Raw genomic sequence first — 56042 nt, 5'->3', positions numbered from 1 at the left:
GTGCTAAGCCCGGGCCACTCTGACGTCCGTCAAGAACTGCCCGTGAGGGGGACATGCCAGAAGGGTCCGCGTCACTCCAGCAGCTCGCGGTCGGCGACCGGGTCGTGTATCCGAACCAGGGAGTCTGCCGCGTCACCGCCATCGACGCGAAGGAAGTGGCGGGCCAGAAGCTCGTCTTCGTCACGATGCGCCGCGAGGAAGACGGCGCCGTCGTCATGGTGCCCCAGGCCAAGGTGGTCGCCATCGGCGTGCGCAAGGTGGCCGGCCCCGAGGACGTGAAGGCCGTCTTCGCCTTCCTGCGCTCGGACAGCGACAAGGCCGACCTGGACTGGAAGCAGCGCGCGCGCACCAACCTGGACCGCATGACGCAGGGCGGAATCCTCGGCCTGGCGGAGGTCGTCAAGGACCTGCAGGTCCTCAGCGAGCTGCGGCCGTTGCCCACCAAGGAGCGCGAGCTGTACGACAACGCCCGGCACCTGCTGGTGTCGGAGGTCTCCGCCGCGCTGGGCACCGCGGAGGTCAACGCCGAGGACGCCATCGACATCGTCCTGTTCCCGCCCGGCCGCGAGCGCCCCAAGCGCACCGCCGCCGAGTTCGCGCGGGAGGGGGAAGACGACCTGGGCCTGGAGGGCGACCTGCTCGGCCTGGACGGCGACCTGGACCTGCCCTCGGACGAGGAGCCCGCCTCCGAATCGGACGAGGAGTCCTCCTCCGAGGAGGGCGGCGAGGAGTCCGAGGAGAAGGAGTCCTCGGAGGAGTCCGCGCCCAAGAAGCGCGGCCGCCCGCCCAAGGCCAAGGCGGATGCGCCCGCCGAGGGTGGCGAGCCCGCCGCGCCCAAGAAGCGCGGCCGCCCGCCCAAGGCCAAGCCTCCCGAGGCGGAGGGCGCCGAGCCCGCCGCGCCCAAGAAGCGCGGCCGTCCGCCCAAGCCGAAGCCCCCCGAGGTGGAGGGCGCCGCGCCCGCCGCCCCCAAGAAGCGCGGCCGTCCGCCCAAGGCCAAGCCGGCCGAGACCGAGGACTGACCGTCGAGAACTGGACCGACGGGCCCTGGACGACGAAAGGGCCCTTCCGCCGAGGTGACGCCCCGTGATTCGCGTCGTGACGCTGGACCCCTTCGACGACAAGCAGCTCGCCAAGCTCAACCGCACGCTCTACACGGCGTTCGGCGTGGGCAGTGAGCACTCCGGCAGCGCCGAAGTCCCCCCGGGGCTCGGCGACCCGCTGGACGCGGAGAAGCTGCTGGACCAGGTGAAGGGCATCCGCGCCTACCAGGACGACAAGGTGCTGATGCTCACCGCGCGCAAGCTGAAGGAGCGCGAGCTGCCCAGCGGCGTGGCCCCCACGCAGGGCTTCGCGCGTCAGGGCAAGGACCGCGCGGTCATCACCCTGCAGCCCCACAAGGACCTGGAGGTCGGGTTCAAGCCGGTGGCGCGCCACGCGCTGCACCAGTTGGGGCACCTGTGGGAGCTGCACCACTGCCTGGATCCGCGCTGCTCCATGTACCCGCCCTGGACGCCGTCGTTCTCCCAGGGTGAGCCCATCTTCTGCACCTTCTGCCGGGAAAAGAGCGAGCAGAAGATCCGCCTTGCGAAGTCCTAGCCTCACGCGCGCGCTGCCCCTCCTGGAGCTGGGGGGCCTGCTGCTGGTCGCGCTCCTGTGCCTGCTGTTCCACCTGCGCCAGCCCTCGCGCATGCCGGCCGAGGCGGACTACCGCGCGCTGGTGGAGCAACTGAGGGCGGAGGGGCGCCCGGGTGACGCGGTGCTCCTGTTCCCCTGGTGGACGGAGCGCGCCCGCCTGTTCGTCCCGCCGGAGCTGCCGGTGTACGGCTACCTGGGCTCGGACCACGACGACCTGTCCGCGCACCCGCGCGTCTGGGTGCTGGGCCAGCCGGAGCTGCCCCGCTCCGACGAGGCCGCCTTCCTGAAGGACTTCCTCCCCGAGCGCCGCGCCCTGGGCGAGACGCGCCACGCGGGCACGCTGACGCTGGCGCTCTACGAGAACGGGCGCTACCGGCCGCGCCGCTTCGTCGCCACGGAGTCCGTCGACAGGGCGCGCGTGTACCTGGAGGAGCCCGGTGGTGCGCGTCAGGCCTGCCGCTTCGACGGCAAGGCGCACCGCTGCCCCGGCCCGCCGCACCTGTACGTGGCGCCGGAGTGGCACGAGATCTTCTACGAGCCGCGCCGCTGCCTCTGGATGCACGCCCCCGGCGGCGCCCAGCGGTTGGTGACGGAGCTGGACGGCGTGCCCGGCGGCGTGGACCTGCGCCTGGAGGGCGGCATCATCTTCGAGTTCGCGCACATGAAGGAGGCGCGGCTGACGACGGCCTACCTGGGCGTGGACGACGCGGCCACGGGCGACAACCTGCTCGAGGTGGCGATTGCTCCCGGCCGCGAGGGCGTGCAGTCCGCGCAGGTGCGGCTGCCGGAGGGCCCGCCGCGGACGGTGAAGGTCTGGGTGCGCTCGGAGAACCCGGACCGGCGGCAGGTGTGCCTGGACGTGCTGGCGCTGGAGCCAGCGGTGGGGACGAGGCGATGACGGGCAGGGCACCCACGCGGGACGAGCGCTGGACGGCCTTGGGCCTGTGGCTGCTGGCCTTCCTCGCGCTGTGGCTGACGGAGTCCGCGGTCGGCTTCACCCGCGACGAGAGCGTCTACTTCGCGGCGGCGGAGGGCTATGCGGGCTGGTTCCGTCAGCTCTTCCATGCGCCCGCGCGGGCGCTGACGGACGCGGCCATCGTGCGCGGGTGGGACTACAACCACGAGCACCCGGCGCTGATGAAGACGTTGTTCGGGCTGAGCCACCTGCTCTTCCACGACACGCTGGGTTGGATGCGCTCGGCCACGGCGTTCCGGCTGCCGGCCTTCGCCCTGGCCGCGTTGGTGCCCGCGCTGAGCTTCCTGTTCGGCAGCGCGCTGTACGGGCGAACCGCGGGCCTGTTCGCCGCGCTCGCGTTCATGCTGGTGCCGCGCCAGTACTTCAACTCGGAGCTGGCGTGCTTCGACGTGCCGGTGGCGGCGTTCTGGCTGCTGGTCGTGTACTGCTTCTGGCGCGCGCTGGAGGACGTGAAGTGGGGCCTGTGGTGCGGCGTGGCCTTCGGGCTGGCGCTGGCCACCAAGCACAACGCCCTGTTCCTGCCCTTCGTGCTGACGCCCTTCGCGCTGTGGCGCGCGTGGACGGCGAGCGAGGCGAGCGCCGAGGCCCGCGCGTGGCTCCTGCGCTTCGTGGGCCTGTTCGCCGCGGTGGCCGTGTTCTACGGGCTGCTGGTGCTGTCGCTCGGCGGCGCGGACGGCTTCCAGCGTGGGTTCCTGCTGCTCAGTCCGCACACGCTGCTGTTCGTGGGCCTGGCGGCGGGCGGGACGTGGCTGCTCAAGGGCGCCGAGCAGGTGAGCGCGCCGGTGACGCGGGCGCTGGTGCCCATCGCCGCCATGGCGGTGCTCGGCCCCGTCCTCTTCTATCTGCACTGGCCCTATCTCTGGCACCACCCCGTGGACCGCACGGCCTGGTACCTGGCCTTCCACGCGAAGCACAACCACTACGCCTGGTTCTACCTGGGGACGCTGCTGCGTGAGCCGCCCTTCCCGCTGACCTACGTGCTGGTGAAGACGGCGCTCACCGTGCCCACCAGCCTCTTCGCGCCCATGGTGACGGGCATCCTCGCCCTGGGCGCGCGGGTCGCGCTGAGCCAGTTCGAGCGCACGCGCGGCTGGGTGACGCGGCCGGTGACGCTGGCGGAGGCGCTGGTGGGGGTGAACGCGGTCACCTCCATCCTCATCATCAGCCACCCGCAGGTGCCGCACTTCGGCGGCGTGAAGCACTGGTTCCCCTCCATGGTGTTCCTCGGCCTGCTCGCGGGGGAAGCCGTGGTCCGGGGCTGCGCCGCGCTGTGGGAGCGGCTCGAGACGCGGTGGACCGCACTGCCGTGGCCCGCGGTGGCGGCGCCCGTGTTCGCGGTGCTCCTCGCGCCGGCGCTGGTCTACTCGGCGCACGTCTTCCCCTACGGCACGGCGGCCTACTCGGAGCTGGCGGGTGGCGCCGCGGGCGCCGCGACGCTGGGCATGCAGCGTCAGTTCTGGTCCAGCCACGTCACCGGCGTGCTGCCGTGGATCAACGAGCACGCCAAACCCGGCGCGCGGCTGTTCCTCCACGAGGTCCACGGCGGCTCGTTCCGCGACTACCAGCGCAACGGCATGCTGCGAGAGGACCTGCGCGCGGTGGGCAGCCCCGCCGAGGCGGACATCGTCGCGTACCAGTACCACCAGGAGTTCCGCGAGCACGAGTTCCTCACGTGGCAGGCCTTCGGCACGCGCACGCCGACCATGGGCCTGTACCTGGACGAGACGCCGCAGGTGGTCGTCTACGTCCGGCCCGAGGCGCGCTGAAGCCTCGGGCCGGTCGCCGCTTGCACGGACATCCCCGGACGAGGAGGTCCCCGAAAGGACCCTACGGCTCCGACGTGAAGCAGCCCCCGCCTCCGGTGCAGTCCCGGCTGCAATTGGAGGAGGTCTCCGGCCCCGAGCAGACGCCGTCACCACAGTAACCGCCGTACTGACAGTCCTCGGGACAGGTCGTCGGCTCCGGTCGAGAGGGATTGACTGAGTCCGCTCCACACGCCGCCAGGACCACGAAGGACAACGCGGCGGCCATGATTCCCGTCCACCTGAACATCCACGGTTCCTTGGTTGGGGTGAAGCCTGGCGGTCTGACCAGACACGTCGGCTCCCCGGCAACCAATGCCTCTCACGACTCGAAGCGGATGACGTTGACGCGTTGGGCAGCGCAGACCTTGAGCCCGGTCAGGACCTGAAGGACGTCCTGGCGGTGGACGACGGTCCAACCGTGCCGCATGGCGAGCTGGGCGAGGACCTCCACGGGCTCGAAGGCGATGGGGATCCCCACCTGCTCGAACAGCTCCGCGTCCTCCACGGCGCAGCCCATGGCGAGCGATTCCGGCAGGCTGACCTGGTGGAGCTCCGCCAGGTCCTGGAGGATGCGCCGCCGGGCGCCCTCGAGCCCGGGCGCCTCCAGGACACGTCCCGTGTAGCGATTGCGGCGAATCTCGAGCACCGCGCCCCGACAGATGTCCACGCCCAGCTCCGACGCCGCCAGGTGCACCACCTCCATGGGGCTGCCCGACACGAGGGCCACGAGGAAACCCGAGCGCTCCAGCTCCCGGACCAGGGGCTTCACGAAGGCGAACAGCCGCCCCCGGGCCCGGGCCCAGACGGCCTCCGCGACACGCTCGACCGCGGAGACGGCCACGCCCTCCACGGCGCGCCCGAACGATTGATAGACGTGGGCCGCGGTGCTCGCGGCCTCCGGCTGCCCCGCGCGATGGCTCAGCAACAACTCCAGCATGTGCTGCCCATGGACGACATCACAGACACCCCGCGCCACCAGCTCGCGCATCAACAGCGCCCCGAGAACGTCTGGCGTCAGCGTCCCATCCAGGTCGAGCACCGCCAGCCTTCGCATGGACACACCCTCCCCCGTCAGCTCTCGTTCCCGGATGCTGACGGAGATGGCCCGGCTTGCGAGACCACTTCCGGCCAATGCCTGTTGCTCAATGAACGGGGAGCCTGGTGCGACGTCGCCCGCTCGATAGAACCGACCGCCAGCGGGGCGGGGCTGCCAGGCCCGACGCCGGACGCGAGCGCGTTGTCAGCGCCCCAGTCCCCTGCCCACCTTCCGCGCGAAGGGCACACGCCCAAGGGGGACCTCACATGCGACTGTTCAGGCTTCCGTCGATTCTCGCCATCTCCGCCGCGCTCTGCATGGGCGTCGGCTGCGCCAAGCGCGGCACCCAGCCAGAGAACGCGACGGTCAACAACCAGCCACAAGGCACCAGCGAGCCGGTATCCACCAGCGCCGAGTCCTCCAAGCCCGAGCAATCCGGGAAGGAGGTCGAGCCCCCACACAAGAAGGGCCACGCGGAGAGCGTGGCGGACGTGGACTGTCCCATGAAGGTGCCCGGGGCCCAGGCCCGGGCGCAGGATGTGCCCGAGGGCGTGGCGCTCATCATCAGCACCGCGGACGAATCCCAGGTCGCGGACCTGCAGCAGCGCAGCCGGAGGATGCTCAACCAGCAGGCGGCGAGCACCCAGCGCGTCCAGAACGAGCCCCCCATCGAGGAGGCCGCGCGCGAGGACCTGGGCGACAGTCCGCTCGAGGAACAGCTCGGGGACGACACGAGCGGCCGTGGCGGCGGTGGCCTCGCGGGCGCGCCCACCATGCCCTCCAGCGCCCACATCAAGGACACGCCCGAGGGCGTCGTCATCGTCTACACGGCGCAGGACCCCAAGCACCAGAAGCAGCTCAACAAGGAGGTCCACCAAACCGCGGACGAGATGAAGCCGGGCATCTGCCCCGGCGTGAACACCAACCTGCCTTGAACGTCCGCGCGGCCCACGCTCCCCGGAGGCACCGGGGGGCGCAGGGCAGCGAACACGCAGTCGACCACGCCGTCCGCGCGGCGCGGGGCGAGCGGCGCCGCGCGACCCAACCCGCGGTGGTCTCCGGGCCCGGACAGCAGCGCGACGACGACGGCGGGTCCACGTCCGACGCCACCTGCCCCACCCGCTGTCACGCCCGGGGGACCGCCAGGTTGGCGTGAGGAGGCACGTCCGTCAGCGGCTCCTTCGTGGGCGCGCCATGGGGAGAGGGGCTGCTGGCCCACGCCTGCTCGCACGGCGACCGCATCGACGGTCGGCCGCGGGGACCGCCCCCCATGCCTCCTGAAAGACAGACCGGGCGTGCGTGAGCGCCCCCCGCCCGGCGGGGATGTGTACTGGCAATCGTTGCGCGACACAGGCGTCGGAGAACGGGACACCGCGCTCTCCCCGGGGTACGAGCGGCCGCGCTAGGCTGGGGCGTGCGAACGGTGGTTCTTCCAGGCCCCCGGAGGGACACATGAAGCGCTGGAGCTGGCTGTTGGCAATGGTGGTGTTGGGCTCGGGCTGTCACGAAGGACGCAAGGACGACCGGCCCACACGCGCGAAGATCCGGAAGACGGGCCCGGCGACGATGGAGGTGATTCCCCAGGACGGCCAGTTGCCGTACTGCATGCTCTACACGGTGTCGGAGAAGGGCGTCATCCGCCAACTGACGCTGACGCGGGAGAACCGCTCCATCCGCTGCGACGCGGACAAGCCCGTCGCCCACACGAGCTTCCGCGTCCCCGTCCAGGAAGGGAAGGTGAAGGTCTACATCTTCTTCTCCGACGACCGGATTCCGGCGGGCCCCGTCGCGCAGCAGCTCTACGACCTGCGCGCCAACGAGCGCATCAACGCCATGGACCTGCGCCTGCCTGGCCGCGTCTTCGTGGAGACGCTCGAGTTCACCCCCGAGGACGGCTCCGCCGGCGCGAACGACGAGGGCGGCGGCATCGCGACCCAGGACATCGGCGTCCCGGTGCTCAAGGACGGCGGCATCTCCGGCGAGCCGCCCGCCGCATCCGAGGACGGTAGCTGACGTCGCCCATCACCGGGGAAGCCCTTGGCCTCCCCGGCGCGTGTCACGGCCTCACCAGGCCTCGCGGGCCATGGCCAGCAGGTCCGCGTCCGTCACCTTGCGCGGGTTGCACAGGTGGGACGCGTCCTGGAAGGCCTTGTCCGCGATGTGCGCCAGGTCCTCCTCCTTCACCCCCACGTCGCGCAGCCGCGCGGGGATGCCGATGGCGGCGTTGAGCTTGCGCACCCGGTCGATGGCGTTGCTCGCGAGCACCTCCTCGCGGGCGTTGGAGGTATCCCCCAGGGCCACCGCCACGCGAGCCAGCCTCGCCGTGCTCGCACCCCGGTTGAACTCCATCACCACCGGCAGCACCACGGCGTTGGCGAGCCCATGGTGTACGCCGGAGATGGGCGTGAGCGCGTGCGCCAGCGCGTGGCAGGCCCCCAGCCCCTTCTGGAAGGCCATGGCGCCCTGCATCGCCGCGACCATCATGTCCGTGCGCGCCGCCAGGTCCGAGCCCTCGAGCACGGCCGTCACCAGCGAGCGCCCCACGCGGTGGATGCCGTCGATGGCCACCGCGTCCGCGAGCGGGTGGAAGCCGCTGGCCACGTACGCCTCCAGGCAATGCGTGAAGGCGTCCATGCCGGTGGCCGCGGTGACCCCCGGCGGCAGGCCCAGCGTCAGCTCCGGGTCCACGATGGCTGCGCGCGGCAGCAGGTGCGGACTGAAGATGACCGTCTTGCGGCCGGTGTCCGCCAGCGTCACCACGCCCGAGCGGCCCACCTCCGAGCCCGTGCCCGCGGTGGTCGGGATGGCGATGAGCGGCGGCAGGTCGTCGCGGACGTACTGGTCCCCGCCCTTCGCGTCGTCATAGCGGCTCAGGGGCGGCTCGTGGGTCGTGAGCAGTTGCACCAGCTTGCCCGCGTCCAGCGCGCTGCCACCGCCCAGCGCGATGATGCCGTCACAGTCGTGGCTCCGGTAGGCCTCCAGCCCCGCGAAGACGTCCTTCTCCGTGGGGTTGGGCTCCACGCGGTCGAAGACGGCGCTCGACAGGCCCGCGGCCTTCACGACCTCCAGCACGCGCGCGGCCAGGCCCGCCTTCACCACGCCCGCGTCCGTGACGAGCAGCGGGCGCTTCATCTTCAGCCGCTGTGCCTGGGCGGGCAGGCGTTGGAGCGCCCCCGCGCCGAAGACGATGCGGGTGGGCCACGCCATCTCGGTGACGCGGGGTTCGGTGGGGATGTCGAACGGCTTCATCGCGATTCTCCTCGCTCGGGGCTCCTCAGATGAGCTCCAGGTAGCGCTCCAGCTCCCAGTTGGTGACGGCGCGCTCGTACTGGCGCACCTCCCACTCGCGCGTGCGCACGAAGTGGTCCACGAAGCCGTCTCCCAGGAGCGCGCGGGCGCGCTCGCTGTCCTTGAGCAGCGCCACGGCCTCCTTGAGGTTGCGGGGCAATGGCGCCGCGTCCCGGTTGGCGTACGCGTTGGCGTTGCACGCCTGCGGCGGCTCCACCTCGTTCTCGATGCCCCACAGCCCCGCGGCGAGGCTCGCCGCCATGCCGATGTACGCGTTCATGTCCGCGCCCAGCTGGCGGTACTCGATGCGCATCGCCTTGGCGTTCTCACCGATGACACGCACCGCGCAGGTGCGGTTCTCCAGCCCCCAGGTCGCGGTGGTGGGCGCCCAGGTGTTCTCCACGCTGCGCTTGTAGCTGTTGATGGTGGGCCAGTAGAGCGCGGTGAGCTCCGGCATCAGCTCCAGTTGCCCGCCGATGTAGTGGCGCATCAACTGGCTCATCCCGTGGGGAGCGCCCTCCTCGTGGAAGAGGTTGTGCTCGCCCTTCAGGTCCCACAGGGACTGGTGCACGTGGCCGGAGCACCCCGGCAGCCGGGCGTTCACCTTCGCCATGAAGCACGCGGTGAGGCCGTGGCGCGCGCAGATCTCCTTCACCACCGTCTTGAACAGCGCCGCCTTGTCCGCCGCGCGCTCCACGTCGTCGTAGCGGATGGCGGCCTCGAACACGCCCGGGCCCGTCTCCGTGTGGAAGCCCTCGATGTCCAGGCCGAAGCCGTTGCACCCGTCGATGAGCGCGTGCACCAGCGGCGCGTTGAGCGACGTGCGCAGCCACGAGTAGCCGAACATGCCCGGCGTCAGCGGGGTGAGGTCGTGGAAGCCCTTCTCCTTCAGGGAGTGCGGCTGCTCCTTGAAGATGAAGAACTCGTACTCCGCGCCGAAGCGCGGCAGGTAGCCCAGCTCCCGCGCGCGGCCGGCGACCTTCTGGAGCAGTTGCCTGGGACTCGCCTCGAACGGCGAGCCGTCCGCGTTGACGAAGTCCAGCAGGAAGGCCGCGGTGTCCGGCTCCCAGGGAATCATCCGGCCGGTGGCGAGGTCCACCGTGGCGTGCGCGTCCGGATAGCCGGTGTGCCACCCCGTCACCTGGGTGTTGTCGAGCAGCTCGTCGCCCAGGTCCCAGCCGAAGACGACGTCGCAGAAGCCCAGGCCCCCCTTGGCGGCGCTGAGGAACTTGTCCACGGAGATGTACTTGCCGCGCCAGACACCATCCACGTCGATGGCGGCCACCTTCACGTTCTTCACGCCCCGGTCGTCCAACCAGCGCTTCAACGTGTCGGTGCCAGCCGCCTCGCGCCCGGGCGCGCCGCGTACCGCCCCTCCGCGCTCCTTCGCGCGGGCCCTGCGAGCCACGGCCGGATGCGTGAGGACCTTCGCCTTGGGACGCGTCGGCATCGGGACCTTCCTTCCTGGGTGAGACGGGAAGCGCTCTGCTCGGAAATCCTCAGCCGTCCGTCGGCAGCCGCGTCCACACCGCCTTCGTCTGGAGGTAGCCCTCCAGCGCGTGGTGCGACAAATCGCGGCCCCAGCCGGACTCCTTGTAGCCGCCGAACGGCGCGGCATCGTCGAACTCGTTGAAGCAGTTGATCCACACCACGCCGCTCTTGACCTTGCGCGCCAGCGCGTGGGCCTTCGCCACGTCGTGCGTCCACAGCGACGCCGCCAGGCCGTAGAGCGTGCCGTTCGCCAGCTCCAGCGCGTGCGCGTCGTCCCGGAAGCGCAGGCACGCGAGCACCGGGCCGAAGATCTCCTCCTGGGCGATCTTCATGTCCGGCCGCACGTCGCCGAAGATGGTGGGCCGCATGAAGTAGCCCTTCTCCTTGGCCCCCTCCGTGTCGCGCGAGCCGCCCGCCAGCAGCGTCGCGCCCTGCTGCTTGCCGCTCTCCACGTAGCCCAGGATGGTCTCCAGTTGCCGCTGGCTGACCTGCGCGCCCATCTCCGTGCTCGGGTCCAACGGGTCGCCCACGCGCAGCTTGCGCGCGCGCTCCGCCAGCCGCCCCACGAAGGGCTCGTACGCGTCGTCGTGCACGAGCACGCGGCTGCCCGCGTTGCACGTCTCCCCCTTGTTGCCGAAGATGCCCCAGAAGCACGCCTCCACCGCGCGGTCCATGTCCGCGTCGGGGAAGACCACCTGCGGGCTCTTGCCGCCCAGCTCCAGCGTCAGCTTCTTCAGGTTGCTGCCCGCCGACGCCTGCATCAGCCGGCGCGCGGTGCGGCCGGAGCCGGTGAAGGAGATCTTGTCCACGTCCGGGTGGCGGGCGAGCGCCTCGCCCGTGGGGTCGCCATAGCCCGTCACCACGTTGAGGACGCCCGGCGGGAAGCCCGCCTCCAGCGCGAGCGCGCCCAGCTTCATCGCGGTCAGCGGCGTCATCTCCGACGGCTTCACGACCACCGTGCAGCCAGCCGCCAGGGCGGGCCCCAGCTTCCAGCACAGCAGACACGTGGGGTAGTTCCACGGGACGATGGCGCCCACCACGCCCACCGGCTCCTTCAGCACGTACGTGTGGAAGGGGCCGTCCACGGGGAGCACCTCGCCGTGAATCTTGTCCGCCCAGTCCGCGAAGTAGGCCAGCGTGCCCGCGCCGGGCGCGACGTCCCCCCGGATGGCGTCGCGGAACGTCTTGCCGTTGTTGAGCGACTCGACGAGCGCGAACTCCTCGCGGCGCTGCCACAGGAGGTCCGCCAGCTTGCGGATGAGCTTGCCGCGCTCGCGCGCCGACATGCGACTCCACGGACCGGATTCGAAGGCGCGCCGGGCGGCCTTCACCGCGCGGTCCACGTCCGCGGCGGTGGCGCTGGGCACGTCGCACACCTTCTCACCGGTGGCGGGATTCACCACGGGGAGCGTCCCACCCTCGATGGGGTCGACACCCTGTCCGTCGATGAGGAGTTGCAGGACGGGCAGCCGTGGAGTGAGCGAGCGGGCGTCAAGCATGGGGGTTCCTCGGGAGAGCTGGGGAGCGTTCCGGATGAACTGGCCAGGAGCGGACACGGATGGAACGAGAGGGTAGGAATGGCGTCCGGATGCGGCAACCTTCCCGGGTGAAGAACGTCTTGTTGCTGAAAGCCGGCGACGCGGCGGAGCACGTGCGTCTTTCGGTGGGGGATTATGAGCAGTGGTTCCTGCGCACCATTGGACTGTCGGGCTATCGCTTCGACATCCTGCATGTGCATCGGGATGCACCGCTGCCAGCGGACGCGGCCGGCTACGACGCGGTGATGATGACGGGCTCGCCGCTGTCGGTGACGGCGCTGGCGCCGTGGATGCTGCGCGCCGCGGACTTCATGCTGGACGCGGCCGAGCGCGGGACGCCGGTGCTGGGGGTGTGCTTCGGCCACCAGTTGCTCGCGCATGCCTACGGTGGACGCGTCGCGCGCAACCCGCGCGGTCGCGAGACGGGCACCGTCACCGTGTCGCTCACGGACGCGGGGCGCTCGGATGCCCTCTTCGACGGCGTCCCCGAGCACTTCGCCGCGCAGGCCACGCACGAGGACATCGTCCTCGAGGTCCCGGGGAGCGCGCGCGTGCTCGCCGGCAACCCCAACACCGACGCGCAGGCGCTGGCCTTCCGGGCGAACGTACGCGGCGTGCAGTTCCATCCGGAGGCCCACCCGGAGGCCCTGCGTGCCGTCATCGAGGCCCGGTGTGACGGCCTGGAGGCGGAGGCCGTGGCGCGCGGCGAGCCCCCGGGCCACTGCGTCCCCCGGCTGCTGTCCGGACTGCGTCCCACTCCCGCCGGGCCTCGAATCCTGCTGAACTTCCTCGAGCGCTTCACCTGACCTGCCCGAGGCCCCCTTGCCGCGCCACCTGCTCACGCTCCTGCTCGCCCTCCTCGTCTCCGCCTGCTCCCAGGGAGACCTCTGCGCCGAAGCCCCCCGCTGCGACGACTCGGAGGCCCTCAACTGCGAGACGGCCTGCGCCGTGGGGCCCTGCTCCACCGGCCCCATCCTCCAGCGCTGCGAGCAGGGCACCACCTGCACCGTCGTCCCCGGCAGCCGGAGCGACCCGCGCTTCTACCGCTCGCGCGCCGTGTGCGCGGTGAACCTGTCGCTGTGCGACCCCGCCACCGCCGCGGCCCCCACCTGCGACGAGGACGGCCGCTTCGTGACGGGCTGCGGCGCCCACCTCCGCGAGGTCCGCGTCTTCTGCTCCCAGGCGGCCCTGTACTTCGAGGAGGTCCCGCCCTGCTGCAAGGGAGTCCGTCCGGACGGCGGCACGGGCGACGGCGGGGTGGATGGTGGGATTTCCGACGCGGGGACGGAGCTGGACGACGCCGGGAGTTGAGCGGCACCTCCGGCGGGAGCAGGAGACGGGGGACCCGCGAGGACGCCCCCCGCGGCGCCCCTGCCCTCCTCCGCGTCTTGAGGTAGACAAGGGGCATGCCCTCCCGCTGGGACCATCTCTTCGACCTGAAGCCCGTGGCGCTGCTGGACCACCTCCTGGAGGAGGTGGCGAAGCTCCTGGCGAAGGACCTCCAGCGCTGGCCCCCTCCGGTCGAGGAGCTGGACCTGGACACCGGCGGCGCCTTCGCGCCCCTGTTCACCGAGGTCCGTCCCCGCCCCTCGCCCGCCGTCTACACGGAGGCCCTGCGGCTGACGCACTGGGAGCTTTCGCACGAGACGGACGCGTACGACGACTACATGCGCCACAAGCGCTACCTGGAGCGGGGGCTCGGGCCCGACGACCGGCTCGCGCTGCTGTTCCTCTCGCGGTGGCTGACCGAGCAGATGCTCGGCCTGGGCGAGGCGACCGGGGGCCGCATCAAGCGCAAGCACATGCGCCAGTGCCTGGAGCTGCTGGAGGCGAAGCTGCGGCTCGTCCAGGGCGCCCAGGCCTGAGGCCCCCAGCCCCCCCTCCGCCGACTGATGCTGTGAGCACGAACTTTCCGCCCGACCTCGACGGCGTCGCCCGGGGGCGACCGAGCCCCGCGCCGGGCGGGCGGGCGGGACGGGGGGCGGCCCTTGTCAGGGCGAGGGCGGTGCCATAAGCCCGTCTCCATGTCGCAGCCCCTGGACGCCCCGCCTCCGACTCCCATCTCCGACCGTCGCCAGCGCCTGTTGCTGCTGGCGGGGTTGTGGCTCTGCGTGGCCCTGGTCCTCGTGGCCTTCCGCTCCGTGGTGATGCCGTTCGCGGGCGCGGCGCTCATCGCGTACCTGGTGCAGCCCCTGGTGGCGCGCATCACCCGGGTGAAGGTGGCGGGGCGCGCGGTGCCGCGCTGGGTCGCCATCCTGCTCATCTACGCGGGCTTCTTCGTGGGCGTGTACCTGTTCCTGGTCGCGCTCGTGCCCCAGCTGTACCGGGAGCTGGCGCGCATCAGCCGGGACGCGGTGGCGCTGGCCAACACCCTCACGCCGGAGCACATGCAGGAGCTGGCGCAGCGGGGCGAGACGTGGCTGAGCGACCACGGCATCCCCGTGGCCCTCTCCAACCGCGCGCTGGAGGGCGCGGACGCCGCGGGCAGCGGGCACTTCAGCCTGGCGCTGGACCTGGAGCAGTTGCTGGGCGACGCCGTCAAGCGCGCCTCGTCCCTGGTGCAGGAGAACCTGGGCGACATCGTCAACGTGTCGCGCAGCATCGTCGCCTCCGTCGCCGCGGGCATCTTCACGCTCTTCTTCGTGATGATGGTGGCCGCGTTCTTCTCCATCGACGGGCAGGCCATCCGCCGCTACTTCGGCACGCTCGTCCCGCCGGAGCACGCCGCCGACGCGCGCCTGCTCGTCGAGCGCATCGACCGGTCGCTGTCCGGCGTGGTGCGAGGCCAGGTCACCATCTGCGTCGTGAACGGCGCGCTGACGTTCGTGGGGCTCCTGCTGTTCGGCGTGAAGTTCGCGTTCCTGCTGGCGACCATCGCCACCTTCTTCAGCCTCATCCCCATCTTCGGCACCATCCTCAGCTCGGTGCCCATCGTCCTCATCGCGCTCGCGGACGGCTTCAAGAAGGGCGTCTTCATCCTGCTGTGGATCATCGGCATCCACGCGGTGGAGGCGTACTTCCTCAACCCGAAGATCATGGGCCAGGCCGCGCGCATCCACCCCGTCATCGTCGCCTTCTCCCTCATCGCCGGGGAGCGGCTGTTCGGACTGGTGGGCGCGCTGTTCGCCGTCCCCATCGCCGCCATCCTCGTGGCGTGCTTCGACTTCGTGCGCCTCAAGGCCCAGCCCCACGCCGCCGTCGTCACGCCGGAGGCCACGACCGAACTCGCGAAGGTCCAGCAGCCCCCGGCCGCCTGAGCGGGCGGCGCGCGCGCAAGGTCACTGACAGGCGGCGGCGCAGCGGTCGCCGCGACAGACGGGGATGCAGCGGCCGCAGTCGATGGTGCCGGGAGGGCAGCTTCCCGTGCAGGTGACGCCCCCGCAGGTCGGCCCCTCGTCCGCGTGGGTGACGGCGGTGCCGAGCCCACAGCAGGCGTCGGCCACGCAATCGTCATCCGAGTAACAGGTCTTCGACGAGAGGACCGGGGGCGTGTCGCCCACCGGGCCCAGGGGACCCACGTCACATCCCGTCAGGGCTCCGAGTGCCACCCCCATGACGAGGGTGCGCAGACGGACGAGCACGGGGTGGCACATGGGCCCTCCTTCTCCGGGGTTACCGGTTCATCGAGCCGAGGAAGTCGGCGTTCGTCGCCGTCGGACGCATGTGCTTGAGCACGAATTCCATCGCGTCGATGGGCGTGAACGGGTGGAGCACCTGGCGCAGCGCGGTGATGCGCACCAGGTCCGCGGGCGACAGGAGCAGCTCCTCCTTGCGCGTGCCGGACTTGTTGATGTCCAGCGTCGGGAAGATGCGCTTCTCCATCAGCTTGCGGTCCAGGACGATTTCGGAGTTACCCGTGCCCTTGAACTCCTCGAAGATGACCTCGTCCATGCGGCTGCCGGTGTCGATGAGCGCGGTGCCGATGATGGTCAGCGAGCCGCCCTCCTCGATGTTGCGGGCGGCGCCGAAGAAGCGCTTGGGCTTGTGCAGCGCGTTGGCGTCCACGCCGCCGGACAGGATCTTCCCGGACGCGGGCACCACCGTGTTGTAGGCGCGCGCCAGGCGGGTGATGGAGTCCAGCAGGATGCAGACGTCGTACTTCTGCTCGACCAGGCGCTTGGCCTTGTCGATGACCATCTCCGCCACCTGCACGTGGCGCGTGGCGGGCTCGTCGAAGGTGGAGGAGACCACCTCGCCGCGCACGCTGCGCTCCATGTCCGTCACTTCCTCCGGGCGCTCGTCCACGAGCAGCACGATGAGGTAGACGTCCGGGTGGTTGCGGCTGATGGCGTGCGCGATGTTCTGCAGGAGCACCGTCTTGCCGGCCTTGGGGGGCGCCACGATGAGGCAGCGCTGGCCCAGACCGATGGGACAGAACATGTCGATGATGCGCGTGGTCATCTCCGACGACTCGTGCTCCAGCTTGAGCTTGCGCGTCGGATACAGCGGCGTGAGGTTGTCGAACAGGATGCGCTCGCGCGCCGCGTCCGACATGGGGTCCGCGAAGTTGACCTTGTCGACCTTCTGCAGCGCGAAGAAGCGCTCGCCCTCGCGCGGCTGGCGGATGGGGCCCGTCACCGTGTCGCCGGGCCGCAGGTTGAAGCGGCGCACCTGCGACGGGGAGACGTAGATGTCGTCCGGGCTGGGCTGGTAGTCGCTGTCCGCGCTGCGCAGGAAGCCGAAGCCGTCGCTGAGCAGCTCCATCACGCCTTCGGCGTGGACCTCGAAGCGCTTGTCCGCGATGCCGCCGAGCAGCGCGAAGATGAGGTCCTGCTTCTTCAGGCCCTGGTAGCCCTCGATGCCCACGTCGTGGGCCATCTTCGCCAGCTCCGTGATCTTCATCCGCTTCAGGTCATTGAGCTTGATGACCTGCATGGGCGCGCCGTCGCCGCGGGAGACCTCGGGGATGGCGGGGGACTCGGGCGCCTCGGGCGCGGGAGGCAGGGAGGCGGCGGGCTGCTCGTCGCCACCGGAGATGCGGGCCTCCTGGAGGTCGTCGTCTCGCACGGGGCGGGAGATGGGCGTGAGCACCGGGCGGGGCGTCTCGACGCTCGCCTCCGCGGCCTCCGCCTCCACCTCTTCGGCCGGGGCTTCCTCGTCACGGCGGGCGCGGCGGGTGCGGGTGGGCTTCTCCTCCTCCCTGTCGGCGGTCTTCGCCGCCGCGCGCTTGCGACGGGGCTTGTCGTCGGCCTCGACGGGTGCGGCGACGTCGGCGGCCTTCTCTCTCGAAGTACGGGCTTTGCGCATGTCTGGGAACGCTTGGGGGAGGATTGAGGTGCCCGAGGACTCGGACGGTGATTGGCGGGAGATGTCCGCGCGGTCCTCGGAAGCACCTTCCATGAGGACGACCCTACCGGAATCCCTGGACGGGACTGCGCGGGCGCGGGCCGGTGGTTGGGGAAGAGATGGCGCCGTCGAAATACCTGCGCCAGTGAACCGCGCGGGGACGTTATTGACCCCCTCCAGGCCTGTCAAGGCATCTTGGGGGCCGTCGGATCGGTCTCTTCCGTCTGAGCAACAGGAAGCGCGGACCCGACATTTCCATTCCCGCCAAGGACCTCCCAGGTGGGTCCACCCCCATGCGCGCCGTGCCCGCGCGCCGCCCTGGCCACCCGACCCGGCGGGGCCCCGCTCCACCCCGGCGTGTGCCGCCCCGTCTCCAGGCAGCCCGTCCCCCGGTACGGCCGAGGTGTCGTCCCACCTCCCGGGGAGTCCACCCGCACCGGGAAATCCCCGCTGTCCGGGCGGTGCTGACGGGGTGTCGGAGGGACGCTCTAGATTGCGTGGCACCGGATGCGCCCTCGCGGGGCGCGATTTGGGGTAAGGACCGCGAACCGTGGACGACTTCAAGACCGCCGAAGCCCGAGCCCGAGAGCTCCGCCGTGAGCTGGCCCACCACAACCACCGCTACTACGTCCTCGACTCGCCGGAGATCAGCGACGCGCAATACGACACGCTGATGCGCGAGCTGCAGGCGCTGGAGGACGGACACCCGTCGCTCCAGACGCCGGACTCGCCCACCCAGCGCGTGGGCGGCAAGGCGGCGGACGAGTTCGGCGAGGTGGTCCACCGCGTGCCCATGTTGTCCCTGGCGAACATCTTCGAGGACGAGGGCCTGGGGGAGTTCGACGAGCGCATCCGCAAGCTGCTGGGCACCGCGGGCGTCATGTATGTGTGCGAGCCCAAGCTGGACGGGCTCGCCATCGCCCTGCGCTACGAGCAGGGCCGCTTCGTCCAGGGCGCCACGCGCGGCGACGGCACCACGGGCGAGGACGTCACGGGCAACCTGCGCACCATCCGCAGCCTGCCCATGGAGCTGTTCCCGCAGGACGGGGTGAAGGTGCCCGCGGTGCTGGAGGTGCGCGGCGAGGTCTTCATCCGCAAGGCGGACTTCCAGAAGCTCAACGAGAAGCGCGAGGAGGAGGGCGAGCCGCTCTTCGCCAACCCGCGCAACGCGGCGGCCGGCAGCCTGCGCCAGCTGGACCCGAAGGAGACGGCCTCGCGCCCGCTCTCCGTCTACCTGTACGAGTGCGTCCCCTCCGACGGCGTCCCCGCCTTCAAGTCGCACATCGAGAAGCTGGAGTACCTGAAGACGCTGGGCCTGCCCATCAACCGCTACGTGCGCGCGCAAGGCATCGACGGCGTGCGCCAGGCCTATGACGCCTCCCTGAAGGGCCGCCACGAGCTGCCCTTCGAGGTGGACGGCATGGTGGTGAAGGTGGACGACGAGGACCAGCGCCGCCGGCTGGGCCAGGTGTCGAAGAGCCCGCGCTGGGCGGTGGCGTACAAGTTCCCGCCGGAGGAGGAGTCCACGGAGGTGCTGGACATCGGCATCCAGGTGGGCCGCACCGGCGCGCTGACGCCGGTGGCGCACCTCAAGCCGGTGAAGGTGGGCGGCGTCACCGTGGCGCGCGCCACCCTGCACAACGAGGACGAGCTGCGCCGCAAGGACGTGCGCAAGGGCGACACCGTCTTCGTGCGCCGCGCGGGCGACGTGATTCCGGAGATCGTCTCCACGGTGTTGTCCAAGCGCCCCGCGGACTCGCGGCCGTTCGAGTTCCCCCAGCACTGCCCGGTGTGCGGCGCGGTGGCGGTGAAGGACGAGGACGGCGCCGTCATCCGCTGCACGGGCGCGTCCTGCCCCGCGCAGCTGGTGGAGAAGATCCGCCACTTCGCCAGCCGCATCGCCATGGACATCGAGGGCCTGGGCGACAAGCTGGCCGCGCAGCTGGTGGCCACCGGCGAGGTGAAGACGTTCGCGGACCTCTACGCGCTCACCAAGGCGCGGCTGCTGAAGCTCGAGCGCATGGGGGACAAGAGCGCGGAGAACCTGCTGGCCTCCGTGGACCGCTCCAAGCAGACCACGCAGCGGCGCTTCCTGTACTCGCTGGGCATCCGCCACGTGGGGGACGCCACCGCCAAGGCGCTCGCGGAGGCCTTCCCGGACGTGCGGCAGCTGTTCACCGCGCCGCTGGAGGACATCACCCGGGTGAAGGACGTGGGCCCGGTCATGGCGCAGGTCATCCACGCCTTCTTCCAGGAGCCCCAGAACCGGGAGGCCATCGAGGCGCTCCTGCGCGCGGGTGTCTCCCCTGCCCCGCCCCAGGTCAGCGCGAACGGGCCGTTCGTCGGAAAGACGGTGGTGCTCACCGGCTCGATGACGGGTATGACTCGGGAGCAGGCGAAGGAGGAGGTGGAGCGTCGGGGCGGGAAGGTGGCGGGAAGTGTCTCGCGCAAGACCGATTTCGTCGTGGCCGGGGAGGATGCCGGCAGCAAGCTGAAGAAGGCGCAGGAACTCGGGGTAAGAATCCTGGACGAGGAGGCGTTCCTGCAGCTCCTGCAGACCGACGCCCGAGGGTGAAGCGTGGGTTCCAACAACGGCGCGCGGCGGGCGGCGCTGCGCATCCAGGGCAAGGTCCAGGGCGTGTTCTTCCGGGAGAGCGCCCGGGTCGAGGCCTCCCGGCTGGGTCTCACCGGCTGGGTGCGCAATCGTCCGGACGGTTCGGTGGAGGCGGTGGTGGAGGGGGAAGCGGAGAAGCTGGAGCAGTTCGTCGGCTGGTGTCATCGCGGTCCGGCCCAGGCGCGTGTCGACGGCGTCGAGCGCACGGACGGCGAGGCCACTGGCGAGTTCAGTCACTTCATCGTGGAGCGCACATCATGACGCCCTACGCGCTGGCCTCGCTGCCAGCCATGCTGGGCATCCGGGCCGGGTCCAAGGTGTCCGTCATCAACCCGCCGCGCGGATTCGTCCAGAAGCTCAACCCCCTGCCGGACGGCGTGGAGTTCCTCGTCACCGCGCAGACCGGCCTGGACGTCATCCTCTTCTTCTCCCATGACGCCCAGGAGCTGGTGCAGCGGCTGCCCGCCCTGGCGCGCGCCATGGCGCTCACCGGCGGCATCTGGGTGTGCTGGCCCGGGGGCGAGGGCATCAAGACGAGCCTCTCCGAGGACTTCGTGCGCCAGGCGGCGCTCGACATCGGTCTGGTCGACAACAAGATCTGCCTCATCGACGAGACCTGGACCGGCCTCAGGCTGGTGCGCCGGCCCCGGGGGCGGCTGGACAAGCCCGAGGGCCGCAAGCAGGCCCCCGCCCAGGCGTAGGACCAGCCAGGTCGCTCCCCCGGCATCTGCCCGACAGTGGATGGATGCCGTTTCTCGGCTTTACACGTGTGGCGGGGGCGTGAAAAACTCCCCGAGTTTCTGGGCGCTTGTGTGACGCTCCGCGTTGGCGAAGGTCACGCCCAGTCGTGAATTTTTGACGGGTTGCGTTCCCGGTTTCCTCCGGGCGCGCCGGCTGCGCCGGGGCTCCAAGTCGCCCCCCCAAGGTGACCCACTGAAGGGCACCGACCGGGTGAGGATGGAAGGAGCGGGCGGCACGCGCGTGGTGGAGGGTCTCGAACGCGTTTTTGAAGACAAGGCTCCGCCCGGCAGGGTGCCGGTGGCAAAGCGGAGCGAGTGAACTCGGAGGAGCAGGCGGTGGTCCCCTTGGCCCTCGAAAGCACGATGCGCGCCGCACCTGGACCTGGGTCCGGGCCGGCCATCCTGTTCGAGGGTCCGCCGGAGACCGCCTCTCCCATCGCAGCGTGCTCGGAGGCGCGGCGTCTTGCCGCCTCCCGTCCGGTGAGGTCCGCTCTACCGCGCGCGCGTGCAGGATTCGTCCATGAGCAGCATCCTGGTCATCAACGCCGCGGGTCGCGAGACGCGCGTGGCGCTCGTCGAGAACGGGCACATCGCGGAGTTCTATCTCGAGCGTAAGAAGGACAAGGGCGTCGTCGGCAACATCTACAAGGGTCGCGTCGTCCGGGTGCTCCCGGGCATGCAGGCGGCCTTCGTGGACATCGGCCTGGACAAGGCCGCGTTCCTCTACGTCAGCGACGTGGTCTACGACCCGGACTTCGCGCGCGCGCAGTTCGAGCTGACCGAGGGCGAGCACGAGGACGCTCCGGACGTCCCCTCGGAGTCGGAGGTCGAGGCGGCGGAGCTGGCCGCGCACGACGGCGGGCACCCGGCGGAGGCGGAGGTGGAGGCGGAGGAACTGGCCGCGGAGGCCGCCGCCCGCACGGAGTCGCTGCCCCGGGACACGCTCCTGGAGCTGGCGGCCAACGCGCCGTCGGTGACGCCGTCCGACGTGGTGCCCGAGTCCAACGGGGAGGCCCCGGCGTCGAGCGCGCCGGAGGGCGAGACGGCCCCCGCGCTGGAGGCGGCCCCCGTGGCCGTCGCGGTGGTGGAGGCGTCGGTGTCCGCGGAGACGGAGGCGGGCGCTGCCGAGCCCGCGCTGACCGAGGAGGCGGCCGCCGCGGCGCTCGCGGTGGCGATGCTGCCCCTGGAGCCGCCTCCGCACGCGGCCTCGGCGCTGAGTGAGCTCATCCCCTCCCCCACGGGCGAGGCCGCTCCGGCGGTGACGGGCAAGCCGGCCGAGGTCTCCGGCGAGCGCCGGACGCCGCGCGAGGCGCGCGAGGCCCGTGAGCCGCGCTCCCGCGAGGGCCGGGAGAAGGACAAGGGGCGGCACAAGGAGGAGAAGCGCCGCGACAAGCGCGACGAGGAGAAGGCCAAGCCGCGCCGGACGGACAAGATCGAAGACCTGCTGAAGGTGGGCCAGGAGGTCGTGGTCCAGATCTCCAAGGACCCCATCGGCACGAAGGGCGCGCGCCTCACCTCGCACATCTCCATCCCGGGCCGTCAGCTCGTGTTCATGCCCACGGTGGACCACGTGGGCATCAGCCGCCGCATCTCCAACGAGAAGGAGCGCCGGCGGCTGCGCGAAATCGTGGACCGGCTGCGTCCGCCCGGCACGGGCTTCATCGTGCGCACGGTGGCGGAGAACGTGCCGCAGGAGAAGCTGGAGAGCGACATCCGGTTCCTCATCGAGGTGTGGAACCAGGTCGTCCGCAAGAACGAGAAGCGGGGCGGCCCGGGCCTCTTGCACCCGGACCTGGACCTCATCCTGCGCGCGACGCGCGACCTGTTCGCGCACGACGTGGAGAAGCTCGTCGTCGACGACCGCGAGGAGTACGAGCGCATCCTCGGCTTCGTCACCGCGCAGGACCCGGCGCTGCGCGACCGCGTGGCGCTGCACGAGGGTGACGACACCGTCTTCGACGCGTACGGCATCGAGCAGGAGCTGCAGCGCGCCACCCAGCGCAAGGTGTGGCTGAAGAGCGGCGGCTACCTCATCATCGACCAGGCCGAGGCCCTCACGGCCATCGACGTCAACTCCGGGCGCTACGTCGGAAAGAAGAGCCTCGAGGAGACCATCACCAAGATCAACGTCGAGGCGGCCAAGGAGATCGTCTACCAGCTCCGGCTGCGCAACATCGGCGGCATCATCATCTGCGACTTCATCGACATGGAGAAGGCGCAGAACCGGGACAAGGTCTTCAAGGCGCTGCAGGAGGCGCTGGGGCGCGACAAGGCGAAGACGAACGTGCTGCGCATCTCCGAGCTGGGGCTCGTGGAGATGACGCGCAAGCGCGTGCGCGAGTCCATCGGGCGCGTGCTGCACGAGGACTGCCCGTACTGCGACGGCAACGGCTTCGTGAAGACGGCCACCACGGTGGCGTATGAGATCTTCCGGGAGATCCGCCGCGAGGCGCCCGGCTACAAGGACTCGACGCTGGTCATCAACTGCAACGCGGAGGTCGCGCGCCTGCTCCAGGGCGAGGAGCGCACCGAGTTGCGGCACCTCATGGACCGGTACAACAAGTCCATCCAGGTCAAGGCGCAGCAGAACTACCACCGCGAGCAGTACGACATCTACGGTCGCTCCGCGACGGGCCCCGAGCACAAGGTGGCGTCGTCCCCGGGCTCCGGCGATGGCGAGCTGGCCATGCAGCAGCGCAAGCCGGACAGCGGTGGCTACGGGCGCCAGGACCAGGGCCGGCGCAGCGGTGGCGACCGGGGCAACAACCGGGAGCGGGACCGCGGCGAGCGCCGTGACGACCGCCGAGACGGTCGTCGGGGCGGTGGCGAGCGCGGCGGAGAGCGTCCTCGGGGCGAGCGCGGTGGTGAGCGCGGCGAACGGGGCGGTGGCGAGCGGAGCGAGCGCGGCGGTGGCGAACGGAACGAGCGCGGCGAGCGTGGTGGTGGCGAGCGGAACGAGCGCGGCGAGCGCGGTGGTGGCGAGCGGAACGAGCGCGGCGAGCGCGGTGACCGGGGCGAGCGTGGAGACCGGGGCGAGCGTGGAGACCGGGGTGAGCGCGGTGACCGGGGCGAGCGCGGTGAGCGCCGTGGTGGAGAGCGCGGCGAGCGCGGCGGAAACGCGGGCGCGCAGGGAGGAAACACGCCTGCCGCAGGCGGAGAGAACGCTGGCGGCGCGACGCCTCCCTCGACGACCTCTGGCTCGAACCCGGGCGATGGCTCGGACTCCTCGGGTGGCAACGCGACCTGAGCCTCACCCCGAGGCGGTGCACCCCGGCACCGCCATCGGGGGACGTTGAGCTGTCCGGGGGGCCGCGCCCGTTGCCATGGCGCGGCCCACCTGCGGAACGAGCGCGCTCCGAGGCGGTGCATCATCCCTGGCACCGCCATCAGGGAACCTTGAGCCGTCCGGGCCGAGCCCGTTGTCGCGACGCAGCCCCCGCCCAGGAGCACCGCGACGGCTCGACAGTCACGGCCGGTCATCCGCCGAGCCAGCATGCGTGCCTCGCATCGGAGGATGCCCTCACGGCGCGAGACCCGACCCCGACGCACTGAACACGGTGGTTGGGTGTCCGTGAGTGTCGCCGTCCAGGCTCTGGGGTGGGCTGGCTCTCCTGGCCCTGCTTTGGCTAGCCTGACCGTCCACACCCCGGATGACACTCCCTCCTCCCACCCCGCCGGCGTCATCGCCGAGCCCCTGTCCCCACGATTCTCGCCGGGCACCCGCCCGCGGGCACGGGAGCGCGTGAGGTTGGCTCCGTCTCCGCTTTCATGGCTTCGGGCCACCCGGGAGCGCGCATGGGCGTGGGCGCTGCGGGTCTGGGCGCCACTCGACGGCACGCCCGTCGGTCGGTTCGCGACGGACACGCTGCTCGCCGCACGGACGGTGATGCAGGGCTTCCGCGGCGAGAACCTCCGGCTGCGCGCCGCGGCGCTGACCTACATCAGCATGTTCTCGCTGGTGCCGTTGCTGACCGTCGGCCTGGTCCTGCTGAACGCCTTCCACCAGGAGCGCTTCGAGGAGCGCCTGCGCGCGGTCGTCCGAGAGGTGCTCGCACCGGGCGTCCAGGAGAAGTCCGCCGCCATCCTCAACCGCTTGCTGGAGCAGAGCAGCTCCGTCGCCATCGGCAGCGTGGGCTTCCTGGCCATCCTCCTGTCCGCGGGCTCGCTGTTGCGCCACATCGACGGAGAGGTGAACGAGCTGTGGGGCATCCGGCGCCAGCGCCCCTGGGGCATCCGCCTGCTCATCTACGCGGGTCTGTTGCTCCTGGGCCCCGTCTTCCTGGCCGCGTCCTTCACGGGGACACGCGCCGTGCGCGGCGTGCTCCAGAACCTGCCCTACCCTGGCGCCTTCATCGCGCTCGGCACCACCCTCATCGCCGTGGTGGGGCTGACGATGCTGTACTACTGGACCCCCTACGCACACGTGCGCGTGCGCTCGGCGCTCGCGGGCGGGCTCGTCGGGGGGCTCGGGTGGATGCTGGCCAAGTCCCTCTACGCCGAGTTCGCCGCGCGCAGCTTCCGCTACAACCTGCTCTACGCGTCACTCAGCGCACTGCCGCTGTTCCTCGCCTGGGTCTACGTCAGTTGGCTGCTGCTGCTGTTCGGAGCACGCCTCTCCTACGCGGTGGAGCACACCGCCTTCCGGGATTCGCTCTTCGCCTTCGGCACCCACCCGCGAGCGTACGAGTTGGTGGCGTCCCGCATCGCCCAGGAGACGACGCTGACCTGGGTCGATGGCGGGCAGGCCCCGACGCCCCGCGAGCTGGCGACCCGGCTCCGGGTCCCCGAGTCGCTCGTCCACGAGGTCGTCGACCGGATGGTGGCGGCTGGCCTCCTGGAGCGCCTGCGCAGAGGGGGGCTACGGCCCGCCAGGGACCCCGCGTCCCTCACCCTGGCGGACACCACGCTCGCCGTCCACGGGGTGATGATCACCGGTGGCGCGGACACGTGGGACGGGCCCAAGGCCTCCGGCTTCGAGCAGGTCGAGCGCTTCTTCCAGGAAGCGGACTGCCTCGGCATCGAGCGTCTGCGCCGCACCCGCTGGACGGACCTGGTCGTCGCGCTGCGCCCTGAGGTGGCCGGGCTCCCTCCCTCGGAGGCCCCCAAGGTGGCAGCCAGCGGAAATCCGTAAAGTTTCTAGGTGGTTGGGAGCCCACCCTGCTTGCAGTGTCGATGCGTTCTGTTATGTTTTCCGGATTCGACCACGGGCCAGAGTGCCCTGTTGCGAAGGGGTCACCGGGTTTGCGGGAGCGTCCGATGCTCAAGTCCGATCTGATCAACATCCTCGTGGCCAAGCGGGGCGTGACGCAGAAGCAGGCTGAGGCCACCATCGAGACGATTTTCGAGTCGATGAAGGATGCCCTCTGTCGCGGCGAGAACATCGAGATCCGCGGACTCGGTGCCTTCCACGTCAAGAACTACCAGGGCTACCAGGGCCGCAACCCCAAGACGGGACAGGTCATCCCGGTGAAGCCCAAGCGGGGCCTGCTCTTCCGCACCGGCAAGGAGCTGAGGGATCGCGTCAACCGCCCTGCCCCGCAGCAGGCCCAGAGCGAGCTGCCGGGAGCCCCGGAGAGCAAGGGCCCAGGCAGCACCGGCACCGGTCTCTGAGCCGCATCATCGACGGTCCGGTCAGCCCCCCTGCCCCAGCGGCACGGGAGAGAGCCGACCGATGGGCCGGACCTGCAGCCCCCCGTCCAGCTCCCCATAGGTGAGCACGGCCACGTCCGGGAACGCCCCCTCGCACAGCTTGCGCAACGAGCGCCGGACGTCCGGAGAGGTGAGCAGCACCGCGCGGCCTCCCGAAGCCACCTGTTTGACGCCCTCCAGGATCTCCGCCACCCGCTCCGGGTCCGGTGAAGCCCCGCGGGGGCCCGAGCCCCGCAGCACGTCCTCCACCTCCGGGTCCACGAGGTATGCGTAGAGCGGTCCGCTCGGCGCGAACTTGTGGCTGAGATAGCGGCGCAGCGCCTGGCGGCAGCGCTCGGAGAGCGCGGCGGCGTCGCCCTCGGTCGTGGGGGCGACGAGCGCCTCCAGGATGGCCCGCATGTCGCGGATGCTGACGCCCTCCTGGAGGAGCTTCCGCAGCACATCCGTCAGCAGCGGGAGTGGGACCTTCTGGAGCGCCTCTTTCACGAGGACGGGGCTCCGGGCCTCCAGCCCCTCGAGCAACCCCTGAACGTCCTGGAGTCCCAGCAGCTCCGCCGCGCGCAGCCGCAGCACGCCCCGGAGGTGGTCCGCGAGCAGCTCTCCGGCCCGCAGGACCTGGACCTGCGCCAGCTCCAACGCGGCCCTGCCGGCCTCGGATACGCGGCTGATGCTCCTGCCCGTCAGCGGCTCCACGGCGGGCTCGGCCTTCACCTGGAGGAAGGCGAGCTCGTCCGGAGGCGCCAGCGCATAGAGCGCCGCCGGAGTGAGCTGACCGCCTCCCGCCGGCACCTCGTCCACCAGGATGCGGTACTCCCCCGGAGACAGATACGCGGCGTGGGTCCGCACCCGGATGCCGGGCACACGGACCCCCAGTTCGAAGAACAGCTCGTCACGGACGGCGTTCAACGTCTTGTGGACGAACGCCCCTCCGTCCTCCTGCGCCAGGACCGTCAGGTCCGGAGCGAGGTCCAGCGTGAGCGGTGACACGCCCACGGGAATGGCGGCGCTCTCGGGAGGAGCCCCTTCCCTCCCCTCTCCGGTGGGCACCCCCGCCTTCTCCGTCCCTGCCTTCGCCTCCGCCACCACGCGCCCGCTCCGGCCAACCGCGTGCCCCAGCCCGCCCAGTCCCGCCGCGAGCACGAGGAACGTCAGGTGTGGCATCCCCGGCATGAAGGCCAGGGCCCCACAGAGCCCCGCGACCACCCAGAGCGTCCGGGCCTCGCCGAAGAACTGCGCGCCAATCTCCACGCCCAGCGACGCGTCCTCCTTCTCCGCGGCCACCCGCGTGACGACCAACCCGGCCGCCACCGCGATGCACAGGGAGGGCACCTGCGAGACCAGGCCATCACCAATGGCGATGAGCGCGAAGGTCGACGCCGCCTCCGACAGCGACATCCCGCCCTGCAACATGCCGATGAGCGAGCCGCCCAGCAGGTTGACGGCGACGATGACGAGGCCCGCGATGACGTCCCCCTTCACGAACTTCATCGCGCCATCCATCGCCCCGAACATCTGGGACTCGCGCTCCAGGTCCCTCCGGCGCCGCCGAGCCTGCGCCTGGTCGATGGCCCCCGCGCGCAGGTCCGCGTCGATGGACATCTGCTTGCCCGGCATCGCGTCCAAGGTGAACCGGGCGGACACCTCCGCGACCCGCTCCGCGCCCTTCGTCACCACCAGCAACTGCACGAGCGTGAGGATGGCGAACACCACCGCGCCCACGACGTAGTCCCCCCGGACCACGAACTCACCGAACGCCTGGATGACCTCTCCGGCATGCCCCTCCGCCAGCGCCAGTCGCGTCGACGACACGTTGAGCGACAGCCGGAACAGCGTGGTGAACAAGAGCAGCGTGGGGAAGGACGTCACCTGGAGCGCGTCCCTCGCGCGCAACGCGGCCACCAGCAGGGCCACCGAGGCCGCCAGGTTCACGGCCAGCCCCGCGTCCAGCAACCACGCGGGCAGCGGGATGATGAGCGCGCCCAGCACGGCCGCCATCGCCACCGCCAGCACCATGTCCGCCGAGCTCCGGGCCCTCTCCAACACCTTCATCAACACATGCATCACGTCTGTCTCCGTGGATGGACGTCCGCGTCTCGCGTCTCCATCGCCGTGCGGAGGACGACCGCCGCCGCCTGGTAGAGTTCCTCGGGAATGGGCTCGCCCACGTCGTAGTGGATGAGGCTGCGTGCCAGTGGGATGTCCCGGACGATGGGAACCCCCAACCGCAGGGCCTCCTCCCGCAGCGACAGCGCCTCCTCCTCCCGGGCCTTGGCCACGAGATAGGGCGCCTCACATTCTCGCGCGTCGTAGCGAAGCGCGACCGCGATGTGCGTGGGGTTGATGACCACGGCGCTGGCCTTTTGCACCCCACGTGCCGGGCCCCCCTGGGCCAGTTGGCGATGCAAGGCGCGTCGTTGTCCCTTGTGGCGCGGATCTCCCTCGCTCTCGCGGAACTCCCGCTTCAGCTCCTCGCGGCTCATCATCAAGTCCCGCAGGTGACGTCGCCGGGCCAGCGCGTAGTCCCCGACACCGAGCACGAACAACACCCACGCCACCCGGACGACGAGCGCCTCCCAGGGAGCCAGCAACCGGGACAGCCCCTCCGCGCCCTCCAGCCAGGAGGCCTGCAGCACCTCACCACCCAGCGCCTCCACGTCGTTCCACACGAGCACCGCGACCACCACCACCATCCCGAGCGCCACCCCCGCCTCACGCAGGGGGCGCAGGCTGAACAGCCGCTTGAATCCCGCCGCGGGGCTGATGCGCTCCAGCTTCGGGAGCACGTGCAGCGGGTTCGACTCGAACCCCACGGTGGCGAGGCTCACTAGGAGCGACGCCGCGAGCGCGCCACCACACGCGGGGCCACACAGACGAACCCAGAGCCAGGTCGCCTCCTCCCAGGCCCCCTCCATTCGCTGCGACGAGAACAGCCGGGCCGCCCATTCACGCAGATGGGCGAGCCCCGAGGAGGCTCCCGCGAGGAGGCCCAGCACGCCTCCGAGCGTCACCGCGCTGGAGGACAAGAGCCGGCTGCGGGGAATCTGCCCCTTGCGCCGCGCCTCTCGCAGCCGCTTCGGTGACGGCTGCTCCGTCTTCTCGCCACTCATCGCCCCAGCCCCCCGAGCAACCCGAGAGCGCCCTCCGTGGACGAGACCTCCACCAGCAGGCGCTCGCACAACAACCCCACGCCCAGCCAGAGCACCACGCCGCCCCCCAGGATCCTCAGCGGCGCGCCCAGCTCCTGGATCCCCACCTGGGGAGCCGCGCGCGACGCCATCCCCAGGAAGCAATCCACCGTCAGCGTGGCGGCCGCCACCGGCGCCCCCACGGCCAACCCCGTGGCCAGCGCCCCCCCCGACAGCAGGACCACGTGCGTCGTCGCCGCCTCAGTGGGCACGAACGCGCCCAACCCCACCACACCGAAGCCCCGGACCAGCGCTCCCACGACCACTGGGAACAAGGGCCCGGAGACCACCAGCGCGACGAGGAGCTGATGGAGCCCGTCTCCCGTGGCCGACTCCCGGCTCCCCGCCACCGGCAGGCTCGCCTCGGCCGAGGTCCCCCGAAAGAGGTCGATGAACCGCCCACCCATCCGGGCCGCGTCGAACGGGAGCGCGGAGATCAACCCGATGGACGCCCCGTAGACCAGCTCCCGCACCACCAGCCCTCCCAGCGCCAGCGAGGACTCCACCGGCGCCGGCAGGGCGACACCCGCTTCGAGATGGAGGAACAGCGACAGCCCGAGCACGAGCCCCAACCGCACCGTCGTCGGCGTGGCCTGCCCTCCCAACAGCGGGCACAGGAAGGCCACGGGGAGCAGCCGCGTGGCACACAACGCCACGGCGATGAGGCTCGGGCCCAGCGCCTCGAGCTGTGCGCCGAGCATCTCCAGGTTCATACGGACACCTCGGCGATGAGCATCAACAGTTGGTGGGTGAACCGCGTGAGCTGCGCGGCGATCCACGGCCCCGAGAGCACCAGGGCCACCACCGCCGCGACGAGCTTCGGCACCACCGACAACGTGCTCTCCTGCAGTTGGGTCGTCGCCTGGAACAAGCTCGACAGGAAGCCCACGAACAGGCTCGCTCCGATGGGCGGCAACGACGCGAGCACCATCAGCAGCAGCGCCTCGCGGCCCAGGGTGAGCAACAGGTCCTGGGTCATGACGTCACCGGTAGCCCAGGATGAGGCCCCGCGCGAGCAGCGACCAGCCATCCACGGCCACGAAGAGCAATATCTTGAAGGGCAGGCTCACCTGGCTCGGGGACAGCGTCTGCATCCCCAACGCGAGCAGCACGTTCGCGATGACCATGTCGAGCACCAGGAACGGGAGGAAGACGAGGAAGCCAATCTGGAAGGCCTCCTTCAGCTCGGTGACGACGAAGGCGGGGATGACCACGAAGACGTCCGTCTCCTTCACCGCGGCCATCTCCTCGGGAGGACGCAGCTCGCGCGCCAGGTCCACGAAGCGGGCGCGCTCCTCCTCGCTCCCGTGCTTCACCAAGAACGCGCGCAGCGGCTCCGCGACCTCCGCCGCGGCCCCGAGCATCTGCGCGCCCGTCCCCTTCTCCAGGACGTCCTGGACACGCTGGGCTTCGTCGTACATCCGCTCCATCACCGGCGCCATGATGTGCCCCGTCAGCACCGCGGCCAGCCCCGTCAACACCAACGTCGGAGGCGCCTGCTGGGTCCCCATCGCCGAGCGCGCCAGCGACAGGACCACCGCGATCTTCGAGAAGCTCGTCAACATCAACACCGCGAACGGCAACAACGACATCACCGCGAGCATCCCCATCATCGACAAGGGGCTGCCCGCGTAGGACATCTTCGACAGGGGCCCTTCCGCCGCCCAGGCCCCCATCGGAACGAGCAGCCCGGCACACCCACCCCAGGCGCGCGTCATGACTGCCCTCGGCACGACACCTGGGGCATCCGCCACCGGGGCCGCAGGCGGCGTGCCCTGGCCATCACCTCCAGCCCACCCTCCTCCTCCCGCCCTTGCAGCGGATGAATCTCCGCGAACGCGTCGCCATAGGCCACCAGGAAGCCCCGGCCCTCCACCTCCACCAGCGCCACGCCACACCGTGGTGACAATCCTTCCCGGGAGATGACCCGCATCCGCTCGACCGCCGGGACATGCGTCCGCTCCACGCCTCTGCGGTGCCACCACCACCCCAGCGTCGCCAGCGCCACCAGCGCGAGCAACACACGCGCGCCCGCCACGCCGGACGCGCCTCCCAGTGGCCCCAGCAACGACAGTCCGACGACGAGCACCACCGCCCCGAACAACCGGGCGCGCGGAGAGGTCTGGACCTTCAGCCCCTGCATCCGCACGTTCATGGCAGCAGGGCCAGGATGCGGGCCCCCACCTCACCCTCGATCTCCACCAACTCGGCACGCGCCACCGCGCGCTCCCCCACGCGCAGCAGCACCGGCTGCACGGCATTCATGTGCAGCGGCAACAACGAGCCCGGCTTCAACGTGGCCAGCTCCGACAACGACACCATCACCCGCGTCAACTCCACCTCCACGTCCACGGGGAGTGGAGGCATCTCCGCGAGTCCTTCATCCGACGTCACCATGTCCGACTCCTGTGAAAGCGCGCGCGTCCGCGCGCGGGTCAGCGAGAAACCTCCTGATTGGAACTCCCCCTGGAGCTCGAACCCCCGGGCCACCAGTCGCCCTCGTCCGCGCAGCGCCGGGCCCTCCCGCCGCAGTCCCTCGAGGAGCACCACGTCCCCCTCCGCGAGCGACTCCGCCGACGTGCCCGTCAGGCCCGTGCGCCCCATGAGCACGCGCAGCGCCAACGTCGCGGTGAGCACCTCGGACGCCCCCTCCCGCCGCTCGGCGGGCAGCGCCTGGAAGACACTCTGGAGGACCTGGGCGGGCACCAGCAGGCGCCCTCCCGCGCTCACCTCCCCCACACCGAGCCGCAGCTCCACGGCCACCCAGGACGGCCGCCCCTCCAACCGCGCCAGGACGTCCTCCGCCTTCATGGTCACGCGGGTGAGGCGCGGCGCGAGCAGCGCGTGCAGCTCCGGAAGTGAGCGCAGGGCGGAGAGCCCCACGAGCATCAGGTAGCCCAGCGTCGCGTCCTCCAACCGGGAGAGCTCCGTCACCACCCCCGGCCTGGCCCCCGCGCCCGCGATCCGCTCCAGCCCCGCGATGGCCACCGCGGGGTCGAGTTCCAACACCGCCGTCCCCCCCACCGCCGACAGCTCGAACAACGCGAAGATCGCCGGCCGCGCGAGCCCTCCCACCGGAGACACCAGCGCATCCAGGAGCCGGGCCTCCGCCGTGACGGGAGTCCCCAGCTCACGACCCAACGCCTCGCACACCGACCGCAACGCCACGCGCCCCAACTGCCCCACGCGCGGCCGGTCCATGAGCACGAGGTGGGCCCGGCTCATCCGGCGCGCCCCCAACCGGCGCAGCGGTGCCACCTCGACGGTGATGGATGGCACGGTGTCATGATTCATCGAAGGCTCCCGCTCCAGCAGAACTGCGGCCACACGTCCCCCACGCACGGCGCCCGCAGTGGTGCGCCCGTGGGGCCCAAACCCTGTCCCTGTCCGTGACACCCGCTCCCCGCGCCCGCCGTCAGCGCGTGGCCTCCCGAATCAGCCGCTCCGCGAGCACCGCCAGCGCGGGCGGCGACAACGGGTCCGCGGCCTCCACCCGCCGCTCCGGAAACAAGGTCCGGTGGAAGGGAGGCAGGCGCCGGAACACCTCCTTGCGCAGGGGCTCCGGCACCTCGTCCATCAAGGTCTTCAACCTTGCGGCCGCGTCGGCCCGCTCCCCGAATTCAGCCGTGACCTTCGCCTGCCGCAGAGAGGAGGGCAGCGCCGCGAGCTGCCGCAGGTGCGCCTTCGCCCGCTCCGCGTCCCTCTCGCCCAACCCGTCCACCAGCGCCTCCGCCCGCTCCCGCCCCAACACCCACGCCACCAACGCATATCGCTCCACGGGAAGTGGCAACGGAGGGCGCCGGATGGGCGTCCTGTCCCGGTCCGCGACGGTCCCCACCGGCACCGCCGTCCGCGCCTTCTTCATCGGGCTCCGAACCCGCCCCACCCTCGTCGCATCCATGGCGCGGCCTCTCCTCACGCCACCTTGCGCGACGCGGGCGGCGACACCACCGGGCGCGCCGGCACGGGCGCCGCGGCGGGAGGCACCGCGGCCTGCTCGCGGTAATGCCGCATCCTCAACGTCACCCACACGAGCACGCCCGAGAGCCCCGTCACCACCACCGCCAGCCCTCCCAGCAGGACTCGCAGCCGCGTCAGCGCGGAAACACCCTCCGAGGGAGGCGCCTCCACCCGCACCTGGACCTCGTCCACCAGCAGCGACACGGCCTCCGGTGACAACCCCTCCACCCCGCCCGCCAGCAGCGCCTTCAACGTCTCCGCGGACTGCCGCACCCGCGCGGCGCTCCCCGGCATCACGCGCAACATGGCCGAGGCCTTGGACGGAATCGGCGCCACCCCTGGACGCGGCGGCGCCGGAACGACCAGGTGCACCCGCGCGAGGAGCACCCCCTCCACCGTCTGGAGCGTCTTCTCCAGGCCCCGCTCCAGCACCCGCACCCGGCAGAGACCTTCCTCCACGGGCGTGCGCACCAGACCACTCCCCCCGAAGACGTCACACCCCACCTCCGCGGCGGGCCTCGGCAGCCCCAGTTCGGAGAGGACTCGCACCGCATCCGATGCGTGCTCGTCCGGGACTTCGATGGCCCAGGTGGGCTTCTTGCCGGGCTCCGGCACCTTGCGCGCCTCGAGGCCCCGCTCGATGAGCACCGATTGCAGCTCGTTGGCCTGTCGCTCGTCGAGGCCGTGTTGGATGCGCTCGCGGCACCCCACCGCGCCCAGCCACAGCAGGAACAAGACGTGTCGTGGAGAGAAACGCATGAGAAGGCCTCCCCTCAGACCTGCGTCTGCAGGACCTGCTTGACGCCGCCCGTGGCCTTCTCGACGACCTTGCCGGCGAGGTCGAGCTCCTGGCTCGCCCGGTATACCTGCGCCTGGAAGGCGAGCAGCTCCGCGGGAGAGAACGAGCGCCCCGACTCCGCCAGCTCCAGGATGCCATCCAACCGCTTCTGGGCCTGCCCCACCCGGTCGAGCATCCGCGCCGCCTGTTGCTCCCGCGCCGACTGCACCGAATCCACCCGAGGCCCCTGACGTGCCTCCACGCACCCCGACGACGCGACCCCACCCACCGACTCCGCCCGCGAGACACCCGCGGGCGCCTCGGTGACCGCGCGCGCGGGAGTTGCCTCCGTCGCCACCGGAGCCGCCCGAGGCCGGGCCTCCTCCATCACCTTGCCGAACCGCTCACGCCCCGACTCCACCGAGGGCGCCATCCCCGCGCCACCCACGGCCCCAAGCTTGTCCATGCCCATGGCTCGCCAGCTCCCTCAGCGGATGTTGTTGATGGCGGCCTTCGCCGAGTCGTGGCGGACCTTCATGATGTTGGAGACCGCGTTGTGCTCGCGGCTCTCCCGCTGCATCTCGTTCTGCAATTGGAGGTAGGCCACGTTGAACTTCTGCCCCTCCGCGCTGAGCGCCTTCTGCGCCTCCAGCAGGTCCCACGCGTCGCCGTTGCCCGTCGTCGCGCCCAGGCCGCTGGACGCGGCCGCGGTGGACGCCGACGCGGCGGAGGACGTGGAGGTGATGGGCACCACCGTCGCGAGCGCCGTCTTCGCGCTGGAGACCGCCGCGCTGAGGATGGGGCCGGCCGGAACCATCCCGCCCACCATGCCCGCCCCGGAGCGCACCACCTCGTGGGCGGCATGCGCCAGCACCGTGCCGAAGTCGTTGCGCGGCGTCTGTCGCGGCACGGTGGGGGTGATGGTGAGCGACGGGATGCGGTTGTTCGGGTCCACGGGCGACCTCCAGCGGTGAGTTGCCCGGGCTTTTTCAGGGGCCGTGCCAGACAGAAAGCCCAGCAATCCCGCAGGGCTGACGCGGGGCCAGGGCGCCGTCGGGCTCCGAAAGGCGGGAGGAGCGTCCGCGCGCCGGGACACATGGCCGGCGGACGGAAACTTGCCTCGGAGCCGAGGAGCCTCAGAGTTGTCGCACCCTGTTGCTCGGAGAGGAGCGGAACCGGTGCAGACTCCCCATGGTGGCCCACAAATCGCCGAGCGGTTCCACCCTCGCGTCGCCGGCGCCTTCCCCGTGAAGGTCATCCTCCCGGGGCGCACGGTGATGGCCCAGGCCCGGGACCTGTCGATGGCGGGGCTGTTCCTCCACGCCCATCCCGGGGACGCCCAGACGAAGCTCACGTTGAGCCTGCCCCTGCCGGGAGAGCGGGAGATCGTCACCACCTGCGACATCCGTCGGCGGGAGGCGGACGGCGTCGCGCTGGAGTTCGGCACGCTGGACTGGGACGACTTCATCGCCCTGGCGCGCTTCCTCCACCCGCGCCTGCCCTGAGGGCACGCGGGCTCAGCTCGGGTCGGAGCGAGGCGGCGCCGCGCGCAGCCGCTCCACCAGCCCCATCAGCTCCGCGCCCCGGAAGGGCTTGTGGATGTAGCCATCCGCGCCCGCCAGCGTGGCGCTCTCCATGTCCGACTTCTTCGCCTTCGCGGTGAGCATGTAGAGCGGCACGGAGGCCGTGACGGGGTCGCTCTTCAGGATGCGACACGCGGAGATGCCGTCCAGCTGCGGGAGGACCACGTCCATCAGGATGAGGTGGAACGTCCGGCTGCGCGCCAGCTTCAGCCCCTCCAGCCCGTTGGCCGCGCACACCACCTCGACGGTGCCGTCGCTCAACATCGAGCGCACCAGTTCCCGGATGACCGGCTCATCCTCGACGAGCAGGATGTGGAAGGGTGCCTGGGACATGCCAACCATGTTTCTCCGGCGCGACTCTGGCTCTGGACGACCGAGGGACGACGATTCGCGGGCGCGCCACCCCCACTGCCGGTGCCACCTGCCGCGCGCGATATAGCCCCGCCAACACCACCCACACCAGCCTCCCGCGCCATTTGTGTGGAGGAACACTCAACACCCCTACGTAAGGCGGAGTGGGCGAGCATCCTGCCCCGTGGGCCTGGGCGCTATGATGCTCAGGAAATGGCCGCAAAACATGTTTGTCCCGAGTGTCATGGGGCGGTGGGTGAGGACGATTTCCAGTGCGCGCGCTGCGGGTTGCTCCTGGACCCGGAGCAGGCCAGCGGGGAGTACATCGTCAACGAGCCCTCCATCGTCCGGGCCCTGCTGTCGCCGCCGCAGCGCACGCGGACGATGGAGCTCCCGCGGCCGCCGCCGCAGACGCGCGCCACGCACGAGCTGGCCACGGCCCGGTTCACCGTGCCCATGGACGCGAACACGGTGCCGCACCTGCGCGCCGGGTTGGACATCGCGCTGCAGCCCCTGCACCCGTTCGAGGCCCACGTCGCGTCCTTCGTGGATGGGGTCCTCTCCGTGCCGGAGCTCGCGCGCGCGGCGAGGCTGCACGAAATCGAGGTGAAGGTCGTCCTCAAGACGCTCCTGGAGCGGCGCGTGGTGGAGTTGCATCGCCGCCCCGACGTCGCGCCTCCGCGCACCCGGACGGACGAGCTCCCGGTGATGGACGGCGCGGAGTTCCTCCTCGCCGAGCCCCCCGCCGGAGCCCAGGCACCCGCCATGGCCGAGGGCCTGACGCCCATGGCCCTGGGAGACGAGGACGAGCCAGCGCCGCCCCGGGCCGCGCCGCCGCGAGGTCCACCGCCTCCACCTCCCTCGGCGAGGCCCTCGCCTCCGCGCTACCCCCACCCCGCCTCGCTCACGGCCCCCTCGGGAACCCACGCACCGCGGATACCAGCCGCACCGCCGCCGCCCTCCGCCACCGCGGCGCCTCGGCCCGCGACACCGGTGCAGGGCGGTCCGGCCCCCATCCTGCCCAGGACGCACCAGCCCCCTGCCCCCCTCGCCTCCGGGCCGCGAGCCCCCGCGACAGCGCCAGTGACTCCGCGAGCAGCCGCTCCCGACGTGGAGTCCCGCGCGCGGCCCGCCGTCTCCCCCGAGTCCTCCGGCCCCGCGCCCCACAGCGGCGCGCCCGGCACGTCCCAGCCATTCCGCGCCGTCCTCCCACTCGACCCGCCCAGGACGTATGCGCCCGCGAGCACACCGGAGGACTTCCTCCAGCGCGCGGTGCGGCTGGAGCGCGCGGGAGAAGTGGAGCGCGCCATCGAGACGCTCACCCGCGCCATCGACCGCGCCCCCGAGGCCGCGGCGCTGCACAGCAAGCTGGCCCTCATCCTCGTCCACCAGCGCAAGGACTACGCGCGGGCCGCGCGGCTCCTGGAGCGCGCCGTGGAGCTGGAGCCCCAGAACACCGTCTTCCAGCAGAACCTGCTGAAGGTGGCGGCGCTCGTCGCGGCCGACGGTGGCGCGCGGAAGGAGCGCAAACCCGGCCTCCTCGAACGGCTCACCGGGAAGCGGAGCGGCGGCCCGTGACTCAGCCCCCGCCATCCAGCAGGCGCTCGGCCTCCTCCAGCGAGAAGGCCAGGTAGGCGTCGTAGCCCAGCTCCCGGCTGGTGCGCTCGAAGCGGAGCGCCGCGTCCACCGAACGCCCCACCACGCGCACCACGCGGCGGAAGCCTCGCGCCCTCGCCGCCTCCATGATGCGCCGCAACTGCACCAACGCCTCCGCGTGCAGCGCCGTCACGCCCTGCAGGTCCGACAGCAGGTCGAAGTCCGGACGCAGCCGGTCGATGACACCGACCGCCGCGTCCCCTACGCGCCGGGCCTCCTCGCCATCGACGTCACCCCAGATGCGAACCACCAACCGGTTCTTCTCGACGAGCGCCTCGACTTCGAACACAGAATCATGACCTCCAAGGAAAACCCGCCAATCCTCGGAGAAGTCTAGACGCCGCCTCCGGTCGACATCCAGGGCTCGCCGCGCGTCAGATTTCGGAGACGCCCTCGCGCTCGGTCCAGCCCTCCAGTCCGTTGGGCAGACGGATGCGCACGAAGCGACCAGTCTCCTCGAGCAGCCGCACCTTGAGGCCCGCGTGGACCTCGAAGATGGAGCGAGCCCCGGGCTGGGGCAGCTCGCGCGCGACGAGGGTGGGCGCGAGCACCACGGCCTCGTGCACCGTCTGCTCCACGTACGCATGCGCGGCGAGCAGCACGCCGGAAGGCAGCGCCACCAGCAAGAGCACCGCGGACAGCAGGCCCACCGCGGTGCGACGTCCGGGGCGAGACAGGCGCCACGCCAGGAGCAGCAGCAGCGCGCCCACCCAACTGGCCAGGAACGTCCACGCCACGAGCGAGCCGTCCGTGGCCGCCGTCACGCGCGGCAGGAACTCCTCGTCCGCCGCCGCGCCCACGACCTTGTCCACCTGCCGCGCGCGGGCCACCGCGAGGTTCGCCTCCAGGTCCGGCGCCCGGCCGCCCTGCTTCTTCGCCTGCTCCAGCGCCAGCACCGCGCGCCCCAGGTCGCCCTTCGCCAGTTGCGTCGTGCCCAGGTTGTAGAGGACGTCCGGGCCACCGTGGCCGCGCGACAACAGCTTCTCGTAGCCCTCCTGCGCCGCCGCGTAGTCCTCGCGCGCGTAGGCCTCGTTGGCCTTGAGGAAGACGTCCTGCGCCTCTTCCGGCGTGTAGTAGCCGCTCACGCCCAGCCCTCCATCGCCGCCGCGGCGGCGTCCATCACCTTCTGTCGGGCGGCCGCGTCACCGCCCCCGCCGTAACGGCCGAAGTCGCAGGCCTCCAGCACGTAGAGCACCTGCGCGCGCCGCTCCGGCGCCACGCTCGCCGCGGTCATCCGCTCGGCGATGACCTCGCGGGTGAGGCCACTCACCGGCCCGCCCAGGCGCGCCCCCAGGAAGCCGTGCAGCGCCTTCTCCACCTCGCCGTAGAAGGCCCCCACGTCACCGCCGGCCTGGAGCTTCTCCGCCTCCGCCAGCCGCTTGCGCGCGGCCTTCGCCTGCTGCTTGCCCTGGTCGCCCTGCGTGCGCGTCGCCAGCCGGCCTCGCAGGCCGCCGAAGAGCGCCACGCCGAACAGCAGCCCCAGCGGCGCCATCGCCACGGGGACGAAGAAGCCCCGCTTCCAGGGCGCCTCCGCCGGCGCGACGAAGCGCGCCTGGTAGCGCACCGGCCGCAGCCCACCGGTCGTCAGCACGTTCTTCTGCTCGTTGGCCGCGTCCGCGACATGCGTCGGCGACGTGGGCGTGGGCGTGGGGCCACCCGCGCCCTGCTCCACCGTCAGCGTCACGGGGTCCGTGCGCGCCACCTCGTAGCCGCCCTTGCGCACGTCGAAGAAGGGGAACTCCAGCGCGGGCAGCGTGAAGGTCCCCGTGCGCTGCGGCATCACCAGGTACTCCACCACGCGGCGGCCCTGGACGCGGTTGCGCTGGGGCGACACCTTGTCCGAGGTCGTGGGGTCGTAGATCTTCAACGCCGAGGGCCCGGTGAGCTTCGGCGGCGTGACGTTCTTCACGTTGCCCACGCCCTCCAGGATGACCTTCACGGTGACGGGCTGCCCCAGCTCCACCTGCGTCTGGGACACGTCCATCGACAGGCGCCACGAGCCGACGTTCGCGTTGGACATGCCCGGCGGCGCGCCGGGCGGCAGCGGGGCCACCTTCACCTTGAGCCCGTTCGAGACGCGGTGCACGCGGTGCCCCGCGAACAGGAAGCCCGTGGTGATGTCCGCCTCCGCCGGGGAGATGCTCAGCGTGCCGGCCTTCACCGGGAAGATGGCGCGGCGGCGCAGGAGGTAGGCGCGATAGGGGACACCGTCCACCACCTTCTGCTCACCGGAGAGCTGCGTGGGGCTCTCCACCTCCTCCGTCCAGAAGCCCTCCAGCTTCGGCATGGTGACGGCGTCCACGCTGTTCAGGTCCACCCGCGAGTAGATGTAGAGCGACAGCGTCACCTGCTCGCCCACCACCACGGAGTCTCGATCCAGGCTGGCGCGCAGGAACAGGTCGGAGTCGCCGCGAGGGATGGTGGGCTCGTCCTCCGACTCCTCCGTGAACGGGTCCGGCAGCCGCGAGGGGAAGTTGGCGAATGGGTCCGGCAGCCGCTGCTGCTGACGCCCACCCTGGGCCTGTCCGGCCGGTGGTCCCATCCGCCCCGTCTTCACGGAGAGCTGCACGGAGTCCGTGCGGTACGTCCGGCCCCCCGCGGTCATCTCCGCGGGCGGAATCGTCAGTCGACCGGCGCGGTTGGCGCGCATCACCAGCACGTACTTCGTGATGTCCTGGATGTTGGCGGGTCCGCCACCCGACCACGAGACGGAGCGCTGCGAGCTGCGCGAGCTGTTGAGGACCTCGAAGTCGTCCGACGACGGAGGCTTCACCTTCGCGTCCGGAGGCGCATCCACCGTCACGATGGTGAGCAGGAAGGTGTCCTCGCTGCCCACCTCCTCGCGGTTCACCGTCTGGTAGAACTCGAGGCCCGCCGCCCACGCCGGCGCCGAGGCCAGCAGGGCCAGCCCGACGAGCACCGCCACGCGGCCGCTGCTACCAGTCCTTCTCATTGGGCTTCCTCTGCTTCTTCTTCTGCTGGAAACGCCAGAGCTGGAGATTCTTCTCGTTCTGCTTCATCGCATCCAGCAGCCGCTCCGCGTCCTGCTTGTCCAGCTCCGATGGGCTCACCCCGGCGTCCGCTCCGGAGGACTCGTCTTCACTCTCGCCCCCGCTGCCGCCGTCGGACCCCGCGTCCTGCGGGTCGCTCTCACCGTCGCCGTCACCCTCGCCCCCGTCCGCGCCGGCGTCACTGCCACCGTCGCCCTTCTGGTCGGGGTTCTGCTGACCGGCGTCCCCGGCGTCCGCGCCGCCGTCACCTCCGGCGTCCGCGCCACCGTCCGCGCCGCCGTCACCATTGCCCGCGTCCGCGCCCGCATCGGCCCCGGCATCCGAGCCCGCGTCACCGCCCGCGTCGGCCCCGCCGTCCTCGCCACCGTCCGCGCCGCCGTCGGTGCCCGCGTCCTGCGGCGTCCCGCCGTCCTTCTTCACGCCGCCGTCCTCACCGCCGTCCGGGCGGCCCCCATCCTGGCCCCCGTCGCCGCCGCCATCCGTCCCACCGTCCTGGCCCTTGTCCTGAGGCGGCGGCAGGTTGCGCAGCACCACCTCGTAGTTGTGGCGGGCCTGCACATCCTGCGGATCCAGCGTCAGCGCGCGCCGGTACGCCTTGAGCGCCTCGAGCCGATCTCCCGTCGTCGCGGCCAGGTTGCCCAGGTTGTACCAGGCCTTCTGGCGGAGGTCGGGACGGTTGGACTCCGTCACGCCCCGGAAGACCTCCTGCGCGTCCTTCACGCGCCCGAGCTTCGCCAGCGCGTCCGCGCGGTTGAAGTCCACCGTCGGGTCGTTGGGCCGCTCCTTCTTCGCGGCCTCGAAGGCCTGCAGCGCGTCCTCGTAGCGCCCGGCCAGGTACGCCTCGCGGCCCTGCTGGACCAGCGGGTGGTCGCGCTCCAGCGGCCCCGCGGCCAGCGACACCTGCGGCAGCACGAGGCACGTCACCAGGCCCCAGGCGCCCAGCCGGCGCCGCGATGTCCGTCGCACGCTCATGACGCCCTCCGGCGCGAGGACGGCAACAGCAGCATGCCGAGCACCAGCATCGCGAGCCCCGGGATGGCGTAGGCCTGGAAGCGCTCGTCGTAGCGGACCGTCACGCGGCTCTCCAGCTCGCTCTTCTGCATCTGGTCGATGCGCTCCACCACCTGGCTCATCGCCACGCCGCGCGGCTGGAAGTAGAAGGCGCCACCAGTGGCCTCGGAGATGGCCGTCAGCCCCGCACGGTCCAACCGGGTGATGACCGTGTTCCCGTCCGAGTCCTTCTTGTAGTCCACGAACTCGCCGCGCCGGTCGTAGACGGGGATGGGCTCGCCCGAATCGGAGCCCACGCCCACCGTCAGCACCTGCACGCCCGCCTCCTTCAGCGCGTCGCTGGCCTCGCCCACCTCACCGAAGAGGTCCTCGCCGTCCGACAGCAGCACCACCACGCGCTCCTTGGAGCCCCGGTCCGCGTTGTCCAGCACCTGCTTGGACAGCTTCAGCGCCGCGCCCACGTTGGTGCCACCCTGCGGCATCACGTCCGGATCCACCGCGCGCAGGAACAGCTTCACCGCCGAGTAGTCCGACGTCAGCGGCGACTGGATGAACGCGTCGCCCGCGAAGACGACGAGCCCCACGCGGTCCCCCTTCAACTCGTCCAGCAGCGTGGTCAGCTCCAGCTTCGCGCGCTCCAGGCGGCTGGGCTGCACGTCGCGCGCGAGCATCGACTTCGACGCGTCCAGCGCCACCACCACGTCGATGCCGCGCCGCTTGGTCAGCTCGCTCTTGGTGCCACACTGCGGCTGCGCCAGCGCGAAGCCGAACAGCGCCAGCCCCAGGCCATACAGGCTCCCCTGCGTCGCGGGCCGCCAGACGGACACGCCCGGCGTGAAGCGCTCGGCGTGCCGTTCGTGGAGCACCGCCCGCGCGCGCGAGCGGCGGCGCAGCGACGACACGAGCGCGAGCATGCCCACCAGCAGGCCCGCGAGCACCAGCCCCAGGAAGAGCGGCTGGGCGAGCCCCGCCTGATAGCCGAGCACGGTGAAGCGCCAGGGTTCCAGCGGCGTCACGGGAAGACCCTCAGGAAGGTGGAGCGCAGGAACAGCTCCAGCGCGGCCAGGCAGAAGGCGGCCAGCAGGAAGGGATGGAACTCCTCGCGGTACGTGGCCGCCGCGCCGCCCTCCATCAGCTTCGAGCGCTCCAGGGAGTCGAGCACCTTCTGCAACCCGCGCCGCAGGCCCTCCGGGTCCGTGGCGCGGTAGTACTCCCCCCCCGTCCTGTCCGAGATGTCCTGCATCAGCTCCGGGTTGATGGGGATCTCCGTCTCGCGCCAGACCACGTTGCCGAACAGGTCCGTCCCCTGCGGGAAGGGCACCTTGCCGCCCTTGCCCACGAGGATGGTGTAGATGGGCACGTGGAGCGCCTGCGCCATGTTGGCGGCGTCCAGCGGCGACAGCTTGCCCGCGTTGTTGTCGCCGTCGGTGATGAGCACCACCACGCGGCTCTTCGCCTCCGAGTCGCGCAGGCGGTTGAGCGAGGTGGCCAGCGCATCGCCGATGGCCGTGCCGTCCTCCAGCACGCGGGTGCGCAGTTGCTTGAGGACCTCCTTCAGCACGCCGTAGTCCAGCGTGAGCGGGGCCTGGGTGTACGCCGCGCCCGCGAAGACGACCAGGCCGATGCGGTCGTTCACCCGGTTGGCGATGAACTCGCTGAGCACCTCCTTCGCCACGTGCAGGCGGTTCTGCGGCCGGAAGTCGCCCGCCTCCATGGAGGTGGACAGGTCCAGCGCCACCACGATGTCGATGCCCTCCACCGACAGGTCCCTCACGCGCGAGTCGCGCACCTGGGGCCGGGCGATGGCGAGCACCGCCGCCGCGACCGCCGCCGCGCGCAGCAGCGGCAGCAGCGGCAGCAGGTACGTGCGCAGGCCCTTGCCGCTCCTGGCGAACACGTGGGCCGCGGAGAAGCGCAGCGCGGCGCGGGCGCGCCGCTCCCGCCACGCCTGGATGAGCATCAGCGGGACGAGCAACAGCCCCCAGAGCGCCTCGGGGTTATTGAACGCGGGAAGCGGCGGCATTTGCGGGGGCCTCGGCCTGCGGCGGCGCGGGCGGGACGTAGGTCTTGTCGACGAGCTCGTAGCCGAACAGCAGCGCGTCGCGGCAGCTCTCCGGCGACGCGTCCGCGCGGGCGTACTTCACCATGTCGGACTCGGAGACGAAGCGCATCAGCTTGTCCTCGGGGAGCCCCGGGGGCGACAGCCGGCGCAGCGAGGACATCAGCTCCGAGCTGGTGCACTCCAGCGCCTCGAAGCCATAGCGCTCGCCCAGGTAGCCTCGGATGATTTCGGACAGCCGGAAGTAGTGCTCCTTCACCTGGCCGCGCGCGGGCAGGTTGTCCGACTTGAGCGCGTCCAGCGACTTGCGCGTGCGCACGTCCAGCGGCTGGAGCGGCACCACCACCACGCGCTTGGGGCGGTTCTTCCACCAGCGCGCGAACATCCACGCCAGGGCCCCCGCGGCCAGCACGCCCAGCACCGTCAGCAGCAGGCGCCACGAACGGATGGGCACCTCCTGCGGCGGCTGGATGTCGAACAGCTCCGCGCCCTGCCCCTGCGCGTCCTCCGGGAGCGTGGAGGCCACGTCCACCTCGCGGCCGGGCAGCGAGTAGTGGCGCGGCCCCTCCGGCGTGGCCACGTCGAACTCCAGCGGCGGCACCTTCACCGAGCCCAGCGCGAACGCGGACATCCGGATGGCGAAGCTCGTGGTCGCCGAGTCCGGCCCGTCCTGGCGCTGGCGCGTCTGGTCCAGCAGCTCGAAGTCCCCCGTGTCCTTGGGCACCGCCAGCTCGTAGCGCTGGTCCTTCGGGTGGGTGATGACGACGTGGTAGGTGAACGGGTCGCCGATGCGAACCTGCAACGGGTCCACGCGCACCGACACGTCCAGGGGCGTGGCCTCCTCGTGCGCGGGCGCGCCGGGGGGAGCGGGCGGGGCCTTGGACTGGGCCTGCGTGGGGAGGGCCCCCAGGCACAGCAGCACCGCGAAGAGGGGCATCCACCGGCTCATGCCGCCATCCTCCGGGCCCGCGCGCGGAAGAACTGCGCGAGCGCCTTGCCGTGGTCGTCTCCGGCGCGCAGCTCCACGTGGTCCAGCTCCAGCTTCTTGAAGAGCTTGCGGCGCTCGTCGCGCGCGGCCTGCATCGCGCGGGCGTAGCGGCCCCGGACGCCCGGGTCGCTCGTGTCCACCACGAAGCGCTCGCCCGACTCCGGGTCCTCCATCTCCACCAACCCCAGGCGCGGGAAGGCCTCCTCCATGGGGTCCTCCACCACCACCGGCACCAGGTCGTGCTTGCGCCCCACCAGCCGCAGCGGCTTCTCGTAGTCGCGCGCCTGGAAGTCGGAGACGAGGAAGGTGACGGCTTTGCGCTTCACCACCTGCGTCAGGTACGTCAGCCCCGTGGCGAGGCTGGTGCCCCTGCCCACCGGCTGGAACGTCAGGATGTCGCTCACCAGCCGCAGCACGTGCGTGCGGCCCTTGCGCGGCGGCACCACCTTCTCCACCCGGTCCGAGAAGAGGATGAGCCCCACCCGGTCGTTGTTGGCGATGGCGCTGAAGGCGATCTGCGCGGCGACCTCGGCGGCGATTTCGGCCTTGGTGCGCTCGCGCGAGCCGAACTCCTTGGAGGCCGACACGTCCACCAGGAGCATCACCGTCAGCTCGCGCTCCTCGGTGAAGACCTTGACGTAGGCCTCGTTCATGCGCGCGGTGACGTTCCAGTCGATGATGCGGATCTCGTCGCCGGCCTGGTATTGCCGCACCTCGGAGAAGGCCATGCCCCGGCCCTTGAAGACCGAGTGGTACTGACCCGCGAGCATGTCGGAGACCACCTTGCGGGTGCGGATCTCCAGCTTGCGGATGCGGCGGATGAGGTCCTTGGGCAGCACGGGGCGCTCGGCGGGAGGTCAGGGGACTTCGACGCGGTCGAACACGCGCTGGATGATCTTCTCCGGGGTGAGGTCCTCGGCCTCCGCCTCGTACGTCATGGCGATGCGGTGGCGGAGCACGTCGAAGGCGGTGGCCTTGACGTCCTCGGGCGTGACGAAGCCCCGGTGGCGCAGGAACGCGTGCGCGCGCGCGGCCTGGGCCAGGGCGATGGTGGCGCGCGGCGAGGCGCCGAACTGGATGTAGTCCGCCAGGTCCTTGAGGCCGTACTTGGAGGGCTCGCGCGTGGCGAACACCACGTTGAGGATGTAGTCCTTCACCTTCTCGTCCATGTAGATGTGGTGGACGAGCTCGCGCGCGCGGACCAGGTGCTCCACGGCGATGACCCGCTGCGCCCGGGGCGAGGTGCCACCGGACATGCGGTCCATGATGACCTTCTCCTCGTCGCGCGTGGGGTAGCCGACCTTCACCTTGAGCATGAAGCGGTCGACCTGCGCCTCGGGCAGCGGGTACGTGCCTTCCTGCTCCACGGGGTTCTGCGTGGCGAGCACGAGGAAGGGCGAGGGCAGCGCGAAGGTCTGGTCACCGATGGTGACCTGGCGCTCGGCCATGGCCTCCAGCAGCGCGGACTGCACCTTCGCGGGGGCGCGGTTGATTTCGTCCGCGAGGACGATGTTGGCGAAGATGGGGCCCTTGCGGACGGTGAAGTTCGCCGCCTGCTGGTTGTAGATCATCGTGCCCACCACGTCCGCCGGGAGCAGGTCCGGCGTGAACTGGATGCGCATGAAGGTGGCGCTGAGCGCGTCCGCCACGGTGCGCACGGTGAGCGTCTTGGCGAGGCCGGGCACGCCCTCGAGGAGCACGTGGCCGTTGCACAGCAGGCCGATGAGGATGCGCTCCAGCATGTAGCGCTGCCCCACGATGACCTTGCCGGTTTCCTGGTTGAGGACCTCGACGAAGCTGCTTTCCTGCTGCACGCGTTCGTTGAGCGCGCGGATGTCGGTGTTCATGTCGCCTCGTGAAGGACTGGCGGCGGGCAGCCTAGGGTTGACCGGGTGTCCGGCTCAACACCGCAGAAGCCCGGGCATTCCGGTAAGTTGCCCTCCCAATCCCCTCTCTCCCGCCCCTGTTCGTTCCCATGTCCCACCCCTTCCTGTCCACCCCTTCCCGCCCGTTTCCCCAGGGGAGGCGGCCATGAAGTCGTCCCCCCTGGCCCGGGCCCCCTCGGCGGGGCCGGTGGAGGCGGCGCTGTTGGGGCAACTTGCCCCAGCCGTGAGGGCGACGGTGCACTGGGTGCCCGGCGGCGGGGCGCTCCGGGTACTGGAGGGCGGCCAGGGGCCGGCGGTGGTGCTGCTGCACGGGCGGGGAGGCGCGGCCTCGTCCTGGTTCGTGTACCTCACGGCGCTCGCCCGGGGGCACCGGGTGCTGGCGGTGGATCTGCCCGGATTCGGGATGTCGTCCCCCGGGGAGGGCGCCGTCCGCTCGGCCGAGGAGGCCGCGCGCTTCTTCACCGCCCCGGTGGAGGCGTTGCTGGAGCAGTTGGCGCCGGGGCCGGTGTCCGTGGTGGGCCACTCGCTGGGCGGGCTGGTGGCGCTGGAGCTGGCGCTGCGTGGACGGGTGCCGGTGACGCGGCTGGCCCTGGTGGACGCGATGGGGCTGGGGCCCGACATGTCACGCAAGGCGCGCCTGTTCTTCCGGGCCGGACCGGAGCGGCTGGCCCGCTCGCTGGGCCCGTGGGCCTGGGCGCGGATGTTCCCTCCCACCCCCACGCCCCTGGGGCAGCGGCTCGGGGAGCTGGGGTACGAGCTGCACGCGGTCCCCCAGGGGCGTGACGCGGCCACGCGGGCCTTCGACGCGCTGGTGCCGCTGACCGGCCCCCTGTTCCACGTCCGCGAGCGGCTGGGCGAGCTGACGGTGCCGGTGCTCCTCGTCTGGGGCGAGCACGAGGACGTGCTGCCCCTGTCGCTCGCCGAAGAGGCGGCCCGGCGGATTCCCGGGGCGCGACTGGTGCGCGTGGACGCGGCGCACAGCCCGCACCAGGAGCGACCCGAGCGGGTGCTGCCGGAGCTGAAGGCGTTCCTCGACGGGGACGACGCGGCGGGGTGATGCGCCCTCAGCGGTCGAAGCGGATGACGCGCTCGACGCGCCACGCGCCGTCCGCCAGCGGCCTGACGAGCATCAGCTCCGCGAGCTGCCCCAGCGACAGGGCCTGCTTCGCGGGCAGGGCGAAGCGGACCGTGTCACCGGGCTTCGCGCCCTTCGAGGGCAGGGGCACGGCGAACAGGCCCGCGCCGTCGACCGTCTCCAGCGCGCCGAGCACGCGCAAGTCCCCGAGCTCCTCCACGCGACCGACGTGGACCACGGAGCGGGACTTGCCGCGCGTGCGCACCGCGCGCGTGACGGCGATGCCCACGTCCGCGGTGAACGGCTTGCCATCCACGCCGAACAACCCCACGCCCCGCAGCAGCAGGTGGACGATGCCGGAGCTGTCGTTCTGGGGGATGGACTCGTAGCGGGCGACGTCCGCCTGTTCGGCGCGGCCACTGGCGAGCGCGTCCAGCGCCGTGGCGAGCGCGACGAAGTTGAGGCGCAGCAACGGCTCATCCGGCGTCGCCGAGGGCCACGCGCCGGTCTCGATGAGGACGGAGGGGGTTCCCCAGCGCGTCATGTTGTCGCCGAAGGCGCGCACCTCGAAGGTGTCGTCGTAGCGGCCGACCTGCCCCGGCGCCAGCGTCTCCACCGCGTCGCGGATGACGGCGCAGACCTTCTTCGCCAGGAGCCGGCCGGGGTTGTCTCCGCGCGCCTCGTCGAAGGCCGCGGCGAGCAGGGAGATGGACGCGGGACGCCCGGTGCGCCCCACGCCGTGGCGCCAACCCTGGTTGTGGAGGTTGAAGCCGATGAAGGGCTGGAGGCGCTCACGCAGCGCCTTGAGCGTCCGGGCCTCCGGCGTCTGGAGCGCGAGCGCGTCGCGGTTGATGTCGATGCCCTGCGCGTTGCGGCGCTGGAAGCGCTCGGCGCCGTCCGGGTTGAGCATGGGCACCACGTGCAGGGTGAGTCCGGACAGCAGCCGCGCGACCCAGGGCTCCTCGCGGTGGGTCCGCAGGTACTCGAGGAAGTCGAGCAGGGCCGTGGTGGCCGTGGGCTCGTCGCCGTGCATCTGGGACCACAAGAGGACGTGCCGGGTCCCCGTCCCCAGGGTGACGTGGTAGAGCGCGCGCCCCTCCACCGAGTGCCCCACGACCTCCAGTTGGAAGAACTCCGGGGCCCGCTCCTTCAACGCCTCCAGCCGCCGCTCCACGTCTCCGTGGCGCACGAGCGGCGGGGACGGGAGGTCCTTCGAGTGGACCTGCGCCCACAGCGCCTCGAGCGCCTGGGGGCTGGGGACGACGACGGGCGTGGACGTGGACATGGACGGAGGGACGGCGCGAGCGGTGAGGGACAGGCCGAGCGCGAACCACACGCAGAGCCGCGAGGCACATCGACTGTAGCGACCGTGTCCGACGCGGGGCATGGCGTTGTTCCCGGACGGACGTCGTCAGGCGTCCCGCGGTGGGCGCAGGCGCGTCTGGATGAAGCGCAGGTACTTCTCGTCGTCGTCCTCGAAGATCTCCTCCCCCGCGCCCAGGTAGGCCCGGGCCAGCTCATCCGCCGCGCGCCGCAGGTCGCCCAGCTCGAACTGGCATTGGCCCAAGCGCAGGTGGATGAACGGGTTGCCCAGTCCGTCCGGAGCGCGGACGGCGTCCTGCAGCGCCGCGAGCGCCCGCGCGTGGTCACCGAGCTGGAAGTACGTGTCACCCAGCGCGGTGCAGACCCAGGTGGTCGCCTCGAAGTCCACCCGTGGCTCGGGAATCAGCCCCAGCGCCTCCTGGAACGAGGCCAGCGCCTCTCCATGCGCCCCCTCCTCCGCGAGTCCATCCCCTCGCGCGCACAGCGCCTGGAGCTGCTCGTACACGTCATCGGGAATCTCGGCCATCCACCCTCCACGCGCCGCTGAGCATCCGCCTGCGCGAGGCGTGTATCACGCTTCACGTGGCTTCGTTCCCACCGTGCACCGGAGTGCCCACCCGCGTGGGCGGAGCGCCTCCACGACCGCCTCCCTGGTCGTCCGGCTTCACTTCCTGGCCACCGCCCGCGATACAGTCCGGGCCGTGCCGAAAGACATCCTCGACCTGGAAGCGACTCCCGAGCGGCTCCAGGCGCTCGTCGACGCGGGCGTCCTTCCTCCGCCGTATCTGCGGCGCGCACGGGACCTCGCGCTCGCGCCGCCGTCGCGTGAAGACTGGCAGCGGTTCCTCGCCACGACGCTCATCGCGCTCGGCTCGCTGCTCGTGCTCTCCGGCGTCATCTACTTCTTCGCCTACAACTGGGCCGGGCTCCACCGCTTCGCCAAGCTGGGGCTCATCGGGCTCGGAATCACCGGCTGCACCCTGGCCGCCGTGGGGTCCGGTCCGCTCAGCCAGCGCTTCGGCCACTTCGGGCTGCTCGCCGCCACCGTGCTCGTGGGCCCGCTGCTCGCCGTCTACGGACAGGCCTATCAAACGGGCGCGGATGCGTTCGAGCTGTTCGTCGGCTGGGCGGCGCTCATCCTGCCGTGGGTCGCGGTGTCGCGGTTCTCGCCGCTGTGGCTGCTGCTCCTGGTCCTGGTGGACGTCGGCGCCGTCCTCGTCTGGAAGCAGTTGTTCGACGGCGCCGACGACCTCTTCACCTGGTGGGTCGTGGGAATCGCGCTGTTCAACGGCTTCGCGTGGGCCACCTACGAGCACTTCGCGAACCTGCGCGTGCCCTGGCTCCAGGCCCGGGGGATGGCGCGCGTGTTCGCCTGCATGACGGTGGCACCCCTGCTCGTCGTCTCCATCGGCTTCGTCGTCGTCCCCCGCTCCACGGGCCCCGCCGGCACCGTCGCGGTGGTCCTGCTGCTGGCGACGTTCGCCGCGGAGTACGCACTCCACCGGCACCTGGGGGGCGAGCTGTTCCTGCTCACCCTGGGAGCGCTGTGCGCGATGACGCTCGTCACGACGGTCATCGGCCACGCGAGCCTCGAATCCCAACGGTTCGACGACGTCGCCTTCACCTTCTTCGTCCTCTCCATCGCGATCATCGCGCAGGTGGCGCTCGCCGTCTGGTGGCTGCGACGGGAAGCACGCGCCACGGGCACCACGGAGGAGTCCTGACATGCGTCCGTCGCTCCAAGACGTGCTGAGGAACCTGGAGGCGGAGGGGCTCGTCGCCGCCGAGGCGCTACCGCGCGCGCGCGCCGCCATGGAGGTCCATCAGCGCAACAGCACGGCCACGCCCTGGTTCGTGAAGGCCTTCGCCGGCCTCGGCGCCTGGGTCGCCGCGCTCTTCCTCATCGGCATCTTCACCTGCGTCGGCATCGTGGAGAGCGAGGAGGCCATGATGGGCCTCGGGCTCGTGTTCTGCATCGCCGCCACCGCGACGCGCGGCGTCGCCGGGGGTGTGTTCCTCGAGCAGCTCACCATGGCCCTGTGCCTCGCGGGCGTGGGGATGCTCGTCGGAGGCATCGCGGCGAAGGGCGGGCTCCGGGACGTGGAGGTCGCGGCGGGGGCAGCCATCGCCGTGGGCGCGGTGCTCCTGGTGACCTTCCCCGACGTCATCATGCGCTTCCTGATGGCCCTGCTCATCGCCAATGCCACGCAGGTGCTGACGTACCAGCTCCTGGGCGGCGTCGGCATGGAGCTGGCCGTGCTCGCGGAGGCCCTCCTCGTCCACGTCCTGCTCCTGCGTCAGCCCCGGATGGCCGACGGCCTGCCCGCCCGGCTCGTCTCCCCGGTGGCCTTCGGCCTGGCCCTCTGCCTGCCGGTCCACGTGCTCGCCCGGCTCTGGCCCGGCGACATCTTCCGGGTCACCGACGAATCCAGCCTGCCGCTCGCCGTCATCACCCTGGGCCTGACGGCGCTGACCCTCTTCACGAGCTGGCAGGCGATGAAGGCGCAAGACCTCGAGCCCTCCGGCGGCGCGGGCGCCGTCATCTTCGGCGCGCTCACGCTGCTGGCGCTCCTCACGCTGAACGTCCCCGCGGTCATCGCCGCCACGGGCCTGCTCGTCCTGGGCTTCCACCGGCGCAGCAACATCCTGCTCGGCATCGCGGTGGCCTTCCTGCTCGTGGCGGGGAACGTCTACTACTACAGCCTGGCCTTCACGCTGCTGGCCAAGGCGCTCGCGCTCATCGGCAGTGGGCTCGTCTTCCTCGGACTCCATCGGTTCTTCCTGCGGCGCACCCACCCCGGCATGCCGACCGCGGAGGTGCGGTGATGCGCACCAGCGTCATCCTCGCGGGCCTCGCGCTCGTGCTGTTCACCACGCTCGGGCTCGTCCTCCAGAAGGAGCACGTCCTCGCCACCGGCCAGCTTGTGCTGCTGGAGCTGGCGCCCAGGGACCCGCGCTCGCTCATGCAGGGCGACTACATGGAGCTCGACTACGCCATCGCCCGGGAGCGGGGATGGGTCGACACCGGGCACCCCGCCGAGTCCCCCTCGCGCGACGGCCACTTCGTGCTGAAGCTGGATGAGCACGGCGTGGGCCAGTACGTGCGCATCGACACGCCGGACCTCCCGCTGGCGCCCGGGGAGTTCAAGCTGCGCTACCGCCTGCGCGGAGGCTGGGCCCGGTTGGGCGCCGAGTCCTTCTTCTTCCAGGAAGGCCACGGGCCCCGCTTCGCCCGCGCGCGCTACGCGGAGCTGCGGGTCACCTCCAGCGGGACCAGCGTCCTCGTGGGCCTGCGCGACGCGAACCGCCAGCCCATCCCCGCCGAAGGCGACGAGCCGCCCCCCGGCCTCGTCGACCCCCCGTTCGACCCCGCGGCCACGGCCACGGAGCCACCGCCCGAGGAGGCCCCGTCCGTCACCGCCCCCACCGTCGCGCCGGAAGCGCAGGTGGCGCCACCGGCGCCCGGCGGCCCCACGAACGCGGCCGCGGACACCGACACCGCGGCGCAGGGGGACCCCACCACCCCGCCGCCCGCGCTCGGCGCGCCGTCGCCGTAGACGCCTCGCACCGCCCCCGCCCCTACGTGGAATCCGGGAATTGACTCCCAGGGGCCCTTCCGGCATCATCCATTTGATTTCGATAATCAAAATCAAAATCAAGGAGACGCGCGATGCTCGGACAGGGATGCGGCAAGACGGTGCTGGCGAGGGGGCCTTGCGCCGAGGTGACGCGGTGCACCTGTGGGCATATCCACCTGGCGATGGGGCCGGTGACCATCCGGGTGGAGGAGGAGGTGCTGCGGGCCATCGGGATGACGTTGGCGGAGGCGCTGCACAACCTGGCGGACGCGGAGGGCGGTGGGCGCGAGGAGAGCGAGCCGACCGCCGTGGGGATGAACCACACGCCGAACATGGGCGGGTGGAAGCAGTGAGCGCCAGCGGCTCCCTGCGGCTGCCGCGGACGGAGCAGTCCGCGCGCGTGCGTCGGCTGAGCGAGAGCGAGGCGCGGGCCCTGGAGACGTCGCCTGCGGCGGCGCCCCTGTCGGTGCTGCTGACGGAGGGCACGGCGCGGGCGCACGAGCAGGCCGAGCGCGCCCTGTTCCTCCAGTCGCTCTTCACCGATTCGTGGGAGGGCGTCTACGGCCAGTTCGTCCAGGCGCAGCACTACGTCAACTACCTGCGGCAGCTCCACACGCTCTACGCGGCGTTCGAGGGCGTGCTGCCCCGGGTGGCGCGCACCGCGCTGACGCCCATGCTGTTGATGCCGGAGCTGCGCCGCGCCGAAGCGCTCGAGGAGGACCTGGGCTACTTCTGTGGCGAGCCGCGCGGGGAGGGCTTCGTGTGCGTGGAGACGCGGCTGCACGCGGAGCGGCTGCGCGAGGTGGCGGAGGATGCCCCGCACCTGCTCGTGGCGCACGCGTATGCGCGGTGCGTGCTGGACGTCTTCTGCGCGCCGGCGCGCGCCCGCGTGGTGGCCCGCGCCTTCGACCTGGACGGCGACCAGGGCACGCGCTTCCACGCCGCGTTCACCGACGCGGAGATGACGGAGTTCCGGGTGCGGCTGCACTCGCGCATCGACGGGCTGGAGCTGGAGGAGGACGAGGCGCGCGAAATCGTGCAGGAGGCCCGCATGGCCTTCCGGCTCCACGCCCTGGTGTGCGACGAGCTGGCGCGCGGCGCGACGGGCATCGCCGCGTCCGGCCCTGGCTACCGGGTCGGGTTCAGCGTGTCCCAGTAGCTGGGCATGCCCCGCAGGTGGTTGCCGCCGTCCACGGTGAGGCTGTCCCCCGTCATCCAGGAGGACTCCTCCGCGCAGAGGAAGGCGACGACGCGCGCCACGTCATCCGGCGTGCCGTGGGACTTGCCCAGCGGCGTGTGCGCGCGCAGCTCGCGGCCCATCGTCGGGTCCTCGATGAAGCCGGACGCCATGGGCGTGAGGGTGGCGCCCGGCGCGACGATGTTGACGCGGATGCCGTGGCGGCTGAGCTCCAGCGCCGCGGCGCGCGAGAGGCTCCACAGGCCGGCCTTCGAGGCCGCGTAGTGGCCCAGGCCCTCCGTCACCACGCCCTGGAAGAGCGAGGTGACGTTCACCACCACCCCGGTGCGCTTCGCGGCGATGAGCGCGCGGGCGTAGGCCTTCATGAAGAGGAAGGGCCCCTTCACGTTGACGTGGAACATGCGGTCGAAGTCCTCCTCGGGCAGGTCCACGAGGAGCGACAGGCTGTTGGTGCCCGCGTTGTTCACCAGGATGCCCGGCAGGCCCAGCTCCGCGGTGGCGACGTCCAGGGCCCGCGCCACATCCTCCGCGCGGCAGACGTCGCCCGCACAGGGCACGGCGCGGGCACGCCCCTCGGATTCCCGGGTGAGCCGCTCCGTCGCCGCGACCACCTTCGACTCCGTCCGCCCGAAGACGAGCACGCTGGTGCCCTCGCGCATGAGCCGCGCGGCGATGGCCAGACCAATTCCCTGCGCGCCACCAGTCACGATGGCGCTGTTCGAGATGAGCTTCACGGTCCACCCCCCGACGTCGTGGACCGGTCAAGCTAGCAAGCCTCTCACCGGGTGAGGATTGTACCCAGGGTCATCCCCCCTCCAGGGTCAGGCCGCCTCGTCCTCCGACAGCAGGTCCGCGAACGGGGAGGCGTCCTCGCCCAGGGCCTTGTAGAGCGCCTCCACCTTCTCCAGCTCGCGCTTGAGCGCCTTGTGGTGGTTGCGGTTCTTCACCAGGCTCTCGCGGCCCAGGAGCTTGAAGCCGTCGTCGCGCCCCACCTGGCGGATGGCCATGCCCAGCACCAGCCCGCGGAACGCGTCCGCCAGGTCCAGGTCCAGGGGCGCGTTGCGGCGCCGGGCCTCCGACACGAACGCCTGCGCCGCGGCGCGCAGGGCCTCCGGCAGCGGCTTGCTCCCAGGTGCCTGCTCGTAGTCCAGCGCCCGCGCGACGTGCTTCTCGTGGAGCACCAGCTCGCCCCCCGCCACGCCGTGCTCCACCATGGCCAGCGTGTAGGCGCGGCGGACGATGTTGTCGAGTTGACGCAGGTTGCCCGGCCAGGAGCTGCCCACGAGCAGCCGCTCCGCGTCCTGCGTCACGCGCGCGGTGCCTTCCGGGACCCGCTCCTTGTGGCGCCGGTTCACCATGTACTGGGCCCACAGCGGGATTTCGTCCTGGCGCTCCTGCAGGGACGGCATGCGCACCGGCAGCACGTTGACGCGGTAGTAGAGGTCCTCGCGGAAGCGGCCGGCCCGCACCTCCGCGTGCAGGTCCGCGTTGGTGCCGATGATGAAGCGCACGTCCGCCTGACGCTCGCCGGTGCCCTCTCCCAACGGCCGGTAGCTGCGCGACTCCAGGAGGTGCAGCAGGCCCGCCTGCGCCTTGAGCGACAGCTTGTCGATTTCGTCGATGAAGAGCGTGCCGCCGTCCGCGCGCGCCACGCTGCCGGGCGCGTCGCGCACCGCGCCGGTGAAGGCGCCCTTCTTCCAGCCGAAGAGCTCCGCCATCTGGAGGTCCTCGGGTACCGTCACCAGGTCCAGCGTCTCGAAGGGCTTGCCGCGCCGGTTGGAGCGCTCGTGGCACCAGCGCGCCAGCCGGGACTTGCCCGCGCCCGTCGCGCCGCTGATGAGGATGGTCTCGTCCTGGAGCGCGAACACCCGCAGGATGGGCAGCAGCTCCGCCATGGAGCGGCCCACCACCGGCAGGAACTCATCCACCTCCGGCGTCGCCACCGGCCGCTGCGGCAGGCCCGCCAGGTACGGCGCCGCCACGTCCGCCAGCAATTGGAGCTGCTCGCCGGACTCACGCCAGACGAACTCCTGCCCCATCGCCGCCAGGCAGTCGGCCTCCAGCGAAATCATGCCCTCGATGCCACCGCCGGGCGTGCGCAACGGCAGCACGCAGACGTGCGTGGCGTGGCGCCCGAGGAAGCGCTGCCGGCTCTCGTTGCTGTGGAAGCCCGCCAGTCCCGGGTCCCCCGTCACCGGCGCGTCCGGCGCGTGGGGCTGCACCGTGCCCACGTTGACGTCGATGGACACCGCGCAGCGGTGCTCCATCACCGCCCGCCACGCCGTGGCCGACGTGAAGAAGGGCGTCCCCACATTGGCTTCGGTAATCTCCTTCGCCCCTAC

Annotated in this window: 56 protein-coding genes (1 of these 56 only partly in view); 24 read left to right on the top strand and 32 right to left on the bottom strand. The window is 71.4% G+C overall.

Annotation, left to right across the window (positions count from 1 at the left end; translation table 11 throughout):
- The first annotated feature begins 53 nt into the window (after positions 1-53).
- The 4 genes from LZ198_RS31110 (at position 54) to LZ198_RS31095 (ending at position 4377) form a co-directional block, all read left to right on the top strand.
- Positions 54-1019 carry a CarD family transcriptional regulator gene (locus LZ198_RS31110; RefSeq protein ID WP_253975746.1) on the top strand — a complete coding sequence of 322 codons (966 nt, stop codon included), beginning with the start codon at positions 54-56 and terminating at the stop codon, positions 1017-1019.
- Between the two features lie 64 nt (positions 1020-1083).
- Complete coding sequence (locus LZ198_RS31105; RefSeq protein WP_253975745.1) at positions 1084-1596, top strand: hypothetical protein; 513 nt, start codon at positions 1084-1086, stop codon at positions 1594-1596.
- Positions 1583-2533 carry a hypothetical protein gene (locus LZ198_RS31100; RefSeq protein ID WP_253975744.1) on the top strand — a complete coding sequence of 317 codons (951 nt, stop codon included), beginning with the start codon at positions 1583-1585 and terminating at the stop codon, positions 2531-2533. The genes LZ198_RS31105 and LZ198_RS31100 overlap by 14 nt, the downstream gene beginning before the upstream one ends.
- Positions 2530-4377, top strand: coding sequence for a glycosyltransferase family 39 protein (locus tag LZ198_RS31095; protein WP_253975743.1), 1848 nt, complete (start codon positions 2530-2532; stop codon positions 4375-4377). Before LZ198_RS31100 ends, LZ198_RS31095 begins: the two co-directional genes overlap by 4 nt.
- A 61-nt stretch (positions 4378-4438) precedes the next feature.
- Here LZ198_RS31095 and LZ198_RS31090 read toward each other — a convergent pair whose 3' ends face one another.
- A complete protein-coding gene (locus LZ198_RS31090) occupies positions 4439-4663 on the bottom strand; it encodes a hypothetical protein (RefSeq protein WP_253975742.1) in 225 nt (74 codons plus the stop codon).
- A gap of 72 nt (positions 4664-4735) precedes the next feature.
- Positions 4736-5470 (bottom strand): HAD family hydrolase, encoded by a 735-nt coding sequence (locus tag LZ198_RS31085; RefSeq protein ID WP_253975741.1) that lies wholly within the window; start codon positions 5468-5470, stop codon positions 4736-4738.
- A gap of 248 nt (positions 5471-5718) precedes the next feature.
- On the opposite strand from LZ198_RS31085, the gene LZ198_RS31080 reads away from it, so the two are divergent.
- A complete protein-coding gene (locus tag LZ198_RS31080) occupies positions 5719-6387 on the top strand; it encodes a hypothetical protein (RefSeq protein ID WP_253975740.1) in 669 nt (222 codons plus the stop codon).
- Between the two features lie 517 nt (positions 6388-6904).
- Positions 6905-7465 carry a hypothetical protein gene (locus LZ198_RS31075; RefSeq protein WP_253975739.1) on the top strand — a complete coding sequence of 187 codons (561 nt, stop codon included), beginning with the start codon at positions 6905-6907 and terminating at the stop codon, positions 7463-7465.
- Positions 7466-7516: 51 nt separating this feature from the next.
- Here LZ198_RS31075 and LZ198_RS31070 read toward each other — a convergent pair whose 3' ends face one another.
- Genes LZ198_RS31070 through LZ198_RS31060 form a run of 3 tightly spaced genes read right to left on the bottom strand, consistent with a single transcriptional unit; the run spans position 7517 to position 11730 of the window.
- On the bottom strand, positions 7517-8701 hold the full coding sequence (locus LZ198_RS31070; protein WP_253975738.1) for an iron-containing alcohol dehydrogenase: 1185 nt from the start codon (positions 8699-8701) through the stop codon (positions 7517-7519).
- Between the two features lie 25 nt (positions 8702-8726).
- The gene (locus LZ198_RS31065; RefSeq protein ID WP_253975737.1) at positions 8727-10190 is read right to left on the bottom strand and encodes a glutamine synthetase family protein; all 1464 of its coding nucleotides are present in this window, start codon (positions 10188-10190) and stop codon (positions 8727-8729) included.
- Between the two features lie 49 nt (positions 10191-10239).
- Positions 10240-11730, bottom strand: coding sequence for an aldehyde dehydrogenase family protein (locus LZ198_RS31060; RefSeq protein ID WP_253975736.1), 1491 nt, complete (start codon positions 11728-11730; stop codon positions 10240-10242).
- A gap of 89 nt (positions 11731-11819) precedes the next feature.
- Between LZ198_RS31060 and LZ198_RS31055 the strand changes: the two genes are divergently transcribed.
- The 4 genes from LZ198_RS31055 to LZ198_RS31040 all read left to right on the top strand — a co-directional run bounded on the left by LZ198_RS31055 (position 11820) and on the right by LZ198_RS31040 (position 15026).
- Complete coding sequence (locus tag LZ198_RS31055; RefSeq protein WP_253975735.1) at positions 11820-12575, top strand: glutamine amidotransferase; 756 nt, start codon at positions 11820-11822, stop codon at positions 12573-12575.
- A 16-nt stretch (positions 12576-12591) separates the two neighbouring features.
- A complete protein-coding gene (locus LZ198_RS31050) occupies positions 12592-13080 on the top strand; it encodes a hypothetical protein (protein ID WP_253975734.1) in 489 nt (162 codons plus the stop codon).
- A 95-nt stretch (positions 13081-13175) separates the two neighbouring features.
- Positions 13176-13634: a hypothetical protein gene (locus tag LZ198_RS31045; RefSeq protein WP_253975733.1), complete on the top strand. Its 459-nt coding sequence runs from the start codon at positions 13176-13178 to the stop codon at positions 13632-13634.
- 159 nt (positions 13635-13793) lie between these two features.
- The gene (locus LZ198_RS31040) at positions 13794-15026 is read left to right on the top strand and encodes an AI-2E family transporter (protein ID WP_253975732.1); all 1233 of its coding nucleotides are present in this window, start codon (positions 13794-13796) and stop codon (positions 15024-15026) included.
- Positions 15027-15047: 21 nt separating this feature from the next.
- Here LZ198_RS31040 and LZ198_RS31035 read toward each other — a convergent pair whose 3' ends face one another.
- Both LZ198_RS31035 and rho read right to left on the bottom strand, forming a co-directional pair.
- Positions 15048-15362: a hypothetical protein gene (locus LZ198_RS31035; protein WP_253975731.1), complete on the bottom strand. Its 315-nt coding sequence runs from the start codon at positions 15360-15362 to the stop codon at positions 15048-15050.
- Positions 15363-15381: 19 nt separating this feature from the next.
- Complete coding sequence (gene rho / locus LZ198_RS31030) at positions 15382-17016, bottom strand: transcription termination factor Rho (RefSeq protein WP_253975730.1); 1635 nt, start codon at positions 17014-17016, stop codon at positions 15382-15384.
- A 589-nt stretch (positions 17017-17605) separates the two neighbouring features.
- Between rho and ligA the strand changes: the two genes are divergently transcribed.
- The 6 genes from ligA (at position 17606) to LZ198_RS31000 (ending at position 26019) form a co-directional block, all read left to right on the top strand.
- Positions 17606-19630 carry an NAD-dependent DNA ligase LigA gene (gene ligA / locus LZ198_RS31025; protein ID WP_253975729.1) on the top strand — a complete coding sequence of 675 codons (2025 nt, stop codon included), beginning with the start codon at positions 17606-17608 and terminating at the stop codon, positions 19628-19630.
- Positions 19631-19633: 3 nt separating this feature from the next.
- Positions 19634-19930 (top strand): acylphosphatase, encoded by a 297-nt coding sequence (locus tag LZ198_RS31020; protein ID WP_253975728.1) that lies wholly within the window; start codon positions 19634-19636, stop codon positions 19928-19930.
- Positions 19927-20370: a DUF3052 family protein gene (locus tag LZ198_RS31015; protein ID WP_253975727.1), complete on the top strand. Its 444-nt coding sequence runs from the start codon at positions 19927-19929 to the stop codon at positions 20368-20370. Before LZ198_RS31020 ends, LZ198_RS31015 begins: the two co-directional genes overlap by 4 nt.
- Positions 20371-20929: 559 nt before the next feature.
- Positions 20930-23656: an Rne/Rng family ribonuclease gene (locus LZ198_RS31010; protein WP_253975726.1), complete on the top strand. Its 2727-nt coding sequence runs from the start codon at positions 20930-20932 to the stop codon at positions 23654-23656.
- 501 nt (positions 23657-24157) lie between these two features.
- On the top strand, positions 24158-25540 hold the full coding sequence (locus LZ198_RS31005) for a YhjD/YihY/BrkB family envelope integrity protein (protein ID WP_253975725.1): 1383 nt from the start codon (positions 24158-24160) through the stop codon (positions 25538-25540).
- A 125-nt stretch (positions 25541-25665) separates the two neighbouring features.
- Positions 25666-26019, top strand: a complete 354-nt coding sequence (locus LZ198_RS31000) for an HU family DNA-binding protein (protein ID WP_253975724.1) — start codon at positions 25666-25668, stop codon at positions 26017-26019.
- A 21-nt stretch (positions 26020-26040) separates the two neighbouring features.
- Here the strand turns inward: LZ198_RS31000 and LZ198_RS30995 are convergent, their stop codons facing one another.
- From LZ198_RS30995 to LZ198_RS30945, 11 genes are all read right to left on the bottom strand, one after another.
- The gene (locus LZ198_RS30995) at positions 26041-28119 is read right to left on the bottom strand and encodes a flagellar biosynthesis protein FlhA (protein WP_253975723.1); all 2079 of its coding nucleotides are present in this window, start codon (positions 28117-28119) and stop codon (positions 26041-26043) included.
- Complete coding sequence (locus LZ198_RS30990) at positions 28119-29165, bottom strand: EscU/YscU/HrcU family type III secretion system export apparatus switch protein (RefSeq protein ID WP_253975722.1); 1047 nt, start codon at positions 29163-29165, stop codon at positions 28119-28121. The genes LZ198_RS30995 and LZ198_RS30990 overlap by 1 nt, the downstream gene beginning before the upstream one ends.
- Entirely contained in the window at positions 29162-29956 is a 795-nt protein-coding gene (locus LZ198_RS30985; RefSeq protein ID WP_253975721.1) for an EscT/YscT/HrcT family type III secretion system export apparatus protein, read from the bottom strand. Before LZ198_RS30985 ends, LZ198_RS30990 begins: the two co-directional genes overlap by 4 nt.
- Positions 29953-30222, bottom strand: coding sequence for a flagellar biosynthetic protein FliQ (locus tag LZ198_RS30980; RefSeq protein ID WP_253975720.1), 270 nt, complete (start codon positions 30220-30222; stop codon positions 29953-29955). The genes LZ198_RS30985 and LZ198_RS30980 overlap by 4 nt, the downstream gene beginning before the upstream one ends.
- A gap of 4 nt (positions 30223-30226) precedes the next feature.
- Positions 30227-30961: a type III secretion system export apparatus subunit SctR gene (sctR, locus tag LZ198_RS30975; RefSeq protein ID WP_253975719.1), complete on the bottom strand. Its 735-nt coding sequence runs from the start codon at positions 30959-30961 to the stop codon at positions 30227-30229.
- The gene (locus tag LZ198_RS30970; RefSeq protein WP_253975718.1) at positions 30958-31398 is read right to left on the bottom strand and encodes a hypothetical protein; all 441 of its coding nucleotides are present in this window, start codon (positions 31396-31398) and stop codon (positions 30958-30960) included. Before LZ198_RS30970 ends, sctR begins: the two co-directional genes overlap by 4 nt.
- Positions 31395-32537 (bottom strand): type III secretion system cytoplasmic ring protein SctQ, encoded by a 1143-nt coding sequence (gene sctQ, locus LZ198_RS30965; protein ID WP_253975717.1) that lies wholly within the window; start codon positions 32535-32537, stop codon positions 31395-31397. Before sctQ ends, LZ198_RS30970 begins: the two co-directional genes overlap by 4 nt.
- 121 nt (positions 32538-32658) lie before the next feature.
- Positions 32659-33144, bottom strand: coding sequence for a hypothetical protein (locus LZ198_RS30960; RefSeq protein WP_253975716.1), 486 nt, complete (start codon positions 33142-33144; stop codon positions 32659-32661).
- A gap of 14 nt (positions 33145-33158) precedes the next feature.
- A complete protein-coding gene (locus LZ198_RS30955) occupies positions 33159-33962 on the bottom strand; it encodes a flagellar M-ring protein FliF (RefSeq protein WP_253975715.1) in 804 nt (267 codons plus the stop codon).
- 14 nt (positions 33963-33976) lie between these two features.
- Positions 33977-34453, bottom strand: coding sequence for an ATP-dependent helicase HrpB (locus LZ198_RS30950; protein ID WP_253975714.1), 477 nt, complete (start codon positions 34451-34453; stop codon positions 33977-33979).
- A 15-nt stretch (positions 34454-34468) separates the two neighbouring features.
- Positions 34469-34936: a hypothetical protein gene (locus tag LZ198_RS30945; RefSeq protein ID WP_253975713.1), complete on the bottom strand. Its 468-nt coding sequence runs from the start codon at positions 34934-34936 to the stop codon at positions 34469-34471.
- Between the two features lie 223 nt (positions 34937-35159).
- On the opposite strand from LZ198_RS30945, the gene LZ198_RS30940 reads away from it, so the two are divergent.
- Positions 35160-35486, top strand: a complete 327-nt coding sequence (locus LZ198_RS30940; RefSeq protein WP_253975712.1) for a PilZ domain-containing protein — start codon at positions 35160-35162, stop codon at positions 35484-35486.
- Between the two features lie 12 nt (positions 35487-35498).
- Here LZ198_RS30940 and LZ198_RS30935 read toward each other — a convergent pair whose 3' ends face one another.
- Entirely contained in the window at positions 35499-35906 is a 408-nt protein-coding gene (locus LZ198_RS30935; protein ID WP_253975711.1) for a response regulator, read from the bottom strand.
- A 261-nt stretch (positions 35907-36167) separates the two neighbouring features.
- On the opposite strand from LZ198_RS30935, the gene LZ198_RS30930 reads away from it, so the two are divergent.
- Complete coding sequence (locus LZ198_RS30930; protein WP_253975710.1) at positions 36168-37493, top strand: tetratricopeptide repeat protein; 1326 nt, start codon at positions 36168-36170, stop codon at positions 37491-37493.
- 1 nt (position 37494) lies between these two features.
- Here LZ198_RS30930 and LZ198_RS30925 read toward each other — a convergent pair whose 3' ends face one another.
- The 9 genes from LZ198_RS30925 to LZ198_RS30885 all read right to left on the bottom strand — a co-directional run bounded on the left by LZ198_RS30925 (position 37495) and on the right by LZ198_RS30885 (position 46487).
- Positions 37495-37860, bottom strand: a complete 366-nt coding sequence (locus LZ198_RS30925) for a hypothetical protein (protein WP_253975709.1) — start codon at positions 37858-37860, stop codon at positions 37495-37497.
- Positions 37861-37945: 85 nt separating this feature from the next.
- Entirely contained in the window at positions 37946-38656 is a 711-nt protein-coding gene (locus tag LZ198_RS30920; protein ID WP_253975708.1) for an SH3 domain-containing protein, read from the bottom strand.
- A complete protein-coding gene (locus LZ198_RS30915; RefSeq protein WP_253975707.1) occupies positions 38653-40524 on the bottom strand; it encodes a BatD family protein in 1872 nt (623 codons plus the stop codon). Before LZ198_RS30915 ends, LZ198_RS30920 begins: the two co-directional genes overlap by 4 nt.
- Positions 40508-41554: a tetratricopeptide repeat protein gene (locus LZ198_RS30910; RefSeq protein WP_253975706.1), complete on the bottom strand. Its 1047-nt coding sequence runs from the start codon at positions 41552-41554 to the stop codon at positions 40508-40510. The genes LZ198_RS30915 and LZ198_RS30910 overlap by 17 nt, the downstream gene beginning before the upstream one ends.
- Complete coding sequence (locus LZ198_RS30905; protein ID WP_253975705.1) at positions 41551-42609, bottom strand: VWA domain-containing protein; 1059 nt, start codon at positions 42607-42609, stop codon at positions 41551-41553. The genes LZ198_RS30910 and LZ198_RS30905 overlap by 4 nt, the downstream gene beginning before the upstream one ends.
- Positions 42606-43616 carry a vWA domain-containing protein gene (locus LZ198_RS30900; RefSeq protein WP_253975704.1) on the bottom strand — a complete coding sequence of 337 codons (1011 nt, stop codon included), beginning with the start codon at positions 43614-43616 and terminating at the stop codon, positions 42606-42608. The genes LZ198_RS30905 and LZ198_RS30900 overlap by 4 nt, the downstream gene beginning before the upstream one ends.
- Positions 43591-44601, bottom strand: a complete 1011-nt coding sequence (locus LZ198_RS30895) for a BatD family protein (RefSeq protein WP_253975703.1) — start codon at positions 44599-44601, stop codon at positions 43591-43593. The genes LZ198_RS30900 and LZ198_RS30895 overlap by 26 nt, the downstream gene beginning before the upstream one ends.
- On the bottom strand, positions 44598-45479 hold the full coding sequence (locus LZ198_RS30890; protein ID WP_253975702.1) for a DUF58 domain-containing protein: 882 nt from the start codon (positions 45477-45479) through the stop codon (positions 44598-44600). The genes LZ198_RS30895 and LZ198_RS30890 overlap by 4 nt, the downstream gene beginning before the upstream one ends.
- A gap of 18 nt (positions 45480-45497) precedes the next feature.
- Positions 45498-46487 carry an AAA family ATPase gene (locus LZ198_RS30885; protein WP_253975701.1) on the bottom strand — a complete coding sequence of 330 codons (990 nt, stop codon included), beginning with the start codon at positions 46485-46487 and terminating at the stop codon, positions 45498-45500.
- 184 nt (positions 46488-46671) lie between these two features.
- On the opposite strand from LZ198_RS30885, the gene LZ198_RS30880 reads away from it, so the two are divergent.
- Positions 46672-47583 (top strand): alpha/beta fold hydrolase, encoded by a 912-nt coding sequence (locus tag LZ198_RS30880; RefSeq protein WP_253975700.1) that lies wholly within the window; start codon positions 46672-46674, stop codon positions 47581-47583.
- 7 nt (positions 47584-47590) lie between these two features.
- On the opposite strand, the gene LZ198_RS30875 is transcribed toward LZ198_RS30880, so the two are convergent.
- Together LZ198_RS30875 and LZ198_RS30870 are read right to left on the bottom strand one after the other, a co-directional pair.
- Entirely contained in the window at positions 47591-48988 is a 1398-nt protein-coding gene (locus LZ198_RS30875) for a M14 family metallopeptidase (protein WP_253975699.1), read from the bottom strand.
- 24 nt (positions 48989-49012) lie between these two features.
- A complete protein-coding gene (locus tag LZ198_RS30870; protein ID WP_253975698.1) occupies positions 49013-49450 on the bottom strand; it encodes a tetratricopeptide repeat protein in 438 nt (145 codons plus the stop codon).
- Between the two features lie 175 nt (positions 49451-49625).
- Between LZ198_RS30870 and LZ198_RS30865 the strand changes: the two genes are divergently transcribed.
- The 5 genes from LZ198_RS30865 to LZ198_RS30845 all read left to right on the top strand — a co-directional run bounded on the left by LZ198_RS30865 (position 49626) and on the right by LZ198_RS30845 (position 53661).
- Positions 49626-50648: a DUF2157 domain-containing protein gene (locus LZ198_RS30865; RefSeq protein ID WP_253975697.1), complete on the top strand. Its 1023-nt coding sequence runs from the start codon at positions 49626-49628 to the stop codon at positions 50646-50648.
- A gap of 1 nt (position 50649) precedes the next feature.
- A complete protein-coding gene (locus LZ198_RS30860) occupies positions 50650-51750 on the top strand; it encodes a DUF4401 domain-containing protein (RefSeq protein WP_253975696.1) in 1101 nt (366 codons plus the stop codon).
- Entirely contained in the window at positions 51750-52481 is a 732-nt protein-coding gene (locus LZ198_RS30855) for a GDYXXLXY domain-containing protein (RefSeq protein WP_253975695.1), read from the top strand. The genes LZ198_RS30860 and LZ198_RS30855 overlap by 1 nt, the downstream gene beginning before the upstream one ends.
- 113 nt (positions 52482-52594) lie before the next feature.
- A complete protein-coding gene (locus tag LZ198_RS30850) occupies positions 52595-52855 on the top strand; it encodes a hypothetical protein (RefSeq protein WP_253975694.1) in 261 nt (86 codons plus the stop codon).
- On the top strand, positions 52852-53661 hold the full coding sequence (locus tag LZ198_RS30845; RefSeq protein WP_253975693.1) for a biliverdin-producing heme oxygenase: 810 nt from the start codon (positions 52852-52854) through the stop codon (positions 53659-53661). The genes LZ198_RS30850 and LZ198_RS30845 overlap by 4 nt, the downstream gene beginning before the upstream one ends.
- Here LZ198_RS30845 and LZ198_RS30840 read toward each other — a convergent pair.
- The gene (locus LZ198_RS30840) at positions 53631-54434 is read right to left on the bottom strand and encodes an SDR family NAD(P)-dependent oxidoreductase (protein WP_253975692.1); all 804 of its coding nucleotides are present in this window, start codon (positions 54432-54434) and stop codon (positions 53631-53633) included. The genes LZ198_RS30845 and LZ198_RS30840 overlap by 31 nt on opposite strands.
- A gap of 87 nt (positions 54435-54521) precedes the next feature.
- Positions 54522-56042, bottom strand: the 3' portion of a protein-coding gene (locus LZ198_RS30835; RefSeq protein WP_253975691.1) for a sigma 54-interacting transcriptional regulator. The gene runs 204 nt beyond the window's last position; 1521 of the gene's 1725 nt are visible here — the last part of the coding sequence; its start codon lies off the right edge, out of view — the gene reads right to left on this strand; it ends in the stop codon at positions 54522-54524.

Origin of the sequence: Myxococcus dinghuensis (genome assembly GCF_024198235.1) — a bacterium.
Classification (GTDB): domain Bacteria; phylum Myxococcota; class Myxococcia; order Myxococcales; family Myxococcaceae; genus Myxococcus; species Myxococcus dinghuensis.
Note: the sequence above shows the minus strand (reverse complement) of the source record. Positions and strands in the feature narration are given on the sequence as shown.

Coding starts and splice junctions, on each gene's coding strand:
- LZ198_RS31110 (WP_253975746.1), top strand. CDS start 54: ATGCCAGAAGGGTCCGCGTCACTCCAGCAGCTCGCGGTCGGCGACCGG.
- LZ198_RS31095 (WP_253975743.1), top strand. CDS start 2,530: ATGACGGGCAGGGCACCCACGCGGGACGAGCGCTGGACGGCCTTGGGC.
- LZ198_RS31090 (WP_253975742.1), bottom strand. CDS start 4,663: ATGTTCAGGTGGACGGGAATCATGGCCGCCGCGTTGTCCTTCGTGGTC.
- LZ198_RS31085 (WP_253975741.1), bottom strand. CDS start 5,470: ATGCGAAGGCTGGCGGTGCTCGACCTGGATGGGACGCTGACGCCAGAC.
- LZ198_RS31080 (WP_253975740.1), top strand. CDS start 5,719: ATGCGACTGTTCAGGCTTCCGTCGATTCTCGCCATCTCCGCCGCGCTC.
- LZ198_RS31075 (WP_253975739.1), top strand. CDS start 6,905: ATGAAGCGCTGGAGCTGGCTGTTGGCAATGGTGGTGTTGGGCTCGGGC.
- LZ198_RS31070 (WP_253975738.1), bottom strand. CDS start 8,701: ATGAAGCCGTTCGACATCCCCACCGAACCCCGCGTCACCGAGATGGCG.
- LZ198_RS31065 (WP_253975737.1), bottom strand. CDS start 10,190: ATGCCGACGCGTCCCAAGGCGAAGGTCCTCACGCATCCGGCCGTGGCT.
- LZ198_RS31060 (WP_253975736.1), bottom strand. CDS start 11,730: ATGCTTGACGCCCGCTCGCTCACTCCACGGCTGCCCGTCCTGCAACTC.
- LZ198_RS31055 (WP_253975735.1), top strand. CDS start 11,820: ATGCGGCAACCTTCCCGGGTGAAGAACGTCTTGTTGCTGAAAGCCGGC.
- LZ198_RS31045 (WP_253975733.1), top strand. CDS start 13,176: ATGCCCTCCCGCTGGGACCATCTCTTCGACCTGAAGCCCGTGGCGCTG.
- LZ198_RS31040 (WP_253975732.1), top strand. CDS start 13,794: ATGTCGCAGCCCCTGGACGCCCCGCCTCCGACTCCCATCTCCGACCGT.
- LZ198_RS31035 (WP_253975731.1), bottom strand. CDS start 15,362: ATGTGCCACCCCGTGCTCGTCCGTCTGCGCACCCTCGTCATGGGGGTG.
- rho (WP_253975730.1), bottom strand. CDS start 17,016: ATGCGCAAAGCCCGTACTTCGAGAGAGAAGGCCGCCGACGTCGCCGCA.
- LZ198_RS31015 (WP_253975727.1), top strand. CDS start 19,927: ATGACGCCCTACGCGCTGGCCTCGCTGCCAGCCATGCTGGGCATCCGG.
- LZ198_RS31010 (WP_253975726.1), top strand. CDS start 20,930: ATGAGCAGCATCCTGGTCATCAACGCCGCGGGTCGCGAGACGCGCGTG.
- LZ198_RS31000 (WP_253975724.1), top strand. CDS start 25,666: ATGCTCAAGTCCGATCTGATCAACATCCTCGTGGCCAAGCGGGGCGTG.
- LZ198_RS30995 (WP_253975723.1), bottom strand. CDS start 28,119: ATGCATGTGTTGATGAAGGTGTTGGAGAGGGCCCGGAGCTCGGCGGAC.
- LZ198_RS30990 (WP_253975722.1), bottom strand. CDS start 29,165: ATGAGTGGCGAGAAGACGGAGCAGCCGTCACCGAAGCGGCTGCGAGAG.
- LZ198_RS30985 (WP_253975721.1), bottom strand. CDS start 29,956: ATGAACCTGGAGATGCTCGGCGCACAGCTCGAGGCGCTGGGCCCGAGC.
- LZ198_RS30980 (WP_253975720.1), bottom strand. CDS start 30,222: ATGACCCAGGACCTGTTGCTCACCCTGGGCCGCGAGGCGCTGCTGCTG.
- sctR (WP_253975719.1), bottom strand. CDS start 30,961: ATGACGCGCGCCTGGGGTGGGTGTGCCGGGCTGCTCGTTCCGATGGGG.
- LZ198_RS30970 (WP_253975718.1), bottom strand. CDS start 31,398: ATGAACGTGCGGATGCAGGGGCTGAAGGTCCAGACCTCTCCGCGCGCC.
- sctQ (WP_253975717.1), bottom strand. CDS start 32,537: ATGAATCATGACACCGTGCCATCCATCACCGTCGAGGTGGCACCGCTG.
- LZ198_RS30960 (WP_253975716.1), bottom strand. CDS start 33,144: ATGGATGCGACGAGGGTGGGGCGGGTTCGGAGCCCGATGAAGAAGGCG.
- LZ198_RS30955 (WP_253975715.1), bottom strand. CDS start 33,962: ATGCGTTTCTCTCCACGACACGTCTTGTTCCTGCTGTGGCTGGGCGCG.
- LZ198_RS30950 (WP_253975714.1), bottom strand. CDS start 34,453: ATGGGCATGGACAAGCTTGGGGCCGTGGGTGGCGCGGGGATGGCGCCC.
- LZ198_RS30935 (WP_253975711.1), bottom strand. CDS start 35,906: ATGGTTGGCATGTCCCAGGCACCCTTCCACATCCTGCTCGTCGAGGAT.
- LZ198_RS30915 (WP_253975707.1), bottom strand. CDS start 40,524: ATGAGAAGGACTGGTAGCAGCGGCCGCGTGGCGGTGCTCGTCGGGCTG.
- LZ198_RS30910 (WP_253975706.1), bottom strand. CDS start 41,554: ATGAGCGTGCGACGGACATCGCGGCGCCGGCTGGGCGCCTGGGGCCTG.
- LZ198_RS30900 (WP_253975704.1), bottom strand. CDS start 43,616: ATGCCGCCGCTTCCCGCGTTCAATAACCCCGAGGCGCTCTGGGGGCTG.
- LZ198_RS30895 (WP_253975703.1), bottom strand. CDS start 44,601: ATGAGCCGGTGGATGCCCCTCTTCGCGGTGCTGCTGTGCCTGGGGGCC.
- LZ198_RS30885 (WP_253975701.1), bottom strand. CDS start 46,487: ATGAACACCGACATCCGCGCGCTCAACGAACGCGTGCAGCAGGAAAGC.
- LZ198_RS30880 (WP_253975700.1), top strand. CDS start 46,672: ATGAAGTCGTCCCCCCTGGCCCGGGCCCCCTCGGCGGGGCCGGTGGAG.
- LZ198_RS30875 (WP_253975699.1), bottom strand. CDS start 48,988: ATGCCCCGCGTCGGACACGGTCGCTACAGTCGATGTGCCTCGCGGCTC.
- LZ198_RS30870 (WP_253975698.1), bottom strand. CDS start 49,450: ATGGCCGAGATTCCCGATGACGTGTACGAGCAGCTCCAGGCGCTGTGC.
- LZ198_RS30860 (WP_253975696.1), top strand. CDS start 50,650: ATGCGTCCGTCGCTCCAAGACGTGCTGAGGAACCTGGAGGCGGAGGGG.
- LZ198_RS30855 (WP_253975695.1), top strand. CDS start 51,750: ATGCGCACCAGCGTCATCCTCGCGGGCCTCGCGCTCGTGCTGTTCACC.
- LZ198_RS30850 (WP_253975694.1), top strand. CDS start 52,595: ATGCTCGGACAGGGATGCGGCAAGACGGTGCTGGCGAGGGGGCCTTGC.